49 protein-coding genes (1 of these 49 running past the window's edge) are annotated in these 57671 nt (G+C 39.8%); 26 read left to right on the top strand and 23 right to left on the bottom strand.

The window, feature by feature from the left end; genetic code table 11:
- Positions 1-44: the end of an NCS2 family permease gene (locus tag H5163_RS08830; RefSeq protein WP_145241051.1), read on the top strand. It extends 1249 nt beyond the left edge of the window; only the last 44 of its 1293 coding nucleotides appear in the window; its start codon lies beyond the left edge, outside the window; it ends in the stop codon at positions 42-44.
- A 346-nt stretch (positions 45-390) separates the two neighbouring features.
- Here the strand turns inward: H5163_RS08830 and H5163_RS08825 are convergent, their stop codons facing one another.
- Positions 391-1149 (bottom strand): hypothetical protein, encoded by a 759-nt coding sequence (locus H5163_RS08825; RefSeq protein WP_145241049.1) that lies wholly within the window; start codon positions 1147-1149, stop codon positions 391-393.
- Positions 1150-1466: 317 nt separating this feature from the next.
- On the opposite strand from H5163_RS08825, the gene cysB reads away from it, so the two are divergent.
- Entirely contained in the window at positions 1467-2444 is a 978-nt protein-coding gene (gene cysB / locus H5163_RS08820; protein ID WP_145241047.1) for an HTH-type transcriptional regulator CysB, read from the top strand.
- 59 nt (positions 2445-2503) lie between these two features.
- Here the strand turns inward: cysB and H5163_RS08815 are convergent, their stop codons facing one another.
- The 3 genes from H5163_RS08815 to pabB form a co-directional block, all read right to left on the bottom strand.
- A complete protein-coding gene (locus H5163_RS08815; protein WP_145241045.1) occupies positions 2504-3880 on the bottom strand; it encodes an L-serine ammonia-lyase in 1377 nt (458 codons plus the stop codon).
- 99 nt (positions 3881-3979) lie between these two features.
- A complete protein-coding gene (locus tag H5163_RS08810; protein WP_310736589.1) occupies positions 3980-4573 on the bottom strand; it encodes a CoA pyrophosphatase in 594 nt (197 codons plus the stop codon).
- A gap of 5 nt (positions 4574-4578) precedes the next feature.
- Entirely contained in the window at positions 4579-5925 is a 1347-nt protein-coding gene (gene pabB, locus H5163_RS08805; protein ID WP_182732308.1) for an aminodeoxychorismate synthase component I, read from the bottom strand.
- Between the two features lie 165 nt (positions 5926-6090).
- On the opposite strand from pabB, the gene H5163_RS08800 reads away from it, so the two are divergent.
- The 7 genes from H5163_RS08800 (at position 6091) to H5163_RS08770 (ending at position 18516) form a co-directional block, all read left to right on the top strand.
- Positions 6091-7617 carry a fumarate hydratase gene (locus H5163_RS08800; RefSeq protein WP_145241038.1) on the top strand — a complete coding sequence of 509 codons (1527 nt, stop codon included), beginning with the start codon at positions 6091-6093 and terminating at the stop codon, positions 7615-7617.
- 401 nt (positions 7618-8018) lie between these two features.
- The gene (locus H5163_RS08795; RefSeq protein WP_182734943.1) at positions 8019-9059 is read left to right on the top strand and encodes a Glu/Leu/Phe/Val dehydrogenase; all 1041 of its coding nucleotides are present in this window, start codon (positions 8019-8021) and stop codon (positions 9057-9059) included.
- 93 nt (positions 9060-9152) lie between these two features.
- The gene (locus H5163_RS08790) at positions 9153-9788 is read left to right on the top strand and encodes a CatA-like O-acetyltransferase (protein ID WP_182734942.1); all 636 of its coding nucleotides are present in this window, start codon (positions 9153-9155) and stop codon (positions 9786-9788) included.
- A gap of 175 nt (positions 9789-9963) precedes the next feature.
- Positions 9964-12858 carry a ligand-binding sensor domain-containing diguanylate cyclase gene (locus H5163_RS08785; RefSeq protein WP_182734941.1) on the top strand — a complete coding sequence of 965 codons (2895 nt, stop codon included), beginning with the start codon at positions 9964-9966 and terminating at the stop codon, positions 12856-12858.
- Positions 12859-13026: 168 nt separating this feature from the next.
- A complete protein-coding gene (locus H5163_RS08780; protein ID WP_182734940.1) occupies positions 13027-14259 on the top strand; it encodes a M23 family metallopeptidase in 1233 nt (410 codons plus the stop codon).
- A gap of 142 nt (positions 14260-14401) precedes the next feature.
- Positions 14402-15226, top strand: coding sequence for a M90 family metallopeptidase (locus tag H5163_RS08775; protein WP_182734939.1), 825 nt, complete (start codon positions 14402-14404; stop codon positions 15224-15226).
- A gap of 107 nt (positions 15227-15333) precedes the next feature.
- Positions 15334-18516 (top strand): amidohydrolase family protein, encoded by a 3183-nt coding sequence (locus tag H5163_RS08770; RefSeq protein WP_182734938.1) that lies wholly within the window; start codon positions 15334-15336, stop codon positions 18514-18516.
- A gap of 46 nt (positions 18517-18562) precedes the next feature.
- On the opposite strand, the gene H5163_RS08765 is transcribed toward H5163_RS08770, so the two are convergent.
- Positions 18563-19144 carry a TetR/AcrR family transcriptional regulator gene (locus H5163_RS08765; RefSeq protein ID WP_182734937.1) on the bottom strand — a complete coding sequence of 194 codons (582 nt, stop codon included), beginning with the start codon at positions 19142-19144 and terminating at the stop codon, positions 18563-18565.
- A 99-nt stretch (positions 19145-19243) separates the two neighbouring features.
- Between H5163_RS08765 and H5163_RS08760 the strand changes: the two genes are divergently transcribed.
- Positions 19244-19717 (top strand): HPP family protein, encoded by a 474-nt coding sequence (locus H5163_RS08760; RefSeq protein WP_182718429.1) that lies wholly within the window; start codon positions 19244-19246, stop codon positions 19715-19717.
- A 33-nt stretch (positions 19718-19750) separates the two neighbouring features.
- Here H5163_RS08760 and H5163_RS08755 read toward each other — a convergent pair whose 3' ends face one another.
- A complete protein-coding gene (locus tag H5163_RS08755) occupies positions 19751-20122 on the bottom strand; it encodes a hypothetical protein (protein WP_145241020.1) in 372 nt (123 codons plus the stop codon).
- A 150-nt stretch (positions 20123-20272) separates the two neighbouring features.
- Between H5163_RS08755 and H5163_RS08750 the strand changes: the two genes are divergently transcribed.
- The gene (locus tag H5163_RS08750) at positions 20273-21025 is read left to right on the top strand and encodes a Nif3-like dinuclear metal center hexameric protein (RefSeq protein WP_149982830.1); all 753 of its coding nucleotides are present in this window, start codon (positions 20273-20275) and stop codon (positions 21023-21025) included.
- Between the two features lie 34 nt (positions 21026-21059).
- On the opposite strand, the gene H5163_RS08745 is transcribed toward H5163_RS08750, so the two are convergent.
- Positions 21060-21824 (bottom strand): ElyC/SanA/YdcF family protein, encoded by a 765-nt coding sequence (locus H5163_RS08745; protein WP_149982829.1) that lies wholly within the window; start codon positions 21822-21824, stop codon positions 21060-21062.
- Positions 21825-21876: 52 nt separating this feature from the next.
- Positions 21877-22764 carry a LysR family transcriptional regulator gene (locus tag H5163_RS08740; protein ID WP_145241014.1) on the bottom strand — a complete coding sequence of 296 codons (888 nt, stop codon included), beginning with the start codon at positions 22762-22764 and terminating at the stop codon, positions 21877-21879.
- Positions 22765-23053: 289 nt separating this feature from the next.
- Between H5163_RS08740 and metE the strand changes: the two genes are divergently transcribed.
- Positions 23054-25327 (top strand): 5-methyltetrahydropteroyltriglutamate--homocysteine S-methyltransferase, encoded by a 2274-nt coding sequence (gene metE, locus H5163_RS08735; RefSeq protein WP_182734936.1) that lies wholly within the window; start codon positions 23054-23056, stop codon positions 25325-25327.
- A 39-nt stretch (positions 25328-25366) separates the two neighbouring features.
- On the opposite strand, the gene H5163_RS08730 is transcribed toward metE, so the two are convergent.
- Entirely contained in the window at positions 25367-25513 is a 147-nt protein-coding gene (locus tag H5163_RS08730) for a DUF2897 family protein (RefSeq protein ID WP_145241011.1), read from the bottom strand.
- A gap of 54 nt (positions 25514-25567) precedes the next feature.
- Positions 25568-26110: an acyloxyacyl hydrolase gene (locus H5163_RS08725; protein WP_182734935.1), complete on the bottom strand. Its 543-nt coding sequence runs from the start codon at positions 26108-26110 to the stop codon at positions 25568-25570.
- 238 nt (positions 26111-26348) lie between these two features.
- Here H5163_RS08725 and H5163_RS08720 point away from each other — a divergent pair, with 238 nt between their 5' ends.
- Positions 26349-26945 (top strand): phospholipid-binding protein MlaC, encoded by a 597-nt coding sequence (locus H5163_RS08720; RefSeq protein ID WP_145241007.1) that lies wholly within the window; start codon positions 26349-26351, stop codon positions 26943-26945.
- A 260-nt stretch (positions 26946-27205) separates the two neighbouring features.
- Positions 27206-28543 (top strand): ankyrin repeat domain-containing protein, encoded by a 1338-nt coding sequence (locus H5163_RS08715; protein WP_145241005.1) that lies wholly within the window; start codon positions 27206-27208, stop codon positions 28541-28543.
- A gap of 131 nt (positions 28544-28674) precedes the next feature.
- Here H5163_RS08715 and H5163_RS08710 read toward each other — a convergent pair whose 3' ends face one another.
- The 5 genes from H5163_RS08710 to H5163_RS08690 are packed head-to-tail and all read right to left on the bottom strand — an operon-like array spanning position 28675 to position 32219.
- Positions 28675-29139 (bottom strand): DUF2069 domain-containing protein, encoded by a 465-nt coding sequence (locus H5163_RS08710; RefSeq protein WP_145241003.1) that lies wholly within the window; start codon positions 29137-29139, stop codon positions 28675-28677.
- Positions 29136-29690, bottom strand: a complete 555-nt coding sequence (gene wrbA / locus H5163_RS08705) for an NAD(P)H:quinone oxidoreductase (RefSeq protein ID WP_182734934.1) — start codon at positions 29688-29690, stop codon at positions 29136-29138. The genes H5163_RS08710 and wrbA overlap by 4 nt, the downstream gene beginning before the upstream one ends.
- The gene (gene arsC, locus H5163_RS08700; protein ID WP_145240999.1) at positions 29690-30037 is read right to left on the bottom strand and encodes an arsenate reductase (glutaredoxin); all 348 of its coding nucleotides are present in this window, start codon (positions 30035-30037) and stop codon (positions 29690-29692) included. Before arsC ends, wrbA begins: the two co-directional genes overlap by 1 nt.
- Before the next feature lie 54 nt (positions 30038-30091).
- Positions 30092-31552 (bottom strand): M48 family metalloprotease, encoded by a 1461-nt coding sequence (locus H5163_RS08695; RefSeq protein WP_145240997.1) that lies wholly within the window; start codon positions 31550-31552, stop codon positions 30092-30094.
- A gap of 1 nt (position 31553) precedes the next feature.
- Entirely contained in the window at positions 31554-32219 is a 666-nt protein-coding gene (locus H5163_RS08690; RefSeq protein ID WP_145240995.1) for a hypothetical protein, read from the bottom strand.
- A gap of 136 nt (positions 32220-32355) precedes the next feature.
- Here H5163_RS08690 and H5163_RS21290 point away from each other — a divergent pair, with 136 nt between their 5' ends.
- From H5163_RS21290 to H5163_RS08680, 3 genes are all read left to right on the top strand, one after another.
- A complete protein-coding gene (locus H5163_RS21290) occupies positions 32356-32574 on the top strand; it encodes a hypothetical protein (protein ID WP_145240993.1) in 219 nt (72 codons plus the stop codon).
- The gene (locus H5163_RS08685) at positions 32567-33640 is read left to right on the top strand and encodes an AI-2E family transporter (protein WP_145240991.1); all 1074 of its coding nucleotides are present in this window, start codon (positions 32567-32569) and stop codon (positions 33638-33640) included. Before H5163_RS21290 ends, H5163_RS08685 begins: the two co-directional genes overlap by 8 nt.
- A gap of 178 nt (positions 33641-33818) precedes the next feature.
- Positions 33819-36068, top strand: a complete 2250-nt coding sequence (locus H5163_RS08680; protein ID WP_182734933.1) for an aminotransferase class V-fold PLP-dependent enzyme — start codon at positions 33819-33821, stop codon at positions 36066-36068.
- 81 nt (positions 36069-36149) lie between these two features.
- Here the strand turns inward: H5163_RS08680 and H5163_RS08675 are convergent, their stop codons facing one another.
- Positions 36150-37178, bottom strand: coding sequence for a LacI family DNA-binding transcriptional regulator (locus H5163_RS08675; protein ID WP_145240987.1), 1029 nt, complete (start codon positions 37176-37178; stop codon positions 36150-36152).
- Between the two features lie 349 nt (positions 37179-37527).
- On the opposite strand from H5163_RS08675, the gene pgi reads away from it, so the two are divergent.
- The 4 genes from pgi (at position 37528) to H5163_RS08655 (ending at position 45327) form a co-directional block, all read left to right on the top strand.
- Positions 37528-39174, top strand: a complete 1647-nt coding sequence (pgi, locus tag H5163_RS08670; protein WP_182734932.1) for a glucose-6-phosphate isomerase — start codon at positions 37528-37530, stop codon at positions 39172-39174.
- Between the two features lie 301 nt (positions 39175-39475).
- Complete coding sequence (zwf, locus tag H5163_RS08665; RefSeq protein WP_145240983.1) at positions 39476-40948, top strand: glucose-6-phosphate dehydrogenase; 1473 nt, start codon at positions 39476-39478, stop codon at positions 40946-40948.
- Between the two features lie 2 nt (positions 40949-40950).
- Positions 40951-41661 (top strand): 6-phosphogluconolactonase, encoded by a 711-nt coding sequence (gene pgl, locus H5163_RS08660; RefSeq protein WP_145240981.1) that lies wholly within the window; start codon positions 40951-40953, stop codon positions 41659-41661.
- 1014 nt (positions 41662-42675) lie between these two features.
- Complete coding sequence (locus H5163_RS08655; RefSeq protein ID WP_182732318.1) at positions 42676-45327, top strand: TonB-dependent receptor; 2652 nt, start codon at positions 42676-42678, stop codon at positions 45325-45327.
- 50 nt (positions 45328-45377) lie between these two features.
- Here the strand turns inward: H5163_RS08655 and H5163_RS08650 are convergent, their stop codons facing one another.
- Positions 45378-46379, bottom strand: a complete 1002-nt coding sequence (locus H5163_RS08650) for a cupin-like domain-containing protein (protein WP_145240977.1) — start codon at positions 46377-46379, stop codon at positions 45378-45380.
- A gap of 63 nt (positions 46380-46442) precedes the next feature.
- On the opposite strand from H5163_RS08650, the gene H5163_RS08645 reads away from it, so the two are divergent.
- The 3 genes from H5163_RS08645 to H5163_RS08635 all read left to right on the top strand — a co-directional run bounded on the left by H5163_RS08645 (position 46443) and on the right by H5163_RS08635 (position 49364).
- Positions 46443-47141 (top strand): SapC family protein, encoded by a 699-nt coding sequence (locus tag H5163_RS08645; RefSeq protein ID WP_182732320.1) that lies wholly within the window; start codon positions 46443-46445, stop codon positions 47139-47141.
- 360 nt (positions 47142-47501) lie between these two features.
- Positions 47502-48206, top strand: coding sequence for a SapC family protein (locus H5163_RS08640; protein WP_145240973.1), 705 nt, complete (start codon positions 47502-47504; stop codon positions 48204-48206).
- A 123-nt stretch (positions 48207-48329) separates the two neighbouring features.
- On the top strand, positions 48330-49364 hold the full coding sequence (locus tag H5163_RS08635) for an isoaspartyl peptidase/L-asparaginase family protein (protein WP_145240971.1): 1035 nt from the start codon (positions 48330-48332) through the stop codon (positions 49362-49364).
- A 32-nt stretch (positions 49365-49396) separates the two neighbouring features.
- Here H5163_RS08635 and H5163_RS08630 read toward each other — a convergent pair whose 3' ends face one another.
- The 6 genes from H5163_RS08630 to dinG are packed head-to-tail and all read right to left on the bottom strand — an operon-like array spanning position 49397 to position 54246.
- On the bottom strand, positions 49397-49564 hold the full coding sequence (locus H5163_RS08630; protein WP_145240969.1) for a DUF2496 domain-containing protein: 168 nt from the start codon (positions 49562-49564) through the stop codon (positions 49397-49399).
- A complete protein-coding gene (locus H5163_RS08625; RefSeq protein ID WP_145240967.1) occupies positions 49557-49829 on the bottom strand; it encodes a late competence development ComFB family protein in 273 nt (90 codons plus the stop codon). Before H5163_RS08625 ends, H5163_RS08630 begins: the two co-directional genes overlap by 8 nt.
- A 38-nt stretch (positions 49830-49867) precedes the next feature.
- Positions 49868-50770 (bottom strand): histone deacetylase, encoded by a 903-nt coding sequence (locus tag H5163_RS08620; RefSeq protein WP_182734931.1) that lies wholly within the window; start codon positions 50768-50770, stop codon positions 49868-49870.
- A gap of 2 nt (positions 50771-50772) precedes the next feature.
- Entirely contained in the window at positions 50773-51393 is a 621-nt protein-coding gene (locus H5163_RS08615) for a primosomal replication protein (protein WP_182718407.1), read from the bottom strand.
- A 1-nt stretch (position 51394) separates the two neighbouring features.
- Positions 51395-52171 carry a TSUP family transporter gene (locus H5163_RS08610; protein ID WP_145240961.1) on the bottom strand — a complete coding sequence of 259 codons (777 nt, stop codon included), beginning with the start codon at positions 52169-52171 and terminating at the stop codon, positions 51395-51397.
- A complete protein-coding gene (gene dinG, locus H5163_RS08605; protein WP_149982808.1) occupies positions 52171-54246 on the bottom strand; it encodes an ATP-dependent DNA helicase DinG in 2076 nt (691 codons plus the stop codon). Before dinG ends, H5163_RS08610 begins: the two co-directional genes overlap by 1 nt.
- Positions 54247-54306: 60 nt before the next feature.
- Between dinG and H5163_RS08600 the strand changes: the two genes are divergently transcribed.
- On the top strand, positions 54307-56697 hold the full coding sequence (locus tag H5163_RS08600; RefSeq protein WP_182734930.1) for a DNA polymerase II: 2391 nt from the start codon (positions 54307-54309) through the stop codon (positions 56695-56697).
- Positions 56698-56976: 279 nt separating this feature from the next.
- On the top strand, positions 56977-57671 hold a 695-nt coding region (locus H5163_RS08595), incomplete at its 3' end, for a TonB-dependent siderophore receptor (RefSeq protein WP_182734929.1).

Genomic DNA, 57671 nt, shown 5'->3' with positions numbered 1-57671 from the left:
TATTGACTGCGATGTTTGTGATCAAATTTGCGTTTTTATCTTAGTGAGTTACTAGGGTCTGTTGACTTTTCAAGGTTAAATTTGCAGCAGTCTGTTTGGTATTTAGGCAAGGCAGAACCTATGTGGTGTGGTCATTCCCCATAAATAGGTGATAACGCAGCATCAATGCCAAACAGGCGCTGCCCGAAGGGTTCTGCCTAGGTGCAATTAACTCTTTGTTACTTACATGGATGTAAGTAAGGGGCGTGAGCAGGACGCGGAAGCTTTGCTCGGTTTTTACTTAGCCCACTAGGTTACAAACCTCGCGCCGCGATTAAATTGCCCCTAGTTTGAACAAATATTAATCCGCAAAGGTCAACAGACCCTAAGTTAATACAAAGAAAAAGTGGTTTACCACTTTTTCTTTGGTGCAAAAAGTACGTCTAAATCGTCTTGTTCTTGCTCTGCTTTTTTCTTCAGTGCTGTTGCATTAGATGCTTTAAGCTCTGTGCTTATTGCTTCTAAATAACCTTCGAGCTCTTGGCGTTTAGTGGTTATATAGTCATCGCTATAAGCGACTGCAGATACAGTAGCGTAGGCTTTTTCAAAGTATTGGCGTGCAGAACCGACCATATTCGCAGAGCGTGCGGAGATACCTCGTTTAATCTGGCTTTCAATATTAATTCGTAATTGGAGTTTTTCTAAGCGCTTGTCTTCAGCAATAAAAATTTGGCTGTCTACTTTCCCTTTGCCATGCTCTGAACGAAGTACTGCGCGTACTTTCTTAATACCTTGGATTAGTGCTATTAATTGCTTGTCGTTATCGGGTAACACTAAATTTTCTAAGTTAGTGGTGTCGATTGAGTCTCCTAAACGTTCTTTTGCTTCCTTTAAGCGATTCTTTAACTCTTTCGAATTGGGTGATAGCTGCACCATAGCGACTAAAGCATCATGAATACGCCGTTGTAGAATACGTAAAATATGTTCTGACATAGGGATGTTTGCGCTATTTAATAGAACGTCTTCTGATTCTTCAATGATTTTTTTTTGTTTGGTTAAGTCTTTGCGGCGTTCTGTTTCTTGTTTCTCTTTATGCTGTTGTACCGCACTGACCCAGAGGGCAATGACAATCAGTGCAACAATCAACATAATAATAATAGAAACGATCATGGTTTAGGTCTCAAATTTCACAAACTAATAATTTTAATCTTACATTAAATATATGCTAACAGGATAGTTTTGCGCGGCTTATGTAAAAAAGAATTCACTTTCTCATCATTTATTACTATCTGCGTATGATATTTTTTCATTTTGAGCATCAGCTTAAAAGATGGCTACCTCAAGGCGAGGGATTATGCTAGCCTAAGCAGATAACCTTATAAATACGATTCCAGACAGCCTTTTTCTATTGTTAATCAGAAAAAACTTGGCTTGACGCGATGTAGCATTTATAAATAAGCAGTATAACTACACTAAAAAATGCAGCCATGAAATTACAACAACTCAGATACATCGTCGAAGTCCAAAATCATAAACTTAATGTTTCAGCAACCGCTGAAAGTTTGTTTACCTCACAGCCAGGTATTTCTAAGCAAGTACGTATGTTGGAAGATGAGTTGGGCGTGCAGATTTTTGGGCGAAGTGGAAAACACTTAACCCATGTTACCAGCGCGGGCACTGAAATAATTAATATTTCCCGTGAGATCCTTTCTAAAGTAGAGGGTATTAAAGCGGTTGCAAATGAGCATACACTACCTGATCAAGGTAAGTTGAATATTGCCACCACACATACCCAAGCACGGTATGCACTGCCAAGTGTGATCCAAGGATTTATGAAAAAGTACCCTGCGGTGTCATTGCACATGCACCAAGGTACGCCGCAGCAAATTTCTGATGCTGCTGCTCGTGGCGATGCTGATTTTGCAATTGCCACTGAAGCACTACATTTATATTCTGATTTAGTGATGTTACCTTGCTATCACTGGAATCGCAGTATTGTGGTGGCAAAAGACCATCCACTAGCTAAAAAAGCAGAGTCGCTAACCGTTGCCGATATTGCCCAGTATCCACTTATTACTTATGTATTTGGTTTTACTGGCCGTTCAGAACTTGATAAAGCATTTAATGCGCAGGGACTTGAACCACACATTGTATTTACTGCAACTGACGCTGATGTGATTAAAACCTATGTACGCTTAGGTTTAGGTGTGGGTGTTGTAGCATCAATGGCGATTGATCAAATTGCAGATACCGATTTAGTGTGTATTGATGCCAGCCATTTATTTGAAGCCAGCACCACTAAAATTGGCTTTAGAAAAGGCAGCTTTTTACGTACATATATGTATGATTTTATAGAGCGTTTTGCACCACATTTGACCAAAGAGCGGGTTGAGCGAGCGAGTTTACTACGTAATCAAGATGACGTAGATAAGCTGTTTGAAGATATAGAATTACCGGTTAAGTGACTTTAATCTGTTGAAAACAAAAAAGCCGCATATTGCGGCTTTTTTAATGACTATAAAACTTAACACTCAATTATATTTACCGCTAAGCCACCGCGAGCGGTTTCTTTATATTTAGTTTTCATATCGTTACCAGTATCAAGCATGGTTTTAATAACTTTATCCAATGATACTTTTTGCTCGCCACTACCACGAATAGCCAAACGCGATGCATTAATTGCTTTGATAGCTCCCATAGCATTACGTTCAATGCACGGCACTTGTACTAATCCACCGACAGGGTCACAGGTTAACCCTAAGTTATGCTCCATGCCAATTTCCGCGGCATTTTCTACTTGTAATACACTGCCACCGACAATTTCAGTCAGTGCACCAGCAGCCATTGAACATGCGACGCCAACTTCGCCTTGGCAACCAACTTCAGCACCTGAAATTGAGGCATTCTTTTTATATAAGATGCCAATTGCGGCGGCAGTTAATAAATAACGAGTTGCAATATCGCGGTCTATTTCTTTAATGAATGTGTGGTAGTACATTAATACCGCAGGTAAAATACCTGCTGCGCCATTAGTTGGTGCTGTAACTACACGGCCACCTGCAGCGTTTTCTTCATTAACAGCAAGGGCAAATAAATCCACCCAGTCCATTGCGCGAAGGGGGTCATTGCTGACTTCAATATTGAGCTTTAAGTACAGGCTAGGGGCGCGACGTTTTACTTTCAAACCACCAGGTAAAATTCCTTCGGTGCGCATACCGCGTTCAATACAGGCTTTCATTACTTGCCAAATATTGAATAGTTCATCTTTTATTTCATCTTCTGTGCGTAAGGTTTTTTCATTTTTCATCATCAAGCTTGATACGCTATAACCTGACTCCTTACACATTTCTAATAATTCTTTGGCACTGCCAAATGGAAAGGGGGCTGGGTTTTCTTCACGGACAGTGAGCGCAGCTTGTTTTTCGTTTTCAAATTCTTCATCGGTAACAATAAAACCGCCGCCAATTGAATAGTAAACTTTACTATGGAGTTTTTCGTCGCCTTTAAAAGCAATGATCTCCATTGCATTTGAGTGTTTTGGCAAAGTTTTACGACGGTGGAATACAATCGCTCCTTGTTTTGGAAACTTTGCTTGATGCACTTGATTTAAGTGGATCACTTGTTCATTTTCAATTTTAGCGAGAATATCGTCTACTAAATCGGCATCAATGGTTTCCGGATCATAACCCGCAAGTCCGAGGATAACTGCTTTGCCTGAGCCATGGCCGATACCTGTTTGTCCCAATGAGCCATATAGCTCAACTTTAATGCTGGTGACATCGGTTAACAAGTTTTGTTGTTGTAGTTCGTTAACAAATAAACGCGATGCGCGCATTGGGCCGACGGTGTGTGATGATGACGGGCCAATGCCAATACTAAACATATCGAATGCACTGATCATAATAACTTTACTCTACTTTTACTCAGCACGATTGCTGCCTTTGAACGGTCGCACATAATAACGCGTAATTGTACCCTTGTAACCCTTTGCAATAGAGATTTAAACTGGTATGGCAAGCTGTTTTGTAAAGTTTTTTATAATGCTAGCAGTGGCTCCCCAAAGTAGTCCGTAAGGAGTTGAAAAACCTTGTAAAGTAATAGTTTTGCCAAAGCGATGAAAAGGTAAGGGTTGCCAATTGTTTACATCAGCGAGTGCGCTGATGGGCAGCAAAAAACTGGCGGCCACTTCATTTTGGTCTGCATGCCAATGTGTATCTGGGGCTAATACACCAACAAACGGTGTAATCGTAAAGCCGGTAAGAGTAGAGTAATCGCCTAATTGACCGATGACAGTGACATTTGATGGGGCGATATTTAGCTCTTCACTTAGTTCACGCAGTGCAGTATGGCGTAAGTTTGCATCGCTCAACTCATGCTTACCGCCTGGTAAGCAAATTTCCCCAGGATGGTGATTTAAGAACATTGGGCGTTTGCATAGTAATATGTGCGCGCTGTTATCTACATCAATCAGCGGTAACATAACGGCACTGGCTCGTTGAGGACGTTGTTTAAAATGTCTCTTATCAGCTGGCTGTATATACTCATTGGCAGGCGCAGTTAGCTGAAAACGAGCCATAAGCTGTTTGCTATTCACACAGGTTACTTCAATAAAGGTAAGATTTTATTTACTTTATCGTAAGTTTCTTGGTATTCCAAATCCACTTGTGAATCAGCAACAATGCCGCCGCCAGCCCAACAATAAATATGCTGTTTGTGACACACTAAAGTTCGGATGGTAATACTGGTATCCATATTGCCACAAGCGCTTAAATAACCGATTGAACCACAGTAAATACTGCGCCGATGCGGTTCTAATTCTTCAATGATTTCCATCGCACGAATTTTGGGTGCACCGGTGATTGACCCTCCCGGAAAAGCAGCATACAACTGATCAACCGCAGTTTTATCGTCAGCTAACTGCGCTGTCACGGTACTGACTAAGTGGTGTACTGCAGGAAAACTCTCAATCGCAAAGAGTGACGGGACTTGCACGGTACCAGGTTTGGCAACTTTACCTAAGTCGTTGCGCAGTAAATCAACAATCATCACATTCTCAGCGCGATCTTTCGCTGAATTTTGTAATCGAGTTGCTTGTAACGCATCTTCTTTTTTATCAAGACACCGTGGCAGCGTTCCTTTGATTGGCTTGGTTTCAACCTGATTATCATTAATCGCAATAAAGCGCTCAGGGGAAATAGATAAAATAGCGCCATCAGGATGATTAATAAAACTTGAAAAAGGTGCTTTGTTAGCTTCGCGCAAAGTACAATAAGCATGCCACGGTGAGCCTTGATACTGCGCTGTAAAACGCTGTGCTAAGTTAATTTGATAACAATCGCCACTTTTTAAATATCCCTGAATTCTTGCAAACTTAGCGCTGTATTGTGCGCGGCTCATATTTGATGACCAGCCTCGGGTGATTTCAAATGGCGAGGTAATTGGAGAGGCGTGAGCTAACTCCTGTAGATACATTGCTGATCTATCAACATCAGGCTGTGCGACATAAAACCAACTGTGCAGCTTTTTATCATAGATAAGTGCATCCATATAGAGACCAATAGCTAGTTGTGGCATATCGATATCATCGATAGCTTGGCTGGGAAGTTTTTCAATGACTCGGCCAAGGTCGTAACCAAAATACCCGAGCCAGCCGCCACTAAAAGGTAGGTTAGGCTGAGTTTTACTGCTATCTAGAGTATTTAGCTGTGCTTTAATGATGCTAAAACAATCTTGTTCAGTTGCCTTGTCATCAATAAACGTGTGGTTATTTTTAACTTCTAGGCGCATTTTTGGCGCAATAGCAATCAGATCGTAACGACTATTTATATGGTCGCTGTTGGCTGAATCCAGCAGAACGGCATAAGGTAAATGGGCAAAATAGGCGAAAACCTCTAGGCAGTTGAGCGAAATGTCTAATTGAATACAGGTTTTTTGTTGCTTTATCATCTATTTTTTTACCCTGAAGAACTGGCTCGAAACGGGCTAGGAGGGTATCATAAGTTATAATTTTTTGGCAGCGTTTAGTGACGTTGCCTAAGCGCTGTACAAACCACCGTCACTGGTTTGGCCTAGTTTACGTGTTCTCACGTAAAGGTAATTTAAGGAACCCCTATGAGTACAATTCGTCAGCAAGACTTTATTGATAGCATTGAAGATGCATTGCAGTATATTTCGTTTTATCATCCACTTGATTTTGTTCAAGCGCTCGAAAAAGCCTATAACAAAGAACAAAGTAAAGCGGCAAAAGATGCCATTGCGCAGATTTTAATTAACTCGCGGATGTCGGCAGAAGGCAAACGTCCTTTGTGCCAAGACACAGGTATTATTACTTGTTTTGTGAAAGTAGGTATGGATGTTAAGTGGGACAAAACAGATTTAACCGTACAGCAAATGGTTGACGAAGGGACGCGTCGTGCTTATTTGAATCCAGATAATCCATTACGTGCATCTATTGTTGCAGATCCTGCAGGTAGCCGTAAAAACACCAAAGATAATACGCCTTCGGTCGTGCACATTGATTTAGTGGCAGGCGGCAATGTTGAAGTAATGGTGGCAGCAAAAGGCGGCGGCTCTGAAAATAAAAGTAAAATGGTGATGCTTAATCCATCTGATGATGTGGCTGAATGGGTCGAAAAGACCTTGCCGACCATGGGCGCTGGTTGGTGTCCACCAGGCATGCTAGGTATAGGTATTGGCGGAACGGCAGAAAAAGCCGCAGTAATGGCAAAAGAATCACTTATGGATCCAGTTGATATCCATGAGCTTATGGAACGTGGCGCAGAAACCACCGAAGAGAAACTTCGTTTAGAAATATTTGAGCGCGCAAATAAGCTCGGTATTGGCGCACAAGGCCTTGGCGGTTTAACAACAGTAGTTGATGTGAAAATAAAAACCGCACCGACTCATGCGGCCTCAAAACCTGTGGTTATGATCCCTAATTGTGCTGCGACTCGCCATGTACATTTCACATTAGATGGTTCAGGTCCTGCAAACTTAAAAGCGCCAAAACTTGAAGATTGGCCAGAAGTCACATTTGAAGTGGGTGAGGGCACGCGTCGTGTTGACTTAAATACGCTAACTAAAGAAGACACGCATGAATGGAAAATGGGCGAAACAGTATTACTGTCAGGGACTATATTAACTGGTCGTGATGCAGCGCATAAACGTCTGCAAGATATGATCAATTCTGGTGAAGGGTTACCTGCAGGTGTTGATTTTGATAATAAGTTTATTTACTACGTTGGCCCAGTTGACGCGGTACGTGATGAAGCAGTGGGCCCAGCGGGTCCTACAACAGCAACTCGGATGGATAAATTCACTGACATGATGCTAGAAAAAACCGGCATTATTGGCATGATTGGTAAAGCGGAACGTGGCCCTGCAACGGTTGAGTCTATCAAAAACAATAAATCTGTGTATTTGATGGCCGTAGGTGGAGCAGCTTATTTAGTATCTAAAGCTATCAAAAAAGCCCGTGTAGTGGCATTTGAAGATTTAGGTATGGAAGCTATCTATGAATTTGAAGTAGAAGATATGCCAGTCACTGTCGCAGTGGATAGTGAAGGCGCAAATGCGCATACCCAAGGCCCAGCAATTTGGAAAGCTAAAATTGCAGAGTTAGACGCTAAATTAAAATAAGTATTCGCTTTATTATGCGGTATTTGAGTTTTCTCAGATACCGCTTATCAGCTCAGACCAGTTGGATGTAAACCACCTAACCTCCCGCAAAGACCCATCATTACTCTCTTGTTGCTGTTTATTGCCTTGTAATTTAAACTTTACAATAATATTTAAATTGACGTTCACGTAAACGTTATCATGCTATATTTTTAGTTAAGTTAATTAACTATTCTAAAAAGTGACTATTTTTGAATTTAAAATGTTTAAAATTGCGATAATTTAGCTTGTTCATTACGGCGCCTGATATTGATAGGTTTTATCATCTCATATAGTGGCAAGCTGTAATATGAAGTGGTAGAGTCTCGGCAATTTCAGCGTGCATACCCTCTCACGGGTTACAAATTTCGGAGTAAGATAAAGTGGCTGTGTTCAATCGAGTTGATTTTGATAACCACGAACAAGTGGTTTTTTGTTCAGATAAAGAATCAGGCCTTCGTGCAATTATTGCCGTTCATAATACTAATTTAGGTCCTGCTGTTGGTGGTTGCAGAATGTGGGATTACGCAAGTGATGACGACGCTGTTGTCGATGCGCTTCGTTTATCAAAGGGTATGACCTACAAAAATGCGGTAGCACGTTTACCATTTGGTGGTGGTAAATCTGTGATCATTGGAAATGCCAAAGAAATTAAGTCTGAACAATTATTCCGTGCATTTGGTCGCCAATTAGAGCGCTTAAATGGTAGTTACTATTCCGCTGAAGATGTAAACATCACCTGTGATGATGTGGCTATCATGAATAAAGAAACTAACTATGTATTAGGCCTTGAAGGTAAAAGTGGTAACCCATCACCATTTACAGCGTATGGCACATTTTTAGGAATTAAAGCGGCGTTACAACATCAACGTGGTCACCAAGACTTGAGTGGCATTAAAGTGGCAGTACAAGGCTTAGGCGCTGTTGCTTATGGCTTGTGTAAACATTTGCATGACGCGGGTGCGACCTTGTTTGTAACTGATATCAACCAAGTGGCAATTGACCGAGTCGTGAATGATTTTGCAGCGACTGCTGTAGGCATTGATGAAATATACGACCTTGATGTCGATGTATATGCACCGTGTGCACTTGGTGCAACAGTAAATGATGCGACTATTCCACGCATTAAAGCGACAATTATTGCTGGTTGTGCAAATAACCAATTAGCCGAGTCTCGTCACGGTGAGATCATTCGTGAAAAAGGTATTTTATACGCACCAGATTATGTGATTAACGCAGGTGGTATTATTAATGTTTATTATGAAACAGCGCCAGAAGGTTACAGTGCTGAGGCATCAAATAAACATGTTGAGGGGATCTTCAAGACCTTAACTGAAATTTTTTCGCGAAGTGAGAAAGAGCAAAAATCAACGCATTTGATCGCAGACGAACTCGCACAAGAGATCATCAAAAACGGTTTATAATAAACGCGTTATAGGCGTGCAATTGCACGCCTTTACATTATTCAGTAAATCCCTCACGATACGGTCAACCTGACCTGTATAGTTTTTAAAGATATGACGCCCATCGATTTAGCCACATGGCCACGCGAACAACATTTCTCACTGTTTAAAGAGTTTACGCAACCCTACTTTAATGTATGTGTACAATTAGATATGGGGGCGTTGTATCAGCATTGTAAATCACAGCAATGCTCTTTTTTTCATGCCTATATCTATGCGACATTGCAGGCAAGTAATACTTATCAACCAATGTTACTGAGGATCATTGACGGTGTACCTTGGCAACTAGCTGCTCAACGTGCCAGTGTTGTAGAGCTTGCTGATGATGATACCTTTAGGTTTAGCTACTTTTCACAACAAGCTACGTTGAACGACTTTCAAATACATGCAAACAGAGTTAGCTTAGCGGCAAAGCAACAGCCATTATTCTCAACTGCTTTTGCGCAAACCGAAGGTCAGACTGATTTGATCCATATTTCGGTTTTACCGTGGTTGAACTTTACAAGCTTCTCTCATGCACATACACAAGGTAATCATTTCGGCATTCCTAAATTAGTGTTTGGACAGTTTGATGCACAAAAGGGGACAATGCCTATCTCAATAGATGTACACCATGCATTGATGGATGGTTTACATGTAGCGAAGTTTATTGAACAGCTGCAGCAGAGTATAGACGCTCTGTGTGCTTAGCGTGGCCGTAAACGAATTGTGTTATTTAGTTAATGAAAATAAAACTCAGACTATGTTAGTATAATTCATATACAAGAAAACATAATGATAGTTAACTACTGGAAAATCATTATCTATTTAATTTGCGTTCATGCTAAGTTGTTAGCTCGCCATAATTACGAAGGCGTTTAGTATAATGATTCGTTTAGGTCTTTGCTTTTTCTTTTTTGTTGTTTTTAGTTGCTTTGCTGCTGAGCAAACCCGCTTACCTCTTAATGACTACTTTGCTGAAACCTGGAATACCCGTTCTGGTTTGCCTCATAATAGTATCAATAGCGTGGTACAAACAAATGATGGTTACGTGTGGATTGCCACTTGGGAAGGATTAGCCCGATTTAATGGCCGAGAGTTTAAACTGTTTACACGTACGGAAATAACTGGTTTACCAGATTCTGGTTTACGTAGTTTAGCCCCACAAGCTGATGGCGGTCTATACATAGTGGGCGCTCGAGGGGGGATCAGTCATTTATATCAAGGGCAATGGCATGCCAAGCCAAATGCGACTGCGATGGTAAATCACGTATTAAAAACGCCTTCAGATGAAACTTGGTTAGCCCTTGAGGGCCAAGGTGTTGTATATCGAGAGTTTGATAGTGCGCCGGACACGGCGATTTTAGAAAACCTCAGTGCTTATCGTCTAATAGAAGACAATGCAGGTATTATCTGGGTTGCAACCAGCAATGGCTTGTATCAAATTAATAATAAAACAGCGCGTTTAATCACTCCCGATTCCGGTTTACCACAAAGCCCAATATACACCTTGTATTTGACCCGCCAAGGTGAGCTCATAGTCGGCAGTGAACAAGGTGCATGGAAACAGGTAAACAACCGTTTTATCAGTATTCATGCTCAACTTAAAAATGAGGCTATCTCAAGTATTTTACAAGATGACCATGATGATCTTTGGTTTGGTACGATCAATAAAGGGGTGTTTCGATTAAGCCCGTTAGGACTTGAACAACTTGATGCTGACGCTGGTTTACCTGCAAATCGGATTTTATCGTTATTACAAGATCGTGAAAATAGTATTTGGGTTGGCACAAATGGCGGTTTATACCGATTGCGTGAAGCCGCTTTTTCGACTTGGACCACAAAACGAGGGTTGACAGGCGATTATGTCCGTACCGTGTTGTCGCATTCTGATGGTAGCTTATGGGTAGGCAGCAGCCTTGGTTTAAATCGCATTGAAGATAATAAAGTAAACACATTCCCTCCTGCTTATGGGAATGATCCGTTATCGGTTTTAAGTTTAGCCGAAGATGCGCAAGGTCAAATTTGGCTCGGGACCTATACTTCAGGTTTGATGCGGATTATCAATGGTAAAGTTTATCCTGTTCTGGATCGTCAAAATGGCTTAGCCAGTAATGAAGTTAGGGCGTTGTTATTTGATAGTGCAGGGCGCTTATGGGTGGGAACTGCAGCAGGTTTGACACGAATAGACGTGGATGGCTCTCTGAAGCAGTTTTCAAGTACAGATGGTTTACCTGGTGATTTTATTATAGCCCTTAGTGAAGACAATTATGGCAATGTATGGATTGGAACCGGCGTTGGAGTAGCATCTTTTAGCCCAAATTTAGAAAAATTTACGGCTAAAGTGTTTCCTGCCCATTTTGATGCTGAATATGCTTTTGGTTTTTATGCTGAATCTGAATATATTTGGATGGCGACAGACCGTGGTCTTGTCCGGTGTCATATCCCAACTGGAGAAATGAGTATTCTTGGGCGTGAACAAGGCTTGCCAGTTGATAAGTTGTTTCAAGTTGTGGCACAGGGAGATTCGTTTTGGTTATCTAGTAATCGCGGTGTGATCCAAGTAAATCAAAAACAGGTCAAACAGCGGCTAGCGCAGTTAGCACAAAATAATGCGTTGCCAATCCAGTATCAGCTATATGATGAAGGAGATGGCATGCTAAGCGCTCAGGCTAATGGCGGGTCTAATCCTTCTGCAGTGCTGCACAAAGATGGCAGTATTTGGATTGCTACAGCGCAAGGGGCAAGTACTATCGTCCCTGAACGATTAAAGCAAGCTACAAAGAAAACATTACCGACAATTATTGAGGCAATGTATGTAGATGGCAAAATGACCCCCTTGGTGCAGCAAGATGAAGAAATTATTTTACCGCTTGGCGTTTCGCGGCTCTCTTTTCATTATGCTGGCCTAAGTTTTATTATGCCTCATCGGTTGAATTACCAGACCCAATTGACTGGTTATAATAATGTGTGGGTTAATCGTAATCAATTAACCATTACGGAATACACTAATTTACCACCGGGAAAGTATACTTTTAAGGTACGTTCGGGCTACCCTAATGGGCAATGGCAAAATAATGATAAAACCTTAACGTTTGTGATTCAGTCATATTTTTGGCAAAAAATTACTTTTAAAATAATGGTTTTTATCGGTTTATTAGCATTAGTCTACGGGCTTTATAGATACCGGCTTTATCATTATAAAAAAATAGAGATAGAGTTGATTAAGCGGGTTGAGCAACAAACTAATGATCTGCAACAACAAACAGATGCCTTTGCTCATCAAGCAACCCATGATCAACTAACTGATTTACCAAACCGTCGTGCCTTTGACTGTTGGCTTGCGGACAATTTTGCTGATTTTAAACAGCATGGTTCACCTCTCGCTATTGCGATTATGGATATTGATCATTTTAAGCGAATTAATGATGGGTGGTCACATATTGTTGGCGACCGTGTAATTTGTGTGGTTGCTCATATGCTAGGAGAGCTCAATGAGAGTGATGATAGTCAAGTTGCTCGCTGGGGAGGTGAAGAATTTACATTACTATTCCCTCATAAAACCGCGCAACAAGCCGCTCAATTATGTGAAGAATTACGTGTGCAAATTGCAAACTACGATTTTTCAAACATCGCTAGCGGGTTATCGGTAACGGTTAGTTTTGGAGTCGCTGATTCATTGGCAGTTAATGACTATGACAGGTTACTGGCGCAAGCTGACCAAGCGCTTTATCAAGCAAAAAGTAATGGGCGAAATCGAGTCGAAGTTATAACACTCTAAAAGTTATAGTAGAGTATTTGGGAAAACACGCTACAGGCCATTGCTTTTCGGGTACATAATATATACTAATACATATATTAAGACATTTTATTAACATTTAATTGGGTTTGATGCTATACCTTTCGTTCCCTCTTTGGGGTCTTTTGATGTGAACAGAAGGAACAAAAGATGAAAAGTAAGATGATATATGTAGCATTAGCAGGTGTTTTAGGTGTGTCGCCAGCGGTGTTTGCACAAGGCCATAAGCAGAATGATTTTAACTTTACTGCACAGTCCATTGAGTCACTTAAGTTAACCTCCTTGGTGGCTGTGGACGATACTCAGTTTGTGTTCAATAATGACTTGTTGCATGAAGATTGGGATAATTTCTTTGCTCTGCATGCGCCAGTACTGGAAGATAAAAAAGAGCGTGTTTTGCACTGGGCAGGTTATACAAGTATCAACCCTAAAGTTATCTTAGCCTTGATTGAGCTGCAAAGTGGCTTACTTTCTGATCCTGACGCAGATCTTAATAATGCTTTTGCAGGTTTATCGGACGAACACGGTTTTGATGCCCAGCTTGAAGATGTCGTAATGATGTTAAGTCAACGTTTTTATGCATATAAACAGTGGCAAGATAGCCAAGCCTCCTCGAATACATCGAAGTATGCGGGCGAGGAAATCACGAATAGAGTCAATACCAACAGCAGTACTGCAGCGACAGTAGCATTGGTCAGTGTTCTTAAAAAACAAGCATTAAGCAAAGATAATGTTAATTACGCTAAGAGCGATCTGACCGGCTTTTTAGCGACGTTTGAGCGTCTATTCCCTGATAGTCGCGCTCAGTTACAAAGATCCTCTAAAAGTGCACTACAAAGTAGCAATCAGCAGTTTGCTGCGGCTAGTTTTTCAATGAACTTACCATGGTCATCAGGTTATTATTGGTACAGCGGTGGGGCTCACTCTAATACTGGCTCTGGTTATCCATATTCATCGCTTGATTTTAATAATGGCTCTGGTGGTTGGGGCGCAAATACACCATATGTTCAAGCGGCGCATGGTGGTACTATCACACGTTTTTCGTCATGTAATATCCGCGTAACGCATTCGAGTGGTTATTCAACCAACTATTATCATATGTCTAATCTGCAGTATAGTAGCGGTGATTTTGTGCAGTCAGGTGCATGGCTCGGTCGTTATGCGAACAATTATTACCAAGCACTATGTGAAGGGGGACAATCATCAGGTCCTCACGTGCATTTTACTTTGTTGTATAACGGCCAGCAGGTGTCATTACATAATCAATATATTAGTGGTCATCGTATTGATGTCGGCAATAGCAACTACGATGACAATTGTAATAACTTTTACTTTGAACGTAATGGTTACCGTACTTGTGCTTGGGACCGTTTATATCGTTAATATAATTGATTTTACGAAATAATATAGCTGACCGTCTATAACATAGTTATGGGCGGTTTTTTTAGCTGTTGCTAGGCTAGATGATTGAATTTTATCCTCACAGGACATATTAATAAGCTACACCTGTTGATAGGACCTTTTAATGGTAAATGGATTATTAATATTTGCGCTGATTGCGTTTGTAGTTGTTTATTGGCGTTGGCCGGTTATTCAAAACCGCTTGTGGCAAAAAAAGTATCAAGATTATCGTTTAGATGAAAAGCAAAAAACATTATTGTTACGGTATATGCCTATTTATCAAAAAATGACGGATGCTGATCGGGAAAAATTAGAGCGTCATATTGTCTGGTTTCTAAATGAAAAACGCTTTATTGGTTGTGATGGTTTAATTCTTAACGAGAGTATGAAGTTAATAATTGCTGCGGATGCGTGTGTGTTGGTGCTTAATAAACCATGGCCACTTTATCAAAATGTGAAAGAAATTTTGCTGTACCCAAGTGCTTATTACGCGCCGCAGACATCTCGTGATAGTGCCGGATTAGTAAGCTATCATAATACTGTTCGTCAAGGCGAGTCATGGCCTGGAGGGACTTTAGTACTGAGCTGGCACGATGTGCTTGAAGGGAACCGCTTACCCAGTGACGGACATAATTTAGTGTTTCATGAATTTGCTCACCAACTCGATCAAGAAACAGGTAAAACCACAGGCACGCCTATATTAGCTAAAGAAGTAGATTATAAACAGTGGGGGCGTGTTTTTAGCCGCGCTTATAATCAGTTAAAAACGCATGTTGCGTATAATATGCCGCATGTTATTCATAGTTATGGTGCAACAAATGAAGCCGAATTTTTTGCCGTGATCACCGAAACTTTTCTCGAAAAGCCCAGTGAGCTGCGCCATTATGATCCTGAAATATACAATTTATTGGTCGGCTATTATCAGTTTGATCCAATAAAATGGCATTAACCGCCAAATAACGACGCTTTATCAGATATCGCTGGTAAGTTGCTGCCGTTTTTGTTGCAATCATGTTTATAAGATGAAAAACCGCAATAAAAATAAGCGAGAAGGCGATGAAAAAAATGCTTCATACAGCAATGGCTGTAGCTGTGTCACTGGCGCTATATGGTCAGGCTCAGGCACAAGATAATGATGACAAAAAATGGCAAGTGGATGCGCCACAAGGGCAATTTGTTGATGCTAATATAAGTGTCTCTCAAGGCACTTGGATGAATATCGATGTCAGTCCTGATGGCAAAACCATTGTGTTTGATTTGCTGGGCGATATTTACACTATGCCGATGGCTGGTGGCACTGCCACTCAACTGACCTCTGATATCGCATGGCAAATGCAACCGCGTTTTAGTCCTGATGGTAAACATATTGCGTTTACCTCTGATCAAGGTGGCGGCGATAATATCTGGTTGATGGATTTAAACGGTGAGAATCAAACCGCGGTAACCGATGAAACGTTTCGCTTATTGAACAGCCCCGCATGGAGTCCCGACGGCGACTATATTGTTGCTCGTAAGCATTTTACAGCGAGCCGTTCATTAGGCGCAGGTGAAGTATGGCTTTATCATAAAGCGGGTGGCAAAGGTGTACAACTCACTAAACGTGAGAATGATCAAAAAGATTTAGGTGAGCCGATGTTTTCACCTGATGGCCGATATGTTTATTTTTCACATGATGCGACGCCGGGTAAAACCTTTCATTATTCAAAAGATTCGGTTGCTGGCATTTATAAAATCAAGCGTTACGATCGCGAAACGGGTGAGATAGAAACGATTATTGATGGTATGGGCGGCGCGATTAGACCAACCCCGTCGCCAGACGGTAAGAAGCTTGCGTATATTAAACGAGATGATTTTCAAACTAGCCTCTACCTATATGACTTAACCAGCGGTAAGCATACTAAGCTATATGACAAGCTTGAACGTGATATGCAAGAGACTTGGGCTATTCATGGCGTGTATCCAACCATTGCATGGACACCAGATAATAACCAACTGGTATTTTGGGCTGGCGGTACTATTCATAAACTTGATGTGCAAGATGGCGATGTAGAAACCGTACCATTTGAAGTAAAAACCAGTAAAAAAATTCAACAAGCAGTGCGTTTTACACAAAACATTGATAGCGATGAATTTGCTGTAAAAATGTTGCGTAATGTACAGATTTCGCCGGATGGTGAAACAGCAATTTTTGAAGCGCTAGGACATATTTATAAACGCGATTTAGAGTCAGGAAAAATAAAGCGTTTAACTAAACAAGATGACCACTTTGAGTTGTTCCCGCAGTTTTCCCGTGATGGTAAAAAAATAGTTTATGTAACCTGGGATGATAACGAACAGGGTGCTGTTCGAGTTGTCTCTGCGCGCAGTGGTCGCGGTGATGATATTACCACAGAGCCAGGTAAATATGTTGAGCCAACATTCAGCCCTGATGGCAAAACAGTGGTGTACCGTAAAGCCTCAGGAGGCAGCATCTTAAACCCTGATTGGTCACTGCATCCGGGTATTTATGCAGTGAGTAGCAAAGGCGGGAAAGCTGAGTTGATTTCTAAAAGTGGTTATCAGCCGCAGTTTGCATCAGCTAATGATCGAGTTTTTGTGATGAGCCCATGGCCTAAGCCAACGCTAAGTGTGGTTGAACTTGATTCGAAAAAAATCACTAAGCTTTATGAGTCAGAGCATGCTACTGAGTTTAGAGTATCGCCTGATGGCAAGTACCTCGCTTTTGCTGAACGTTTTAAAGTGTTTGTTACGCCATTAGTGCAAAGTGGTAAAACCATTAATATTGGTCCTAAAGACAGCCAATTTCCGATTGAGCAGTTATCTGTTCGTGCCGGTGAGAATATCAGCTGGAGCGCCAGCAGCGATAAACTGTATTGGACGCTAGGCCCAGAGCTTTATCATGCAAGTTTGGCAGGTTTATTTGATATCAATAAAGCGGATGACGCTGACTTCAAAGTAAAAAGTGGCGATAACATTGGCTTTAGTAGCAAAATGGCTGAACCAAAAGGCATGATAGCTTTAACGGGCGCACGTATTATTACCATGAAAGGTGAGCAAGTCATTGAAAATGGAATACTATTAACCGATGGTAAACATATTAAAGCCGTTGGCACAGCTGCTGATATTAACATTCCAAAAGGCGCACAGGTAATTGATGTATCTGGCAAAACAATTATGCCAGGAATTGTTGACGCGCATGCGCATGGTTCACAAGGCAGCGATGAGATCATTCCTGAGCAAAATTGGAAAAACTTAGCGGGCCTATCGTTAGGCGTCACGACAATTCACGATCCATCAAACGATACAACAGAGATTTTTACAGCCAGCGAAATGCAAAAAGCGGGGACTATTGTAGGCCCACGTATTTTCTCAACCGGTACTATTTTATATGGTGCCAATATGCCAGGTTATACATCACACATTGATTCGTTAGATGATGCTAAATTTCACTTAGAGCGATTAAAGAAAGTTGGCGCGTTTAGTGTTAAATCATACAACCAACCACGACGTGAACAACGCCAACAAGTAATTGAAGCTGGCCGAGAGCTTGAAATGATGGTGGTGCCAGAAGGTGGTTCATTATTACAGCATAATTTAACGATGGTGGTTGATGGTCATACGGGCATTGAGCACTCAATTCCCGTGGCGAATATTTATGATGATATCAAGCAGCTTTGGTCACAAAGTGATGTAGGCTACACGCCAACACTTGGTGTGGCATATGGGGGCATCTGGGGAGAAAACTATTGGTATGATAAGACTGATGTGTGGAATCACCCGCGCTTAAGTAAATTTGTGCCAAAAAACCAATTACTACCACGTTCAATGCGCCGTGTTAAAGCACCCGATCACCACTATAATCACTTTAACAATGCACGGGTAGCAAAAGAGCTACAAGATTTAGGTGTTTTAGTGAATCTAGGTGCACATGGTCAGCGCGAAGGCCTTGCAGCGCACTGGGAGATTTGGATGTTTGCTCAAGGTGGTATGAGTCCACTGGAAGCTATTCGTGCGGCGACGCTTGATCCGGCCAAGTACATCGGCCTTGATCAGAATATCGGCTCATTGGAAGTCGGTAAACTGGCTGACTTAATGGTGATCGATGGTAATCCACTGACTAATATTCGTGATACAGATAAAGTTGATTATACGATGATCAACGGTCGGTTATTTGATGCCGCGACTATGAATGAAGTTGGCAAAAAAGCACGCGACAAATTGTACTTTGAAGATAAGTAATTATTAGTGTTATAAACAATCAAAAGCGGCTGAATAGCCGCTTTTTTTATATGCTACTTGCTATAAGTTGGCGTAATAATACTGGGTCTTGCATTAGTGTATTACTGGAGTGCGTCACTCTAGCCTGACAGATCATACCTTCTTTTAAGGTCATTAATAATTGTGCTAACTGTATGGTTTTTTCTAACTGACCTTTAAGTTGTTCTGTGTGTGAGAGTTTATCGAACAATAACTGTAAAACTGATTCTTTGTGTGCTTTGCAAAGCATCGCGATAGGGTGCTCGCTGTGTGGAAACTCCGCTGCGGTATTAATAAAAAAACAGCCATTAAAAGGTCCAAGCTCAGAGACTTTATTGTCTATCCAAGCGGAGAGTGCGCTAAAAAGTGCATCAGCCACTTCGAAGGGGGTATTGCAGTTTTCTAATTGTTCATACAACCACTGATTAAAGCGCTGATCTCTGAGCTCTAAACACGCACAGATCAACTCATCTTTACTGACAAAATGATTATAAAGCGTTTTTTTTGCAACACCTGCTTCTTTAAGTATTTCATTAATGCCTACCGCATGGATCCCTCTTTGATAGAACGCACTGAGTGCGGTATTAATTATCTGGGTACGTTTATCCATGGTTGCTCCTAGTCAAAAAGTAAGCTTGACATAAGTAGACCGAATTGTCTATCATCTAAATGTAGACAAGTCGGTCTACCGCTGAAGGAAGTAATATTAATGAATGATGTATTTTACAAAGCCGTTATCGCGGGTATCTTTTCAGCACTGACACTTTCGGTATTAGCATATTTAGAAAGTTTAGGGAATTATGGTGTATGGCTTATGGCACCATTTGGCGCAACTGCGGTACTGGTGTTTGGTGTACCAAACAGCCCTTTAGCAAAAGCAAAAAATGTTATTGTAGGGCATTTCATCACTGCCGTGATAGGTTTGGCTTTTATTAGTTTTATAGGCGTGGATCCGATCAGTATTGCTATTGCGACTGGATTAGCTGTGACCGTAATGATGTTGACTAACACCATACATCCTGCAGCAGGGGCCAACCCTATTTTGATTATGGTCAGTGGTCAAAGTTGGGACTTTTTGATTATGCCAGTTCTTGTTGGTACCGTGTTTATTGTTATCTGTGGGTATATATCAGGGTGGTTGAATACAAAACTCAACGTTGTTGGCCATAAAAAAACCGCTTAAAAGCGGTTTTTTTATGCTATGAGTCTAAAGTTATTACACAACACCGCGAGGTAAGCGGCAATCGTGATCTTTTTTAGCTAGGTACACAATCCAAAACTCTTCGGCAGTGTAACCTTCTTCATTAGCTGTTGTTATAGTAAATGGTGGTTTTTTAACAGCTGCTTTAGCTGGCACTGCTGATTTAGTTTTAGTTTTCTTAGCAGGTGCTGTTGCTGCAGGTTGTGCAGACGTATCGCCTGAAGTTAGCTGCTCTGTTAATTCAGCAACTTCTGCAAGGCGCAAGTTTTTGCCGCCGTCGATGCTGTACCAACCAGGTTTGCTGGTGATTTCAGGTTTCTTACCATTGGCTGCTTGGTATGCTGCTTCAAAGGCATTTAATACTTCTGTTTTGTCTAGTTTGCTCATCAGAGGCCCTATACGTTGTAAACACAGATTGAGAATATTTATTTATACCTATTTTTGACTTACTTTTCAATTTTTTACGATTTTCCTTCCATTTTAGCCCTATAAACGCCAAAATTTGCACAAAATTTAACGCTAATCTGGAATAAAAAAATGCAGCGCAGAGAATTTAACCAATTACTAAATACCATTTTAAGACCTGATTCTATTCAAGACTTTTGCCCAAATGGGCTACAAGTCGAAGGACGTGAACAGATTAAAAAAATTGTTACAGGTGTCACTGCTAGTCAAGCATTAATCGATGCTGCAATTGCACATGGCGCAGATACAATATTGGTTCATCATGGTTACTTCTGGAAAGGTGAAGCGCAACCTATTACCGGTATGAAAAAGCGTCGCATAGCTGCGTTACTTAATCATGATATCAATTTATTTGCCTATCATTTACCTCTTGATGTGCATCCAGCAATCGGTAATAACGCGCAATTAGCACAGCTACTTGATTTAGAAATACTCGATGGTTTGGAGCCTGTAGCAAATAGTGTCGCAGTCAAAGGGCGTTTAAAAATCCCAATGAGTGGTGAGCAATTTGCACAAAAAATATCAACAGTGCTCGCTCGTGAACCTTTAGTTAGCCTAGTACGTGATGAGCTAATTGAGACCATCGCTTGGTGTACTGGAGGTGGTCAAGGTTATATTGATTTGGCTGCTAGCCAGGGGATTGATGCCTATTTAACAGGCGAGGCTTCAGAGCAGACCATTCACAGTTCTCGTGAGCAAAAGATCGATTTTTTTGCCGCAGGCCATCACGCCACCGAACGCTATGGCATAAAAGCGCTCGGTGAGTTATTGGCTGAGCAACATGGCTTTGATGTAACCTTTATTGATATAGACAACCCAGTTTGAGTTGCCAGCTACTTCACTTTAAGTGAGTGAGATGTTAAAGCGCTTCTGGATCAATCCAGCGGCGCACACTTATCCACGTACTACCGATTACTTCATGCCAATAACTTGTGACTGCCTTTAATACTTCAACACTCGGAATATATTGTTTGTGATGAGGCCACGCTGAGAAATCGTAAAAATCAGTGGCGGCGGGAATAACATCAACGCCTTGGCTATTAAATAGATCTTTTGCTCGTGCCATGTGACTTGCCGAAGTTACCAGTGCAACTTTAAAATCAACTAGAGCAGGTGCTAAAAGCCGTGCTTCATCGGCGGTATCCATAGCCGTAGGATTTTGTTTAATACGCTGCGCATCAATACCTAAACTTATCGCGGTTTGTTGCATCAAACTACTGTTGGTCACTTTATTGTAACCGCCACCTGAAACAATAAGTTGAGCTTGTGGGTACACATATGCTAAGCGCATACCTTCGATTAGGCGGCTTTTAGCACAATTACCAAGTTGGCTATTGGCGTTAAGTTTTGGGTTAGGATTTATATCACAACCAAGTACCACTATTTTATCGAGTATCGGCTGTTTACTTGTATCAAAAATATACTTTAACTGTGAATTTGGAGCAATTATTTTTTGACCAATAAAAGGGGTACTAATCAGCAATAAACTGGTGATTGCGATTAAACCAATAAATACGCTGACTTTCTTGGTACGCAGTGCGATTAATAAGCAAACAAAGCACAGTAGAGCAAACAGAGGCAATGGCATCAGCATTGCACCGAGGATTTTTTTCAGTTCAAACATCACAGTAGCACACATAAAGGGGTTTTCTGTATGCTACTGGGTTAAACCTATTTTATCGACCGTTATTTAACTTACAGGTATTTAAAAAGTGGCGATACACTGGGTTATCTTTCATATTCTTTTTCATGGCTAAATACATTGGACGGGTTAATCCCAGTGCGCCTAATGGAATCGACTTAATGAGTCCTTGGCTTTCATATGGTGTTACTAACCAATCCGGTAATGCTGCAACCCCCATTCCGGCACTGACAAGCTGAAAAATGAGCAAGCCCTGATCTACGGTTTTCAAGGTGCCATCAAAACGTGCATTTTGAATAAAATGTTTGAAGATATCCTGACGCTCTCGTGGAATAGGGTACGAAATAATCGTCTCGTTTTTCAAATCAAGTGCCGTTACATAGGCTTTTTTCGCTAGTTCATGATCAGGAGCAACAATTAATTTAAGTTTAAAATCAAATAAATGTGCGTATTCAAGTTTATCTGGTTCACGAATGTCTGAAGTGAGTACTAAATCTAATTCATCACTGAGCAGATCAGGAATAGCGTCATAACTAAAGCCGCGCTCATAATCAACTTTGATATCAGGCCAAAAGTTATTGAATTCTTTAATTGTTGGTAATAACCAATGAAAACAAGCATGGCATTCAACACTAAGTCGTAATTGTGAAATTGGTTGATTAAGACTTTCTTTTAAACGGCATTTGGTTGCTTCAACACGCGGGAGTACTTCGCTGGCAAGTTCAAGTAATAGCATACCTTGTGGGGTAAAGCGCACCGGTTGAGTTTTACGTTCAAATAGTTGGCAATCAAGTTTGTTTTCTAAATCTTTGATTTGATGAGACAAAGCGGATTGAGTCAAAAATAATTCGCGCGCAGTATTTACCAAGGAACCGGTTTCTTTCAAGGTTGCGATGGTCTTTAAGTGTTTTACATCAATCATCTTTAATAATTCTCATGGTAAAGGTGAGTTTAACTCAGATTACAGCCATAATACGCCTTAAATTAAGATGCATCAACGTCTAGATGGCTATAAACCCCATTTTTTTACGTGAAATTTACAAATATACTATGGCATCATATTTGACAGCGTTGTCATTATATTTTTTGAGTTTGCAAAAAAATATTTCCATGAATTTACCTCAAGTTGAAACTGAGGAAGCATCAATTGTTTGATGTCAGGTATAGGTTTATGGTTTTAGCTATCTAAACAGCTGGAAGGGAATTTCAACATGGCACAATTACATAACTTAGGTTTTCCTCGCATAGGTAGAAAGCGTGAACTAAAATTTGCAGTAGAATCATACTGGGCTGGTAAAATCAGCCAAGCGCAGTTGCTTGAACAAGGTAAGACGATCCGCGCAGAAAATTGGGCTCTTCAAGCAGATGCTGGGATTGATTTATTACCGGTAGGTGACTTTGCTTGGTATGACCATGTGTTATCTACCTCTTTATTGATTGGCGCAGTGCCCAAGCGTCATCAAAAAGCGGATGGTAGCATTGATCTTGATACATTATTTCGTATTGGGCGTGGTCGCGCACCAAGCGGTTGTTCATGTGCAGCAAGCGAAATGACAAAGTGGTTTAATACTAATTATCATTACATAGTTCCAGAGCTAACTCATGATCAGCAGTTTCAACTAACCTGGACTGAGTTATTCGAGCAAGTTACTCAAGCACAAGCATTGGGGCACAATGCAAAAGTAGTATTGGTCGGCCCAGTCACTTATCTTTACTTAGCAAAATGTGCAGGTGAGGAGTTTGATAAACTTAGCTTACTTGAAAAACTATTAGCTGTTTATCAACACGTGTTCGCTAAATTAGCGCAGCAAGGGATTGAATGGGTACAGGTTGATGAGCCTATATTAGGTTTAGAGCTGACAGAAGATTATCAAGAGGCATTAAAAACAAGCTTTCGTGCACTTGCAGGTCAAGGCGTGAAGTTGTTACTTGCTAGTTATTTTGACTCAGTCACTGCCTACTTTGATGATATTGCAGGTTACCCTGTTGATGGCGTACATTTTGATTGTGTTGCAACAAATGTTGATGTTGCAAAACTAGATATATTATTAAGTACAGATCAAGTTTTATCATTAGGCGTAGTAAATGGCCGTAATATTTGGCGTACTGATTTAGAGGTTGTATTTAATAGCATAAAAGACATTGCGCTAAAGCGCGGTGATAATCTATGGCTTGCTCCATCTTGTTCTTTACTGCATACACCGGTTGATTTAGAGCAAGAAGAAAAGCTCGATGATGAGCTTTGTTCATGGCTTGCATTTGCAAAACAAAAAGGCCAAGAGTTGTCATTATTAAAAGCCGCGCTTGAAAGCAATGATAGCAGTGAGCTCGTTGCTTATTCAGCACCTATTAAAGCACGCTTAACCTCTACTCGTGTAAATAATACAGCTGTACAAAAGCGTGTAACTGCACTCACCGCAAAAGACGGTAAGCGTAATCATGCATTTTCCCAACGTATTGAAAAACAACATGCAGCACTTAATTTACCGCTACTGCCGACCACCACGATAGGATCATTTCCACAAACTCAAGTAATTCGTCAAGCACGCCGTGATTATAAAGCCGGTGAATTATCTGCGGATGATTATCAAAGGCAAATGAAAGCAGAAATTCGTTACGCTGTTGAAGAGCAAGAGGCGCTTGATTTAGATGTGTTAGTGCACGGCGAAGCGGAGCGTAATGACATGGTTGAATACTTTGCTGAACTATTAGAAGGCTTTGCTTTTACCCAGTTTGGTTGGGTGCAAAGCTACGGCTCGCGATGTGTGAAACCACCTGTAATTTGGGGGGATGTATCACGTGAACAAGCGATGACGGTTCAGTGGACAAAATACGCACAGTCGCTGACGAGTAAGAAAATGAAAGGCATGCTAACAGGTCCTGTAACTATTCTGTTTTGGTCATTCATTCGTGATGATTTAGACAAACCCACCATCGCTAATCAAATTGCACTTGCGTTACGTGATGAAGTGGTCGATTTACAAAATGCCGGTATTGATATTATTCAAATTGATGAACCTGCATTTCGTGAAGGTATGCCGCTTAAATGTAGCCAATGGCAAGCATATTTAGAATGGGCAGCGTATGCATTTAGGGTCTCAGCAAGCGGTGTGAAAGATGAAACACAAATTCATACTCACATGTGTTACGCCGAATTTAACGGTATTATTGCCGCGATTGCAGATATGGATGCCGATGTGATCACCATTGAAACCTCACGTTCTAACATGGAACTACTTGAAGCATTTGAGAATTTTGATTATCCAAATGATATTGGTCCAGGTGTATATGATATTCACACTCCGAATGTACCGGATATTGCATGGATGAAAACGTTGATCCATAAAGCCGCACGAAAAATACCGGTTGCGCGTTTATGGGTAAACCCGGACTGTGGTTTGAAAACCCGTGGTTGGGAAGAAACGCGACAAGCTCTTGATAATATGGTTAAAGCAACCAAAGAGCTGCGTGAGGAGCTGCAGTAAAGAACATCTCCTACGATGTAAAGCCCTAACAAAACTTAGTTAGGGCTTTTTTTGTTGCTCTGATTTTAGTTCATCTTCATCGGTTGGTTTTTTAAAATCCATTTTTGCTGAGTGTTTGATCAGCAAAATATTACCGATAATGATTGCCAACACTAAGATGATGATGAGTATATGCCAAATTTGCATGGTGATCTCTAATGAGTCATTTATAAGTACTCAGTGTAGCAAAGATTTCTAGGGTTAAAAACGTCTAGAAAACGACAGCGAAATAAAATCAAGACCTGGGTTTGGTCTTTTAAACCCTGCATTTGAATAGTGTAAATAACGCACCGCAGCTTTGGTTTTTCCAAAATCAGCAATAAAGCCTAGTCGGTCTTCAAACTGGTAGTGGGTACTCACATTTTTGCCGGCGAAGTGAGTGTCATTGACTAATGAAATTCCTATGCCGGCTTCGAAATACAGAGGAATACCGCGCACTGAGCTGATCAGATGTTGAAATACCGGGGACATTGCAAGGACAACATTTGTCTGATGGCTATTATCTGCGCCGTATTCCCAAATATTAATACTTGATTCTAAGTAAATATGGGTATTTTCAATTAATGATTGTAGTGCCGGAGCATGGTATTGGTATGCCAATTTTAAGCCTTTAACATCACCTTCCCCCTGAATGTAATTAATGGCATAGCCATGAGGGGAAAGTGTATAGGGCGCACCATAAGATAGTCTGCTGAACATGGAAATAGATAATAAAATCAATACAGTTAATGTTTTAAATAACATGGTAAAGCTCTTTAGATGAAAACGTTATTTACAAAATAAGGGCGTGGGGGAGGCTAATTCAAGTGGCATAAATTCACAGACTCTGTGTGTTATTGCATGAGCTTAGCTAACAATATGAAATAAAAAGATTAAATCAATTGATGCCGTGCTGGCACTAATAAGGTGCTATTTTGAGGCTTTTTAATCTCTTATGAACAGCGTAAATTACGCTACAAGATTTACTTAGGACTTATCAACAATGATTTCACTTGGTCGTTATTTATTATTAATCGCGCTAGTTTTTAGTGCTTCCTTGTTTGCGCAAACACAACAGTCACCTAATCAGTTATTAACTCAGGTAGGCGATCAGCTGTTTAGTGAAATTGGCAAAATAAACAGCCAAGGCACAGCGAGTAAAAGTGACATGGCACACATTGTTGATCAGTATTTAATGCCTAATATAGATGTTAAATTTGTTTCCTATAAATTATTAGGTAAGCACATTAAAGGTATCGATCGCCAACAAGCGACTGCATTTATAAGTGCAGTGGAGCATTACTTAACCACTACCTATGCTAGTGCATTAATGAAATATACCGGGCAAGAAATAAAATTCGAAGAGAGTAACGATGCTGCAGAGGGTGAGTTTGCCACGGTTAAGACGCAAATTATTGCAGATAATGCGCCAACGATTGACTTACACTTTAAGCTTCGCCAAGGTAAAGATGGTAGCTGGAAAGTATATGATATTGTCGCTGAAGGTATTTCGTTACTCAGTGCAAAGCAAAAAGAAGTTATTCAACGAATTTCAGAAGTTGGCCTTGACCAAGTGACAGCTGAGCTTAACAGTAAGTAATCATTTTCAAGTAAGTCTCCAACCTAAAGCACCATGCAGTGTTAACTGCATGGTGCTTTGTTATTTTCTTTTAAAATCACACGGTTTGGCTATAGCGTGTGGTTTTGGGTATGCTAGAATAAGCGCTTACATACCCACTGGTATCACTAATTTACTGGGGTACTTAAAATTATATTAAGCGCAGTGTCAGTTTGTAGTTGTTAAACTCTTTTACTGACCTTTGTACCGAGCAAGATAGACACTGGAGTTGTGTTTTTTTAATGGAAAATGTACTTATTTGGCCTAAAGAATACCCGTTATTAGTCAAAGGACTTATTGAGCAAAACGGTGCATTTATTTTAGACGCTTTAGAAGCATGGCCGGCTTGTCGCTCGACTGAAGAAGACAATGGCGTGTGTACAACTGTGCTACCGCCTATCTATTATTTAACCTGGTTAACTCCCCTTGAGCCATTTGAAGAGTGTTTTTTCCAACATATCTGTGAATATGATGAAGCCGCTCAACAGTATATTTCGGCAGCTAAAGATTACTATTTTGATAACGAGTATAGCCCAGAGAGTTTAGTGCTATTACTTTGCCAACGCCTTGAAAAATATGCAGCTGTAGCGTCACAAACAACGATAGAAACACCCGTTACGTTATTATCTCAGTTATTCTCAAAACGCTATTTTACAATCATCGAGTATGCGCTCAATGCGGGCAGTAAAATGAGTGCTGAAGATGCTTTGGCACTGTGGAAAGAAGTTGATTTTCGTGAACGTTTTAGCACCTTTATACCTGACTCAATCGATGACGTTAATGCGTTAAGTGAATTAGCGGCGAAAAAAGTTGCTGGTGGAAAGGATTATTTCACCTTATTGACCCAAGTATCACCAGATGTTGACTCAGTGGTGCTATTAGAACAAGCACTGTTGGCGCATTTGCGTTTTGACACAGCTAAACAAACGATGGCGATGCGTTTTATAGAGCAAGGTGCAACAGGCACGTTGGCGGATGAAAATGGTAAAACGGCCTTTATGTGGGCAGTTGAAAAAGGGTTTGTTAATTTAGTACAAACCTTATTAGATAAACAAGATAAAAAACAACGTGATGCCCTTGGTAACAGTGCTTTACATTATGCGGTACTAGCAAAAAATGAACCTTTGATGGTGCTATTATTGAAGTCTGGCTATGACTTTCGTGTTCGTAACTGTGATGGCTTAAGTTGTTATCGTTTAGCAGTGAGTGTTAAAGCCAGTCAGTTAGTGAAATGCTTAGAGCGTGATTTTGGTATTAAAGAATTATCGCCGGATGGACAATTTTCGCGGATCAAAAAAGTTCACGCCTTACATGCCATCGTGACTTTATTGTTGCCGCTACAGTTGTTTTTCTTTTTTGATGATACACTTGCGATTAAAAGTGAGTTGACGCTTTGCTTGACTATATTAGCTATAGTTTGCTTCTTTTTTGCAATGAGTTTGAAGCGCTGCGCTTTATACCCGCATATTAAACACCCATGGGGGTTATTTGTACTGCGTTGTTGCTCATTGATCAGTTTAGTTGGGCAGCTAGGCTTAGCAAGTATTGTGGCATTGGCAACGTTAAGTGAAGTTGTTTAAGCTTCTTGCATGCACCGTAGACAAAAACGCGCTAATTAAGCGCGTTTTTTAGTTGTTATACCAATCGTGTTAAGTTACTGACCATTTAGCTCGCTAGAATGGTTAAATATTTAAGTCGTTTGGTATTAACTTTAGTCTTTTTTATTAAATTCATGAGCCGCTTTTTCTGTTGCTAACTCATCTTTTAGTTTTTGAATTTTTAGTCCCAGCTCTTGACCGCGGTGACGTGCATAATAAGTACAACCAATAAACATCATACTGGCGAACAGCAGCTCTAAAACGACCCATATTAGTTGTTCTTGTGCGACCCACAGTAGGGTAAAACCGTGAATAAAATAAAACATAACGATAAAGTTTGCCCACGCATACGTATAAGGTTTATCTTGAATGATGCCTTTTAGCGGCAGTAAAAGCGGCAGAATATACACAACAAAAATAAATCCATTGCTATGACCTTCTCTAGGCTCTAATAAAAACAACCAAAGTGGCATCAGCAGTAACAAGCCAATATAACCAATTATTGCAATACGTTGAAAACGGATAGTGATAGCCTTTTTCGGCGTCAGTTGTGGGTTTAAATCGCTGTGCGATGTCATTGTAATTTTCTCGTAATTTTAACTAAGCGTTGGCCAACGCTTTGGCAAATTTTAATTTCGTCTTTACTTAATTGCGCGCTATTTTGTGCACCAGCAACATGGCTTGCACCATAGGGAGTGCCACCGGTTTGTGTGGCAAGTAACTCAGGTACTTCATACGGCACACCCATTAACAGCATACCGTGGTGTAATAACGGCAGTGACAAATTAAGCAACGTTGCTTCATTGCCACCATGCATGCTACTTGATGATGAGAATACACAGGCTGGTTTATCTATTAATTGCCCTTTTAACCATAAGTCGCTGGTGGTTTCCCAAAAAGCTTTGGCTTGTGAGGCCATCATACCAAAGCGAGTAGGGGTGCCAAATGCTAACCCATCACACTGGATTAAGTCATCTTTGCTGATCACAATATCGTGAGGTTCTCTTGCTACAAAGGTTCTTAGCATTGCAGTACCGCCTTGGCATTCAATCGACTCTGCAATCTCATGTGCCATGGCTGCAACAGAGCCGTGACTTGAATGATACAACACAACAATAGTGACGCTCATTAAAGTACGCTTAGTACGTTTTCTGGTGGGCGACCCAGAGCGGCTTTATTGTCATTTACCACAATAGGGCGCTCAATTAATTTTGGATTGCTAACCATGGCTGCAATGAGTACGTTTTCATCATGCTCATTTTTAAGGTCTAGGTCTTTGTAAATATCTTCTTTAGTGCGCATTAGTTCACGAACTGAAGAAAACCCTAACTGTTTAACTAAAATGCTGATTTGCTCATGATTCAGTGGAGTTTTTAAGTATTCGATTATCTCTGGCTGAATCGATTTTTGTTCAAGTAGAGCTAATGTTTCACGCGATTTTGAACAACGTGGATTATGAAAAATAGTAACAGACATAGTAACAATCCAATTAGATAAAGTAAGGCTATTTTAGGGCAAGCAGCACCAGACTTAAAGCCTTGCGAGCTCTTTTTGCATTTGTCGGTATTGCGTTAACAATGCTTTGAGACGTTGTTGTTTAATTAGCTCTTGCGGTTCTACAAAGTTGAGTGCTTTTTGTACTTCGTCAGCGGCTTTTAAGTAGGCGCCGTATTGTGCAAGAACGTCGGCATTTGCTTCATGATAAGCGGCTAAGTTATCTTGCTTTTTATAGGCATCTGCAAGAAGTTGCATGCCTAAATTATGTTCAGGTTTTTCGAGTAAAAATGATTTTAATATTTGCACTGCAACATCGTATTGCTCAGCTTCAAGTGCTGCATTGGCAAGGTTTAAGGTAATAACTTGATTGTTAGGACGATTTTCATGCAATGCGGCTAAAAATTTTACTGCCTCGGCGGCTTTTTTTTGTGCTATCAGTAGATCAGTATGCGTATCAATGTAGAATAAATTTTTAGGATCAGACTTTAAAAGTTCGTCTAAAATAGGCGCCGCTTCATCGAGCTTTTTTTGATCCAATAAACTAATACCCAAGCCATAATTAAGCGCTGTTTTATTATAAAAACTGTTTTCACGTATGAGCTTTCTAAAGAAATTTTCAGCTGCTTCTGGTGTTTGGTGGTAGCGAGCAATCACGCGGCTTTTGGCAAGATTAAATTCTAAGCTATCCGGAAGTTGGCGTTTTTCAAATTGCTGTGCACGCAAGCGCACATCAGACACGCGGCTCTCAGGTAATGGGTGAGTAAGTAAAAAGGCCGGTGGCTTGTATTTATAACGAATTTGCGCAGCAAGTTTGGTTAAGAATTCACTGGATGCGTATGGGTCAAATCCTGCATTATTGAGTGTTTGCATACCAATTCGGTCGGCTTCTTGCTCAGCTGAACGGCTGTGAGTGAGTTGACTAAATGCGCTTTGTGTTTGACTAGCTGAGATAATCGCGATACCGGCATCTGGTGACACAACTGATGCTAAAATACCGGCAATCATACCGGCAATAGTGAGGGCGCTGTTATCTTGTTGTTGTTGCATGCGACGTGCAAGATGGCGCTGGGTAACGTGGGCAATTTCGTGACCAAGTACTGAGGCAAACTGACTTTCGTTATCGGACTGTGCAATTAAACCGGTGTGTACCCCAACATGGCCACCATAAAAAGCAAATGCGTTTATTTCCGGATTGTTGATCCAAAAAAATGAAAACGGAAAGCGAACATCATTTGCATTAGCAACCAGCTTGTGGCCGATCGTTGTTAAATACTCATCAAGCACAGGATCATTAACAACCGGTGATGAGCCACGAATTTGCATCATCATTACTTTCCCGATTGCTTGCTCTTTTTCTAGAGGCAAAGCTTGCAATGCTGAAGTACCAAGATCGGGTAATGTAAAATTAGTTTGTGCCTTTAATGGCTCACTTACCAGCACACTAAAAGTTAAAAGTGTAGTGAGTAATGTAATAAAGGCTGATTTAAGCTGCATTTTATTCCTTGTTATGATCTTCACCTAGCATGAGTTTAGCAATGTCAATTTCATCACTGCATGCTCTGCTATCTCGTTCGCACAATTGATACAATTCTTTGATTGTGACCCCATCTAGCTTTACAACGTTCAATTCTCGTTGTAAAAAACTAATGATTTTATGTACTACTTTGTGCGCATGAAGAATAAGTGCTTTATCTGCTTTGTCACCACGCTCAAAGTAAAAGCCAATAAACTTATGTAATTGATTAATCCGAATCAAACTTTTCATTGACACTGGATCCCACTCGTTAAACTCTATAAAGCGGTTATCTTTTACGTATTTATCTATTGTAACGTCTTTTGCATAAGGCAGTGCCCATAATTCAAAGCCTCGGTCGGTAAATACTTGGTGCAGCGCAATTCTTGGCTTGTTTTCACAATATATCTCTCCAAGAGCGTCTTCATGACCTCCGAGTAAATCGAGGTTCCAATTGCGCCTATCAATTATTTTTTTTACGGCATTATCAAAACCATGTTCTAATATCCCCTCTGACTCGCTCACTGATGAGGCGACAAGGTGATAGAAGGGCGGAAGTTCGCCCCAGTTTATTTGTTTTTTATACCAGTTAATTTCTTTAAGAGTTGGATTACTCGGTAGTTGCGCTTTATTATGCGTGCCAGACATTAACTTATCCTTACTACTAACTATGCTATAAGGATAAACTATTGCGATGCGTGTTTTAAGAAAAAGTTACATTTGTTATTAACAACGCTGACAAAGACCGTATTATTATTCATTTTTATAGGGCAGATAATTGGTTATGCTAGAGCAAGACTTGCGCGGATTCAAATGTCCGCAGCAATTTATCCAGTTTAAGTTGACTTTACGCCAAGCTTTAGCAACTGCGCAACCGATAAAGTTTACATTATTAGTGGATCAACCAACTCAAGATATGGAGCGCTTTTTGCTAAAAAATCATTATCCGTACAAATTAGATCAACAACGTGGGTTGTTAATCGTGGAGCTAAATCGTGTTTGAATATGTAAAAATTTGGTACGAAAGGAAGTTTTCAGATCCACATTCAGTAACTCTATTGTTTTTATTACTCGCTTTAATGGCGATGTTTTATTTCTTTGGTGCACTTATTGTACCTGTTTTGATTGCTTTAGTGATTGCTTATCTGCTTGATTGGCCGGTTGCGCATTTAGAGCGTTTTGGCTTACACCGCTTTACTGCCACTATTATTGTGATGTTAATTTTTTCAGGGTTGATGCTGACCTTAGTGATCGGCATGGGTCCAATACTGTGGCAGCAAGCAAGTAATTTAGTGCAAGAAAGCCCGCACATGATAGAACAGGGAAAATCTTTTCTACTGCACTTGCCTGAGCAATACCCCAGTTTAATTAATGCAGAGCAAGTACAATCAGTGGTCAGCAGCGTTGAAGCCAAAGCAATTGAGTTTGGCCAAGTACTATTGTCGGTCTCGTTGACATCATTAAAAGATGTAGTGGCGTGGTTGATCTATCTTATTTTAGTACCATTACTGGTGTTCTTTATGCTCAAAGATAAGCTGGAGTTGATCAGAAGTGCAGAAAAACTCGTTCCAAAACAAAGACGCTTAATCCTGCAGGTATGGCACGAAATGAACCAACAAATCATGAATTATATTCGTGGTAAGGTGTTTGAAATTTTGATTGTAGGCTCAGTATCGTTTATCGCGTTCACTATTTTTGATTTACGTTATGCAGCGCTATTGGGCGTATTAGTGGGTTTATCAGTATTGATCCCTTTTGTGGGTGCGGCACTTGTTACCATACCGGTTGCGGCCGTGGCATTATTTCAATTTGGTTTAGAAACCCAGTTTTGGACCATACTGATCATCTACGGCATTATTCAAGCATTAGATGGTAATGTGCTGGTGCCGTTACTATTTTCTGAAGCGGTTGATCTGAACCCGGTATTTATTATTGTTGCGGTACTGTTTTTTGGTGGCTTATGGGGTTTTTGGGGCGTGTTTTTTGCAATTCCACTAGCGTCATTGGTAAAAGCCTTACTCAATGCTTGGTCAACGAAACAAGAAGAACAACTGATTGAGCATAGCTAACACGAACTTTGGTTAATTAGCTTTATACCTAAATCACCTGAAGATTTAGGTATTTTGGGTATAGTATCAAATGGTATAGAAAACGCACCTGAGAGACTAATTGATTCTTACGCGGCCCATTAATTTTATGTAGAATGGGTTATAAGATATATCTTTTAGTAATATGGTGCGTTTTTTAATGTCTGATTTAATATTACCTACTGACTCATCGTCACAAATTTACCTTGATGCAAACGCAACAACACCGGTGCTACCTTGTATTGCAGAGGTTGTTTCGCATACTATGCAAATCTGCTTTGGTAACCCTTCTTCTTCACACATTACCGGTATTCAAGCTAAACACTTATTAGAGCAAACACGTCAAAAAGCACGTGATGTGATAGGTGCACAGCAGGGGGATATTTTATTCACTTCTGGGGCTACCGAAGGAATTCAAACAGCTGTCGTGTCTACGCTCATAGCAGCTAAAGATCATGCTAAACCAAATCCAGTATTACTGTATGGCGCGACTGAACATAAAGCAGTACCTAATACATTAATACATTGGAATGCCGTATTGGGTATAAACGCAACCGTGCTTGCGATCCCGGTATCGAGTGATGGCCTTTTAGATTTAGATTTTATTGCTCAACACGCTGGTGATGCACTGATGATTTGTACCATGGCGGTTAACAATGAAACCGGTGTTTATCAAGATTTAAAAGCGATTGAAAAGGTAATACGAGCACATAACACGGAAGTTGCGTGGATGGTGGATTGCGTACAAGCGCTAGGGAAAACCGCATTGGCCCTTAGTGATACAACGATTGACTACGCGCCATTTTCAGGCCATAAACTTTACGCGCCGAAAGGTATAGGCGTGTTGTATATTCGTCAAGGCAGTGCTTATACGCCATTTATTGCCGGTGGTGGTCAAGAAAGTGGCATGCGCTCCGGTACTGAAAACCTGCCAGGTATAGCAGGTCTTAACAAACTGTTTTGTTTATTGCTGGATAAAACAAACGATACGTTTAAATCAATCGATGTGTTAAACGGCTATCGTGAACAATTACATCAGGCTTTAGTAGATACCTTTGGTAATATAACCTTTAATCATACTTTTGCATTGTCAGTACCAACAACGTTAAATTTTGCTGTTGATGAACTCAGTAGTAAAGAAGTGATGGATTTGTTCGATGCGGCAGGTATTCGTATCAGTGGTGGCTCAGCCTGTAGCTCAGGCGCAAATCGTAGTTTTGTGTTAGATGCCATGGGCGTGAGTGATTGGCGTAGTGAAAATGCAATACGTTTATCATTTGGACCGGCGACAACACAGGCTGAAATAACCACTGCCTGTGCGCGTATTCGTTCACTTAAACCAATATTACAAGCTAATTGTTTGGTGGTTTCAGATTCGTCATCACCACAGCAAGAAGCGTGTGCATTAGGGTTAACACAATTTAGACATCAAGGTGCGTGTTGTTGGTTGTATGTCAGTCAAGATAAACAAGCAGTGATCATTGACCCAATTATTGAGCTTATCCCGCGGCTTGAAAAAATAGTACACACACAAAATTTAACGGTAGCAGCCATTTTAGACACACATGCCCATCAAGAGCGATGCTGTGCGACTACATTGTTGGCTCAGGCCTTAAAATTCAGTTTGCAAGACGAGCATGAATTGGGGTGGCCAGTGCAGCAAACGAGTATTGCATTACCTGAATGCACCATTGAGCGCTTAGCAACACCCGGGCACAGCCAAGATAGTGTTAGTTATTTATTGCGGTGTAACAACTCTCAACAAGTGCTATTTTGCTTTTGCGGTGATTTGCTGCTGCCTGCTGGGCTTGGTAATACTGCAATTGACGGTGGGGATGCGTTAGCTATGGCACACTCATTACGTCAACTATCAACATGCTTAGCAGAGTCGACAGTTATTTGTTCTGGTCATGACTACCAGCAATGTTTTGCTATTAATTGGCAAGTTCAACAGCAGCAAACGCCGTTATTGCATGCATTATTGAACAATGAACTAAGTGATATTGAATTTGCTAACAACAAGCAGCGCAGCGATGAAGATAATTTATGTAAATTTGCAACTTTGTGTGGTTATGCTGACAGTTTAAAATACAGTAGAGCTTACGAACTGAACGCCGTGCAAGCAAAAGATATGTTAACTGAAAGCGATGTATATTTAATTGATACCCGTGAACCATATGAACATGGGGCAAACAATATTCCTCAGTTATTTGCAGTTAGCCCCGCGCGAGTGATGAATATTCCGCTAAGTAGAATGGCAAATGCATTAGTGGACAGGCAATTGAGCCCACAGGGTAAGTATATTTTACTTTGTCGCAGTGGTAATCGTTCAAAACAAGCGGCAACTAACTTATCTCAGCTTGGCTTTACTGACGTGTATAATCTCAGCGGTGGAATGGCACTGTTATAATAACAGGGCAGAAGACTGGCAATTGACAGATAATAAATAAGGCGCTTATAGCGCCTTATTTATTATCAGTGAAGGCTGTAGCTACTGTTTAGGCCCTGAACTTTCACGGATCACAATTGATGGTGTAAATGATGTGATGATGTCTTTATCTTGGTTACGAGCACCGCGAGTTTTGGTAAATAATAACCGTGCTGCATGTTGAGAGATAACATCGTTTGCTTGATGAGCGGTAGTTAACTTTGGCCATGTCTGACGGGAGAAAGGAGAATCCTCAAAGCCAGTAATAGATAACTGTTCAGGAATGGCAATACCCATTAAGCGTGACGCAAATAGAGCGCCAGCGGCCATTTCATCATTGCCACCTAATATAGCGGTTATAGCCAAGGTGTTATTCTCTGCTAACAAATGCTTTGCACCTTCAACACCCGACTCAAACGAATATTTACCATCGTAAATAAAGCGTTTATCAAATTCTTTATGATGATCTGCCAGCGCTGCTTTATAACCTTCAAGGCGTTCAGACGTCGATTTATGTTCTTTATCGCCACAGATAAAGCCAATATTTTCATGTCCATGAGTTAAAAGGTGAGTGGTGATCTCATACGCGGCTTTATAATCGTTAACATAAATACAGGTGTCTTGATCATCATCTGATGGTCGCCCAGATAACACCCTAACGTAATGAATATTTAACTCATCGAGTAAATTGGTGATGCTACTTTGCTCTGATAATGGCGGTGTAAGCACAAGCCCAGCTAAGCGAGAGCGCTTTATCATGGTGATAAATTCATCTTTCATGTTTGCATCTGTATAAGTGCATGGATGGATCACCAATTCATAGCCTTCGTCTTTACAGCGAGAAAGCACACCATTTTGCATATCAATCACATAATACGCATTAGGATTGTCATAAACTAAGCCTACCGTAAATGATGACGTACCAGCTAGGTTTCGTGCTGCAAGATTTGGCTGATAGTTCAGCTCTTTTACAGCATCCATGACTGTATCGTAAGTTTTTTTACGAACAGATGGTTCTTTATTTATTACCCGTGAAACCGTTTTCATCGAAACCCCGGCGAGCCTCGCTACATCATTTATAGTTACTTTCATAGAGTTACTTTTAGGTTATTGTTTTAGTGTTGTCATGGTCCTGATAAGAATACACCTAAGTAGACTTAACAAACGTGTTATTCATTATTTCTTCATCAAGACCAGTTAGTGTATCTAATGTTCAGTAAAATTAGCAGTAAAATAATTGAGATAATTTTTATGATACCGGTGTCAAATGAGTAAAAGTGCGTTATTATCTCGATTGTAAAATATAAAAGTAGCTTGTTGACAGCGTTGTCATTCTAACTTATCGTTAATTTTCTTTGTAAGTTAATACGCTATCAGTTCACTTTATTAATATAAAGATAGTTATAAATCAGTTTGTTGCAAGTTTAAGGGGATGTTAAAAATGAGTTGTCGTTCACAGTTAGCTAGTTGGCAAGCATTAAAAATAAGTGCAAATAAGATGAAGGAAGTTCATCTTAAAGATTTATTTGCCAATGACAGCACGCGATTCGAGCAATTTTCGACTCAGATCCCAGGTGTTTTATTTGATTATTCAAAACAATTGATTGATAACAGTGTGATGACACAGTTACTGTCTTTAGCACAAGAGTGCGATATCGCTAACTGGCGAGATAAAATGTTCAGCGGTGAAAAAATTAATATCACCGAAGATAGAGCCGTGCTTCATACTGCACTTCGTAACCGTAGTGCATCATCATTAGTTGTAGATGGCGAGAATGTAAGTTCGGTGGTTAACGCTGAATTACAAAAAATTAAGTTGTTCGTTGAAAAAGTACGTAGCGGGAAATGGTTAGGTTATACCGGTAAAGCCGTGAAAGATGTTGTGAGCATTGGTGTTGGTGGTTCAAACTTAGGCCCACAAATGGCCACGGAAGCACTAAAAAGCTATGCAGATGACTCATTAAAAGTACATTACGTTTCAAATGTTGATGGCGTACAAATTGCGTCAGTATTGAAAGACATCGATCCTGAAACAACTTTGTTTGTGATTTCGTCAAAAACCTTTACTACATCTGAAACCATGACCAATGCAAAAACCGCCGTTGCATGGTTTTTAGAGTCAGCCGATGACAAGCAAGCTATTGCTAAGCACTTTGTAGCAGTGAGCACTAATTTAGAAAAAACGGCAGCGTTTGGTATTGCTGATGAAAACGTATTCACAATGTGGGATTGGGTAGGTGGTCGCTTTTCATTATGGAGTGCGATAGGCTTACCAATTGCATTGTATTTAGGCTTTGATGCATTTGAAGCGATTCTTGAAGGCGCTTTTGAAGTTGATGAACACTTTAAAACGGCCGAATTTGCAGAAAATGTACCATTGTTAATGGCTTTGTTGAGCGTATGGAATACCAGCTTTTTAGGTTTCGACTCACAGGTTATTTTACCTTACGATCAAGCATTACACATGTTGCCAGCTTATTTGCAGCAAGGTGAAATGGAAAGTAATGGTAAGCACGTTAATTTTGCGGGTAATACCGTACCGTATACTACAGTGCCAATTATTTGGGGTATGACCGGCATTAATGGTCAACATGCTTTTTATCAGTGTTTGCACCAAGGCAATGTGATTGTACCGGCTGATTTTATTGCCTCTATTAAACCTCAGGTTAATATTGGTCAGCATCACGATATTTTATTATCGAACTTTTTTGCACAAACAGAAGCGATGATGATGGGGGTTGATGCAGAGCAAGTTCGCGCTGATTTAACCGCAAAAGGTAAATCAGAGGCTGAAATAGCCGCGCTAATTGATCATAAAATCCACCGTGGTAACCGTCCTACAACATCAATGCTGTTAGATACGGTTGATGCAAAAACGGTGGGTCGCTTAATTGCCTTATATGAGCATAAAATTTTCTGCCAAGGCATCATTTTAGAGATCTGTTCTTTCGATCAATGGGGTGTTGAACTTGGTAAAGGCTTAGCCTCAAAAATTGAAGCTGAGTTACTGGATGATAATATAAACCATCCACATGATAGTTCGACAAATGGCTTAATGAGCTATTATAAACAACGTCGAGAGCAGTAAAAAATTCGCACAGCACAATCAATTGTGCTGTGCAACCAAATACCTTTGAACGGGTAGCGCTGGAGTTCTTAGGGCCTGTATATTTGTGAGAGGATATACAGAGCCCCTAAGACTCATTTAATTACCAGTTTGAAATGAATACAGCTGAACCAATATTCAGCGATAAAACAAGCGAATTCAACAGGCTTTTTCTCGAGTACGATGCCAAAAAGCTGACATCAACTAAACAACAAGAATGTATGCCCGCACTATCAATAGTGGATAGTCGACAACGGGGCATAGCAAACGTAGAGAGTAAATTATGCTAAATCCTTTTGATATTGTAATTTTTGGGGGCGGTGGTGATCTTGCATTACGCAAATTATTACCTGCAATGTATCGCGCATATCAAGAAGGCAACCTTCCACAAGGTTCGCGTATTTTACCGACGGTTCGTGAAGAAAGTAAACGTGCGGAATACATAGAAACAGCTCATCAAGCACTAAAAGAATTTTTAGGTAAAGGTGAGTTTAATGCCAAAGATTGGAAAGCTTTTTCAGCGTGCTTGGTGCCAGTAGTCACGAATGTAACCGAAGCAGACGATGATTGGGATAAATTAAAAACAATACTAGATGAGCACGATGCAGACAAATCTCGGGTGTTCTATTTATCACTTCCACCTGCGGTATATGGTAGCTGCTGTGAAATACTGTCTAGCAAAGGTCTGATCACTGCTACATCACGTGTCGTTGTTGAAAAACCAATTGGTTATTGCGGTAATTCAGCAGAAGAGATCAATGCAAAAATTGCTGAATACTTTAGCGAAGAGCAAATCTTCCGTATTGATCATTACTTAGGTAAAGAAACGGTACAAAACTTAATGGCACTGCGTTTTTCAAATTCATTATTTGAAAATATGTGGGATGCTAAATCAATCGATAATATTCAAATCAGTTTATCTGAAACTGTTGGCCTTGAAAGCCGTGCTGGTTTTTATGATAAAGCCGGCGCTTTACGTGACATGGTGCAAAACCATTTATTACAATTGTTATGTTTAGTCGCGATGGAATCACCAAATAAACTTAATGCAAACAGCATCCGCACCGAAAAGCTGAAAGTATTAGAATCATTACGCCCACTTGTTGCAACGGATGTAGATGACAACATCATTCGTGGTCAATATGTACCCGGTGATTTGGATGGCAAAATTGTCCCAGGTTACTTAGAAGAGTTAAATGAAGGTTCAAGTAAAACAGAAACATTTGTTGCTATTCGTGCTCATATTGATAACTGGCGTTGGGCGGGCGTGCCATTTTACCTTCGTACAGGTAAACGTATGGCAAAACGTTGTGCCGAAATTGTCGTTGAATACAAAAAAGTATCACACAATGTTTACGGTGATAATGTTGGCAATATTGAACCAAACCGTTTGGTTATCCGCCTTCAGCCTGAAGAGACAATTCAATTAACCTTGATGTCAAAGCGTCTTGATAATTTAGAGATGCAATTAGAGCCGGTAACCATGAACATTGAACTATCGCAAGCTTATAGCAATGGTTTCCATTCAGATGCTTACAAGCGCTTGATGTTAGATGCGGCTGCAAATAATCCATCCCTGTTTATTCACCGTGATGAAGTACGTCAAGCTTGGAAATGGATTGACCCAATTATCGAGCGCTGGCAAGAAAAAGGTAAGCCTGCTTTATACCGTGCTGGTAGCTGGGGGCCTGATGATGCTGATGAACTATTAGCTGAAAATAACCATGTTTGGTTTAACACTGGCGATAAGGCATAACAATGGCAACCATCGTAGAGAAATTTTTTGATTCAAAAGATGCATTAACCGCTGAGTTATCTACAACACTTGAACAAAGTTTAGTCAGCGGTATTGAAGCTGATGGCCGTGCCGTACTGATGGTATCAGGTGGTTCATCACCTGCACCCGCTTATAAGCACTTATCTAATCTAGCATTAGATTGGGCAAAGATAGATGTTGCTATGGTTGATGAACGTTGGGTTGATGTAGCACATGAAAAAAGTAATGAAGCGTTTATTAAGAGCACGTTATTACAAAATCATGGCGCGGCAGCTAACTTCATTACTATGAAAAATAATGCCGAGACTGCGCAACAGGGTAGTGCAGAATGTGAAGCTGCGTACCAACAACTGAAACGTCCATTTGATGTTACTATATTAGGCATGGGACCGGATGGTCATACCGCTTCATTATTTCCACATGCGGGCGGTTTACAGCAAGGGCTTGAAACATCACAATTGGTATGTGCAATTAATGCTATTGAAAGTGAAGTAACAGGGAATATTACCGAACGTATGACGTTAACTTTAGCAGCGATTGCGCAGTCTAAAGTGGTTAAGTTACTGATCAGTGGAGAAGAAAAGCTTGCTGTATATAAAGCAGCAAAAGCCGGTGGAGATGAAAACGACATGCCACTACGTGCAGTTTTAAATCACCCAACAATAAATATTGAAGTTTATTGGGCTCCGTAACGACCCCAATCGACCCAAACTTTAAAATGCAGGCTATAAAGCCTGCATTTTTGTTTCTCTTCTAAATTTATCTGTATCGCACTTGCAAGATCTTTATTATTTTCGCTTATTTATTTTTATCGAAAACAACAGTTATACAATCGTGTTAAGTTACTGACCATTTATAGCTTCGCTAGAATGGTTAAATATTTAAGTCGATTGTTATTATATAACGCCCGGCAATTATTAAGTTTGGAGCGTAATGTGATCTATCTGTAAGTGACTTATCTTCACTAAATAACAAGCCTCACAAATAGTGTGAGTTAACTAGTTGTTTGTTGAAATGTGGCTACTTATGCCTACTTTATTAAAAACATGAGCATCTTAGTGGTTTAAAAAACTTCACTAACTACATTAAAAATTATCCATATAGAACAATTATATGAGTAATTTTCACGGTTCCTATAGCTCTCTAAAATTTTCAATGAAAAGGGTAGGCTATGGGGGAAAATAAAGGTAGACATTAATAGCGTAACTCTTTAAAATACAAAATGACAACGCTGTCATTGATATTGATAACTATTAATAAATTCCCCTTGATAAATTATTTGCCCTAATTTTTCTGCAATATTAATGTGAAAAGATGTGTTTTTGTTCATCCAGCTAAAGTTATATCTTTATCAGCAAATAAGCGAAATGTCATTTCTGTATAGTTGAAGTGGAACGTTTTTTTTACACTAAGACTTATCTAAAATCATAAAATTACCTAAAACAGTGCATTTGGTTTTCTCTTTTTGAACTTAACCATGCTATATTCCCGCCGTAAAACTGTAACAATTTATAAACTCTATTTTTTTAATCTATTAATATTCAATTGGTTAGTATTTTTATAGCTATTTTTTTGCACAAAACGGCTAAAAAGATGTAGCACAAATGTAATTTAGAGTGTATGGTTTGTTACTAGATGACAACGCTGTCATCATCACTGGGCAGAAGTGATAAATAAAACCAACAAAATGATTCAAGGGGAATCCTGTGTTAGCTAAAAATTTTAAAAAAAGCTTATTAGCAGTAAATATCGGTCTTGTAATGAGTGCCGGATTCACTGGTGCTGCATTCGCAGCTGATGAAGTAAAAGTTCAAGAAGACGTAGAAGTCATTGAGGTACGTGGTATTCGCGCTTCAGCTAAAGCTGATATTAACAATAAGCGTTTTGCAAATGCTGTTGTCGACTCCATTACTGCAGAAGATATTGGTAAATTCCCAGATAAAAACGTTGCTGAATCACTTTCACGTATTACAGGTGTTGGTGTTAGCCGTGAGTTTGGTGAAGGTGAAAAAATTACTGTTCGTGGTTCAGATCCGACTAAAAACCGTACTTTATTAAATGGTCAAAACGTAGGTACAGCAGATTGGTTTATACTTGACAACCCATCTCGTAGTTTCAACTTCACTATGCTACCTTCTTCACTTGTAAGTAGCCTTGAAGTATACAAATCACCAGAAGCCCGCTTAGATGAAGGTTCAATTGGTGGTACTGTTATTTTAAGAACTCGTAAACCACTCGATTTAGATTCTGGCACTACTCATATCACGTTACAGAGCCAGTACTCAGAATCATCAGAAGAACATGATCCATTAGTTGAAGGCTTTTATTCTTGGAAAAACGAAGACGAAAAGTTTGGTATTTTGATCTCAGGTTCAAAATCTGACCGTACAGTTCGTCGTGAAGGTTTTGAAGTACTAGGTTGGGATGCAAATTCAGCAGACGGTACTTATACTCCACGTACTATGGGCGTTCCTGTTTTCCGTCAAGATCGTGAAAGAACAACTTTCTTCAGTTCAATTCAGTTTGCACCTTCTGATGATTTTAGCGCAACATTAAACATCTTAGATTCGAAAATGGATGTTAATAACACTAACTCTAATTTCTTACTTATGAATCCTGGCGCAGGGGCTGACTTAACATACGTAGGCAGTAATGCAGTAAAAGGCACTGGTGGTACCGATGTTCGCTGGAACCACATCAACCGTATTTCAAAAACAGATACAAACTCAATTCACCTAGATGTTGACTTTGCAACTGATTCTTTCTCTATGAATGTTGAGTTAGGTACTACTGCAGCTGAAGGTGGTACTTTAAATGAAACATCATGGGAATATGGTGGACAAGGTGACTATAACTTCGATCTAACAGGCTCTACACCTACAGTAAATGCTGGGGTTGATGGTACTGATCCTTCTAAATTTAATGGTGGTTGGATTTGGGGTGGAAATAAACCAACAACTGATGATGAGTCATATGGACAAGTAGACTTTGATGTTCCTGTAGAGTTAGGTGCATTCACAGCTGTTAAATTTGGTGTGAAATATCGCGATCAAAAACGTACACAAGACAGAAATGCATATAGCTGGCATTGGGGTGTTGCAACTGATGGTACAAGCCCTAATTACATGGCCCAGATTTTGTCTTCGCAATGTGATACCTTAGCTAAATGTGATCTTGCGGTAGGTACTGATAGCGTTGGTGCCGATGTTGTTAACGGTGATATCACTCAACAATTAACCCATAACAGCGCTCAAATGATAGAACTTGGCTTAGGTCCAAATGCATCTTATGCTGTACATAAAAATTTAGGCGAGATCTTTGAGGTAGTTGAAAAGAAAACATCTTATTATGTACAAGGTGATTTTTCTGGCGATGATTACCGCGGTAATATCGGTATTCGTGTAGCGAGAACAGATCAAGACTCTTCAGGTTACTTATACTCTTCAGACTCCTTTAGTCTATTAACAGTTAAAAATCCAGGTGAAAATGCAGATTTAGCACCTGCGACACTAGAATGGGTTACTGAATCTCGCAGCTATACAGAGATTTTACCTAACTTTAACTTGTCATATGACTTAGCCGAAGACCAAATTGTCCGCCTTTCTGCTGCTAGAACAATGGCTCGTCCTAACTTCTTTGATATATCACCAATTACAGCGCCTGGTGATTTAGGTGAAACCAACCCTACAGCACAAGCCGGTAATCCTAATCTAGCTCCACAAATAGCAAATCAGTTTGATGCCGCTTGGGAGTTCTATTTTGATGATGCGTCATTATTCGCTGTAACTTTATTCTATAAAGATATTGAAAGTTATCAAACTACAGCTACATCTTCACAAGATTTTTATGATCAGCAAACTTCTAGCTGGGTTACAGCAACAGTTTCTCGTCCTGCAAATGGTGAAGGTGGTACTACAACAGGTTTAGAAGCATCACTTCAGTATGATTTAGGTAATGGTTTTGGTGTGTCTGCTAACTATACATACACAGATGCAAATAATGATGGCGAACGTGATGTAGCAAATCCTGGTTCAGGTTTAGTTATGGGCGCATCAGAAAATATGTTAAACGCTTCTGCATTTTATGAAAATGATATGTTTTCTGTTCGTGCAATGTATAACTATCGTACTAAATGGTACAAAGGACTTCATTCATCAGGTACAGAATTGTGGAATGATGACTACGGTCAGTTAGATTTTAGTACTACTTATAATGTAACTGAAAATATTTCGGTTGTATTAGAAGCTATAAACTTAACTGATGAAAAAGTTGTTGAGTTCAACACTAGTGAAGATCGTGTACTATCTATCTACCAAAATGGTCGTAGATTCGTACTAGGTGCAAACTTCCGATTCTAATTGAACAGAGTGTAAAAAAATGCCGCTGTATAGCGGCATTTTTATTTTTACTATTTCATTCTTTCTTTTAATGCACTTGCAACTGACTTTAGACTTTCATGAGAGTTTGAAAGAATACCGTGATATTCATTACTTTTATTTTTAAATTCATCTGTTTTCTCAAATACATAATGAGAAAAAATAGCTTGCCAAGCAAGTCTCTGTGATTCAGGCAAATTACGAAGTGTTAATATACTATGTAATAAACTATCTGTTGCCTCTAATCCTAAATCCGATTTTGTAGATGTCGGATCCCACCAATAATTTACTAGTATATTAACAGGATCAATGGCTTTTACATTATGCCACCAAAGTGGAGGTATATAGAGAGCTTCACCGATCTCTAAACTTGCAGTTAACACTTTCTCCTTTGTGGCTTTAAACTTTGGATACTTTTCAAAATCAGGGTTTTCAAAATCCACTAAGCTGATTGCAGGGCCAGCCACAGTTCTATCAATGGGTGCTACGTAAAGATTTTTTATTTCATTTGCGGGTAACAAATAAAAAGTTCTTTTACCACAGAGGTTTAGGGCTATATTATGTTCAGTGTCATAATGTCCAGGAACCGTAGCAGCATTGCCTAGCCAGATACGAGGAGGAACGTTAGCTAAAAATTTAGGTGCAGAGTTCTTAATACAAAAATCAGGTAAACATTCATTTATTAGTGCACTTTGCACTGCAATAGTATCTGAACCTTGATTATTAAAATTAATTATTAATTTTTTAAGTACAGAAATAAGTGGTGCATTGTGTTTTTCGAAAGTGTAATTTTTAAATTTATTATCAGTATAACCAATTAGGCCTTTATACTTCTTGTCAATAATTAAAGTATCCACTAATTCAGTAGATGCTTGAGTAACAAGGCTTCTAAGAAGTGCTAAAGGTGATTGTTTTGCAAGTGTAACACTTGGCCAATTAGAAAATAAATCTGTTATTATAATTGGCTCATTTAAATTGCACAAAAATTCTTGTATATTTTTTATGTTATTAATACTTAATCTATCTATTTGCATACTTTAAATTACCTCTTATACGTGCTATTTTTAAGTAAATAATAATATATTAATAGGTGTTTAATGTCAGATAAATTTGAAGTTTTTAACGTGGAAAAACACAAAGGGCAGTATGTAAAAGTTGATGCTAATTTTTCACATATAAAGGATCAGCATGTTGTTCCTATCACCCCTATTGAAATTGCAAAAGTAGCACTCAATTTTCCTGTATGCTTTATGAAATCAAGCGATGAGAACCCATTTAAAATGGTTGCTATTTTAGGGCTTGAATCGGGTCGAAATGTTTTTTACAACGATGGTCATTTCAATGCAATGTACGTGCCTCAACATGTTAAAAAACACCCATTCACGCTAGCTAAAACCCCAGAAGGTCAAGTTTTTCTTGCTGTTGAAACCGCTGCATTAAATACAGAAAAAAATGGTGAAGCACTATTTGACAATGTAGGAGAACCTTCTGACTATTTGATTTATAAGCAAGTTGAACTAAAAGAACTTGCTCGACAAGAGGAGTTATCAACACAGTTCACTAGTCGACTGGTAGAACTTGGGCTACTCACTGAATGTTCTTTTAAATTTGATTTAGGTGATGGTCAAAAAAAGCAAATTTCAGGCCTTTATTCTGTTGATAGGGATTTATTAAAATCTCTAGATGATGAGTCTTTATTATCTTTGCAAAAACAAGGGATGCTAGAGGCGATATATTCACACCTTGTTTCACTTGGTCAATTTCAACGTGTTATAGATTTATCTGCAAATACTTAATATAACGAAAAATTAAAATTAAAATTAAAATTAACAGTAATTTTATTTTTTATGAATAAAATATAATAGATTTAAGAAAAAGCTATACAGAGAGCAGTATTAAGGAATTTAGCTAATAGTACTCAACGTCAACTAATTAATTCATAGCTTTTTTAAAAATGGTTATTACCAGCCATATACTTTTTAGGAAGCTATAAAACAACGATAAACTTTTTATCTGTATGCAACTGTTTGAGAGGCTTATTTTACTTGGTAACATGCAAATTGACACAAAATTTTCACTTCCATTTTTGTAGCAAAACCTTTAGCCTTAGGGTACTAACAGCAAAAATATAAACTTATTAATAACGGAGCAGTAACATGGCGGAGCAACAAGTACAGCCTTTACACAATGAAAAGCATGCCAACACTAAAATTCAAAACGGCATCAATGTAGAATTTTTAAAAACTCAACACTTAGTGCCTGTCGTTGCACATGAGTTCGCGCGTGTAGCAAATGAGTTTCCAATGTCTTTCGTAAAAAATAACGAGACTGGTCAATTTCAAGCTGTAGCTATGTTTGGTTTAGAGCCTGGCGAAAACCTTTTTGTAAAAGACGGTAAGTGGACTGCAGCGTTTGCTCCTATGGCAACAACACGCTACCCACTGGGTCTAGTTAAACACCCACAAGAAGATCAATACGGTATTGTGATTGACGAAGCAAGCCCATTAGTGGGTGAAACTGAAGGAAATGCATTATTTGAAAACGGTGAAGAGACAGATTACTTAAAACGTCGTAAAGAAGCACTTGTATCATTTATTGAGTTTTCTCATGTAACTGAAGCATTCACAAAATATCTTGCTGATAAAGAGCTTTTAGTAGCGCAAACACTAACAGTTGATATTAAAGGCGAGAAAAAAGACATCAATGGTATTTATCTTATTGATGAGAAAAAGCTTAACGAGTTAAGCGACGAAGACTTTTTAGAGCTTCGTAAGCGTGGTTATTTAGCGCCTATTTTCTCTTTCTTAACGTCTACGCATCAAGTAGCACGTTTAGCTCGTTTGAAAGCGCAACAAGCGTAATTTAAACGAAATATTAAAAAGCGCCTTTGGGCGCTTTTTTTATGTCTTTTATCTGGTTAGGGTTGTAATTTAGCGCCAATTTATTCACATTGGTTATACTTATTTCCAACACAAGCTACCTGTATGAACAAGTCACTTTTTAGCGCTTTAGTTAGTGCGTGCTGTATAACGTTTAGCCCATTAGCCATAAGCGCTAGTACACCTTTGGCTATAGCTATTCACGGTGGGGCGGGCACGATTGAAAAAAGCCGTTTTACTCCAGAGCAAGAAAAAGCTTATCGCTCTAAACTCAAAGAGGCGGTAGAAACTGGCTATAAAGTACTTGAGCAAGGTGGCGAAAGCCTAGATGCAGTAACCGCTGCAATCAATGTATTAGAAAACTCGCCATACTTTAATGCCGGTCGAGGTGCGGTATATACCTATGACGGCGGCCATGAATTAGATGCGTCAATTATGGATGGTCGTGATCGTCAAGCGGGCGCTGTTGCGGGTGTTAAACATATTGAAAACCCGATTAATTTAGCGCGCTTGGTGATGGAAGAATCGGTTCATGTGATGCTCAGTGGTCAAGGTGCTGAAGAGTTTGCCAAAGAGCAGGGCGTTCCATTGGTCGAAAATAACTTATTTGATACGGATAACCGTTATAAAGCGTTATTAAAAGCAAAAGAAAAACTAGATAAAGCCAAAGCTACCAGTAAAGATTATCAAGCTGCGCATCAGGCGTTACCCGTCAATTATAAAATGGGCACTGTGGGTGCTGTTGCACTTGATAAAAATGGTAACTTGGCGGCAGGTACTTCAACGGGTGGGATGACTGCAAAGCGTTTTGGTCGCATTGGTGATGCCCCTGTAATTGGTGCAGGTACATTTGCTGAAAATGCGTCATGTGCGGTATCTGCCACTGGCCACGGCGAGTATTTCATTCGTTATAACGTCGCGGCTGATATTTGCGCACGAGTTAAATATCAAAGTAAGACTATTACACAAGCGGGTGATGAAGTGATTAATAGTGTGCTAAAGCCCATTGGTGGTACTGGAGGAGTGATCATCGTTGATGGTAAAGGTAATATCAGTTTACCGTTTAATACTAGTGGTATGTATCGGGCCAGTAAATCGAATACGCAAGCGACCTACGTGGCAATTTTTAAAGACGAATAATACGATTATGCAAATGTACTACAGCCAGAAAATTATGCTGGCTGTATGTTAGTATTGAGGCGCTTTTTTTCATAATCGCTTTTGATTATTTCAAGTGCTTTGAGCACATCATCAGCGGCAACTTCATGTTGTTCAAGCAGCATTATTAAGTCTACGGCTAATTTTACGTGTGTAGGTGCTTGGGTTAACTCTTTACTCATGTCCGCCCTTTTTTTTCGCTATTTGGCTGATTGCTACATCAATGGCAATATTTACTCGTTCCTCCATATGGATCCGTTCGACCTGTGGTAAGTAAAACTCCATATCCACATCATAACGAATGTATCGGGCAGGTAGTTGGTTTAATACAGTACAGCAAAAATCAGCCATTACGTCTTCATTATAATGCTTTTCAAGTTGTCGTTTAATGATTTCTTCAATCATAATTTTTTCATAGTAATTGTGTATGTCGTCATGTAATCGCACTGTGTTATCTACCTTGGTAGTATTAAGCTGTTTTTAGTTTATACCAAGTGCGGGTATAAATCGACAATCGCTTGAAAAAGCAGCTTATGAACCTCAACTAACTTTTGTGTATCTCGCTGATAACCGCCACCGAGCGCGCACATTAAAGGAATTGAGTGCTGTTTGCAGGTTGCTAAAACCAGCGAATCGCGTTGATATACACCCTCTAAACTAACATCAAAATAGCCTAATTCGTCTTGGCTACAAATATCAGCTCCGGCGTTATATAAAATAATATCAGGCTGATGAAGACGGATACAAAAATCCAAGGCATTAGCGACTGTTTTTAAATATTCATTATCGCTGCAGCCAGTGTTGAGTGAGAAATCATAATCAGAATGCTGCTTTAAACGTGGAAAGTTTTGCTGACAATGAATCGAACAGCTAATCACTCCATCAAGAGAGCCACAAATTTCTGCTGTGCCATCACCTTGGTGTACATCACAATCAAAAATCAGCACCTTTGATGCTTGCTCAGTGTTAATGAGATGAGCGGCGGCAACCGCGAGGTCGTTGAAAATACAAAAACCACTGCCGTAAGCATTATAAGCATGATGATATCCGCCGCTGAGATTTACCGCCAGCTGCGTTTTTAAAGCGTATTCAGAGGCTTGAATACTTGCACCAACAGAAAATAAAGTGCGCTCTACCAGTTGATTTGACCATGGGAAACCCATTTTCTTTATTTCTTTGTCAGTTAACTGCCCGCTAATAAAGCGTTCAACATACTCATGGCTGTGGCAAAGCTGGAGCTGTTCATTAGTCGCTTTATTTGGGTTAATAAAGTCAGTAAAACCAAGCTCTGCAATTTCTTGTTTTAGCAGTTTATATTTAGCGATTGGAAAACGATGGCGTAAAGGCAGTTCAAGCGCAGAGTATAGTGGATGATAAAAAACAGTCATAGCTAGCGTAATTGTTGTTTTTCAACTATTTGAATTTTTTCTTCGGTGGCAGATATTGCCTTACGGCAGCGACCAAGGCGGCCATGAAGAGCAAGGATCTCTAAATTAATGGCTTTTGCTTTTACAGGACCCACATTTTGCATTCTTAGCTTACATTCTTCAACCATTAGCACTAAGCGACGCTCGAACTCATGATTTTGTTTGAGTTCGTCATATAGCTCATGGGCGGGTTGCATAATTTGTTTTACAGCTTGTTGGTAAGGTGCCGATTTATTATAGGTTTTACTACGGGGTTTGTAAGTGCTTTTGTTTTCTTTTTCCCAAATAGGGGTTGATTTAATGACGTTAAATACGGCTTGCACCTGATTACCGATACGCTCTAAAGCATAATTATGAGCATGGCGACGCTCCAGTGGTGGAAGGCTATTAACTTCATCTTCAATTTCTAACACATAATCAACTAACTTCATGCTTTTAGTAGTAAACACACCTCGGTCAAATAAACTGGGTTGTGCCTGCATATAGCGGTTTTTAGCAAATAACTTGGCTTTATCAAATTGCTCAGCATGCTGCTTTAAGGTTGCAACTTGTTGGCAAAGCTTATCAAAAGAAGCTGTTCGCATTTTATAAATAAGCCTCGTAAATTAGTTTTAACGCTAAAATTATCACCACAGTATTAAAAACAGGACGAATAAACTTACTGCCAAACCGAATTGCTGAATGAGCTCCAAGCCAGGCTCCAAACATCAAAAAGAAGCCCATTGTGATGCCGAGTAAAAAGTTAACATGACCAAGCGCTACAAAAGTGATCAGTGATACAAAATTTGACACAAAATTCATTGAACGGGCTAAACCACAGTTTAGCAGTAAACTCATTTTGTAGAGTAAACTATTTGATGCAGTCCAAAAAGTCCCGGTCCCAGGGCCTGCCAAGCCATCAAAAAAGCCTAAGCTTAAGCCTTGTAGCCATTGTTTTATTTTAGTTGTTTTGTTCAATGGTGGTAATTGATCATGTTCTACCGTACTTAAACTGCCAAATAAGCTATAGCAGGCTACCATAATGATAACAATAGGCAGTAGTTTGTTTAAAAATTCAATACTCAGGTAGTCAACAATAAGGGTACCAAGTAAAGCGCCAATGGCGGTTGCTATAATTGACGCTGCCCAGAATCGAGGATTAAATAATTGCTTACGGAAGTAAGTAACACTTGCTGTGAGTGAGCCAAAGCTAGCGGCTAATTTGTTAGTGCCAAGTGTTAAATGGGGCGGCAATCCTGCTGTTAAAAGTGCTGGCACGGTTAACATGCCACCACCACCGGCTATTGCGTCTATAAAGCCTGCGGCAAGTGCCACTGCGCAAAGAAGTGCCCAGGTTGTTGGGTCTAGTGCAAGTTCAAACATTAATAATCTATTTGTCTTTTAAAGGGTGGTAATGTGTCAAGCATGGCTTTGCCATATCGCTTGGTCACTAATCGGCGATCTAGGATTGTAATGCGCCCTTGATCGTTCTCTTTACGCAGCAGTCTACCACAGCTTTGCACTAATTTCTTAGCCGCATCAGGCACCGTGATAGATAAAAACGGATTACCCCCTTTACTTTGTACAAACTCTGCTTGTGCCTCTTCAATGGGGGAGGTGGGTACCGCGAATGGAATTTTAGTGATCACTAAGTTCTCAAGGTATTTACCCGGTAAGTCGAGTCCTTCGGATAAGCTTTGTGTGCCAAATAAAATACTGCCTTTACCCGCATCTATATTCTTTGTATGTTGCTTTAACAGTGCTTCACGCGACATTTCACCTTGTACTAAAATGTCGAGGTTTTTAGCGCGCAAGGCTTTTACTACATGATCCATTTGCCAGTAAGACGCAAACAACACTAAATTAGCATGTTGTGTATTTAAGTGATCCGGCAATACTTTGGCCAGATGATCACTAAATTCTTTATCGGTCGGCTCGATGTGTGATGTTGGTATGTGCAAAGTGGCTTGATTAGGATAATCAAACGGAGAAGGTACTTTTAAGTATTTTACACCTTCTTCTTTAGTAAGACCGCTTTCGTAAGCAAAATGATCGAATGAACCAAGTGCAGTCAGGGTCGCTGAGCATAAAACCGCACCGGCACATTGTCGCCACAGTTTATCTTTTAAATAGTAGCCAACTTCAATAGGGCAATCGCTGAGTAGATGGTCGTGATGGTTTTTGTATTCTAAACGCTTTATCCAACGTGCATGTGGTGTGCCTTCACCCTTGGTGGCGTAGCTATACCAAAGTTTGTTTAGTTGCTCTAAACGATTAATGTAATGACCGCTTTCGCCTAAAATAGGATCGGCAACATAGGGTTTGATATCACCATCACTGACATCTTGTACTAAGGTATCGTGCATTTTATTTAAGCAGCGCAGAGCATCGAGGGTCGCCTCGCTGATATCTTTGGCTTTAGCGTGTAACGATTCAGGTATTTCACCATGTTCAAATCGGTATGTATCGTCTTTCGAATAGTTAAAATCGGCATTATCCAAAATATCGCGAACAACTTTTAAGTCTTTATTGGCATCATTAATACTGTCACAGAGCTTAAAATTTTGCCCAATGGCTTTTTGACCTACTAATACTTTGGCCATTTTGCCACTAAATTTAGTGAGTTTATCAAGCCAATCAATGGTGCCTTTAATCGTCGCTGCGGCAGATGAAAAGTCACGCGTAATATGAGCAAGATGATGAGCTTCATCAATAACGTAAATACTATTATCTGGCTCGGGCAAAATTTTCCCGCCACCTAAATCAAGATCAGCTAATAATAATGAATGGTTAATCACTAATACATCCATTTGCATCAAGCGTTGACGAGCAAGTTGAAAAGGGCAGGTTTGATGTGCTTTCATTTGTCTTTGACAAGCATGTTTATCGCAAGCAATTAATCCCCAAACGCGATCAGGGATAGTATCTGCCCAGCTGTCTCGATCGCCTTGCCACTTTTTATTGGTGTAAGCATCATAGAGTTGCTGCAAACATTTAGTTTCCATCGCACTTAATGGCGAAGTAAGGGTGGGCATAAAGTCCATTTGTGTTTGATTGTCACCATTAACCGCATTATGTAGCTTGTGTGCACATAGGTAGCGCTGGCGGCCTTTGACTAAATCAAACTTGAAATCAAGGCCTGAATGTTTTTTAAAAAAGGGGAGTTCTTTACTTATTAATTGCTCTTGCAGAGCTACTGTTGCAGTAGAAATAATTAACTTCTTTTTTTGTGCAAGCGCCAGCGGTAATGCACCTAAACAATAAGCCAGCGATTTACCCGTACCTGTACCAGCTTCAATAACGCAGATCCGCTGTTTTTTGTGGTATTCGCCAGCCAGTGTTTTTGCAATTTCTGCTACTAAGTAATTTTGGCTACTACGAGGGCGATAATCACTGAGGTTATCGGCCACATGCTTGTGAATTTTTCTTATCGTTGTTTTTAATGCATCAGAAAGCATGGGTTAATAACCTAAAGTATGTATATAATCACAGTGCTGTATATTAATTGGGATCGAACATTGACACAAGCAATCTATCAAGGCTTTATACTTTCTAGGCAACAATATTCTGCTGATAAGTATAGCCGCCATAGCGGGATCACACTGTGCTATTGGCTAAGCTCTGATCACGGTCCAATAAAAGTGTTAGTGCCAAATCAACAAGCGGTATTTTTTATTTTAATAAAACAACGTGCTTTAGCTGCTCAGTTGTTATCAAAGCACAATATCAATGTCGAATTTAAAGACGTTGCGATTAAACACTTTAGTGGCGAACAATGCATCGCTTGCTATTTTTCAAGCTCACAAGCGTTATATCAAGCAAGGCAGCTTTTAGAAAACCAACCCCTAGAAAACCAGATCACAGTATATGAAGGTGATGTACGCCACAGCGATCGCTTTTTAATGGAGCGTTTTATTCGAGGTGGGGTGTGGGTGACAGGCGACGTTACTCAACAAGCTGGCTTTATCCAAATCGACAATGCCCAGTTAAAAGCAGCTGATTCGTATAAACCACGTTTTAAAACGCTGTCATTGGATATTGAGTGCAGTGGTGAAGGCGTGTTGTTTTCAGTTGGTTTAGTAGGTGAGGGGATTGATTGCGTTATTATGGTTGGCGAGCCACAACAGAGTGAACAGACTATTCATTGGTGCCATGATGAAATTGATTTGCTGACTCAATTACAACAGCTGGTACAACAAGCAGATCCTGACATTATTATTGGTTGGAACGTCATTGAATTTGATTTTAATGTACTTAATCGACGCGCGGATGCCCTTGGCGTTAAATTATTATTGGGTCGAGGTAATGGTCAATTACAGATCAGAGAAGGACATTTTACCCGTTTAACTCTGCCTGGGCGCTGTGTTATCGATGGCATAGATACGCTAAAAAATGCTACTTATCATTTTGATAGTTTCTCACTGGCTAATGTGAGCCATAAAATACTAGGCGAGAAAAAGTTAATCCAAAGCGATAACCGCTTGAGTGAAATTATTCGTCAATATAATGAAGATAAGCTCTCGCTAGCGGCGTATAATCGTCAAGATTGTGTGTTAGTTAATCGTATCTTTGCAAAGTTAAAACTCATTGAATTTGCTATTGTTCGCACGCAGTTAACAGGATTAGAGTTAGAACGAATGGGTGGCTCAGTGGCTGCTTTTACTAACTTATATTTACCGTTATTGCATCGAAGCGGTTATGTTGCACCGAATCTAGGCGATCATGGCTTATCGTTTGAAAGCCCTGGCGGTTTTGTGATGGAGTCAATTCCTGGGCTTTATAAAAATGTTATCGTGTTGGATTTTAAAAGCTTGTATCCATCGATTATGCAAACGTTTTGTATTGATCCGCTTGGGTTAATTCGCGGCTTAGAGGAGCCTGATAACGCGATTGCAGGTTTTAAAGACGCTTTTTTTTCTCGCACTGAGCATCACCTTCCTAATTTAATAAAAAAGTTAGCCTCATCAAGGCAACATGCAAAAAACACTGCTCAGCCCATGCTATCGCAAGCTATAAAAATCATCATGAACAGTTTATATGGGGTGTTAGGTTCAAAGGGGTGTCGTTTTTACGATCCACGCTTATCAAGCTCTATTACTTTGCGTGGTCATGAAATAATGCAAACTAGCAGACTGTGGATCGAAGAGCTTGGTTATACTGTTATTTATGGTGACACCGATTCAACATTTGTGAGCCTACCAGATGAACTTGATTCAGATAACTGCAAAGAAATTGGCAAGCAATTAGCGAATACTATTAATGAAAAATGGCAGCAAACAATAAAACAGCGCTTTGCGACACAAAGTTATTTAGAAATAGAATTCGAAACACTTTATAGCCCATTCTTTATGCCGACTATCCGTGGCAAAACCACCGGCTCAAAAAAACGTTATGTTGGCCAGGTACAATGCGAAGATAAAAAAGAGCTAATTTTCAAAGGCATGGAAACCGTGCGAAGTGACTGGACAGAATTAGCGCATGAATTTCAAACCAAACTGTTTGAAACTTTATTCAGCGACAGTTTTACTGTTGAAATGTTAACACCGATTATTGAAAGTTACATTACGCGTTTGTATGCTGGGGAATTTGACGACAAACTCGTATACAGAAAAAAACTCGGCCAACACTTGGCTGATTATCAAAAAAACATCCCTCCTCAAGTCCAAGCTGTCAAAAAATACCAAGCAACTCACCCTGAGTTTGTCATTAATAAAGGCCAAATTGTTGAATATGTGTACACCCATATTGGTGCAGAGCTCTATGCAAACATGCAGCAAACCCAGACAAGTCAAAAATATGACTATGCAATTTATTTAGAAAAACAACTCAAACCAATCGCACAAATGATCCTGCTTCCCTTGAATAAAGATTTTAACTCGTCTAATAAAATACAATTACAACTCCTTTAGATAGTTCCAAATATGGGTATTATTGAGCTGTTTTTGTTGCTAAAAAGTATACATAGGAAAGTGTTTTAAATATCACTGTTGCTATTTTAGTCGTTTTAGTACCTTTTTTCAGTATGTTATCGATTTTACCCCACATTTAAATTAAATTAATGTGAACAAATGTTGGCATCTTGGTTTTTTTTGTTTACTATCATTGTGCAGTTGCAACATTAAGTGTTGCGATAGTTTACAAAAACTAAATAAAAATAACCCACAATATAGTGGTCCAGGGAGAATCAAATGTTAAATAATAAAGTTTCAAAGGCAGTTCGCTTAGCGATCGCTTTTGGTGCAGCATCAACAGCTGCATTTTCAGCAACTTCATTCGCAGCAGAAGAAGAAGGTGTTGATAAAGTAGAACGTATCCAAGTTACTGGTTCTCGTATTAAACGAACCGATTTAGAAAGTGCTAGTCCTGTACTTGTACTAGACCGTTCAGATATTGCTGCAAGTGGCCAGATCAGTATCGGTAATATCTTACAGCAAATCCCTGCCGCAGGTGCTGCATTGAATACTGCATTTAATAATGGCGGTAACGGTGCCACTAACATGGATTTGCGTAACCTAGGTGCACAGCGTCTATTGGTTTTAGTGAATGGCAAACGTTGGATATCATCTTTAGGTTCAACAGTTGATTTAAATACCATTCCAGCAGCATCAATTGAACGTGTTGAAGTTGTTAAAGATGGCGCATCAGCAATTTACGGTTCAGATGCGATAGCCGGTGTTGTGAACATCATCACACGTAAAGATTTTGAAGGTGCAGAGCTTTCAGTTTATGGTGGTGAAAACTTAAAATATAATGATGGCCGTCAATATTCAGCTGATTTAACAATTGGTACCACCTCTGATAAAGGTGGCTTAATGATGAACCTTAGCCACGTTACTCAAGCTGAAATTTGGGCTGGTGATCGTGATATCTCATCAATGGGTAA

The organism is Pseudoalteromonas sp. SG44-8, from assembly GCF_014164125.1.
In the GTDB taxonomy this organism is placed as follows: domain Bacteria; phylum Pseudomonadota; class Gammaproteobacteria; order Enterobacterales; family Alteromonadaceae; genus Pseudoalteromonas; species Pseudoalteromonas rhizosphaerae.
Note: the sequence above shows the minus strand (reverse complement) of the source record. Positions and strands in the feature narration are given on the sequence as shown.

What these genes read in the sequence shown, in the direction of transcription:
- H5163_RS08825 (WP_145241049.1), bottom strand. Translation starts at nt 1,149, where the DNA reads ATGATCGTTTCTATTATTATTATGTTGATTGTTGCACTGATTGTCATT.
- cysB (WP_145241047.1), top strand. Translation starts at nt 1,467, where the DNA reads ATGAAATTACAACAACTCAGATACATCGTCGAAGTCCAAAATCATAAA.
- H5163_RS08815 (WP_145241045.1), bottom strand. Translation starts at nt 3,880, where the DNA reads ATGATCAGTGCATTCGATATGTTTAGTATTGGCATTGGCCCGTCATCA.
- pabB (WP_182732308.1), bottom strand. Translation starts at nt 5,925, where the DNA reads ATGATAAAGCAACAAAAAACCTGTATTCAATTAGACATTTCGCTCAAC.
- H5163_RS08800 (WP_145241038.1), top strand. Translation starts at nt 6,091, where the DNA reads ATGAGTACAATTCGTCAGCAAGACTTTATTGATAGCATTGAAGATGCA.
- H5163_RS08790 (WP_182734942.1), top strand. Translation starts at nt 9,153, where the DNA reads ATGACGCCCATCGATTTAGCCACATGGCCACGCGAACAACATTTCTCA.
- H5163_RS08785 (WP_182734941.1), top strand. Translation starts at nt 9,964, where the DNA reads ATGATTCGTTTAGGTCTTTGCTTTTTCTTTTTTGTTGTTTTTAGTTGC.
- H5163_RS08780 (WP_182734940.1), top strand. Translation starts at nt 13,027, where the DNA reads ATGAAAAGTAAGATGATATATGTAGCATTAGCAGGTGTTTTAGGTGTG.
- H5163_RS08775 (WP_182734939.1), top strand. Translation starts at nt 14,402, where the DNA reads ATGGTAAATGGATTATTAATATTTGCGCTGATTGCGTTTGTAGTTGTT.
- H5163_RS08770 (WP_182734938.1), top strand. Translation starts at nt 15,334, where the DNA reads ATGAAAAAAATGCTTCATACAGCAATGGCTGTAGCTGTGTCACTGGCG.
- H5163_RS08765 (WP_182734937.1), bottom strand. Translation starts at nt 19,144, where the DNA reads ATGGATAAACGTACCCAGATAATTAATACCGCACTCAGTGCGTTCTAT.
- H5163_RS08760 (WP_182718429.1), top strand. Translation starts at nt 19,244, where the DNA reads ATGAATGATGTATTTTACAAAGCCGTTATCGCGGGTATCTTTTCAGCA.
- H5163_RS08755 (WP_145241020.1), bottom strand. Translation starts at nt 20,122, where the DNA reads ATGAGCAAACTAGACAAAACAGAAGTATTAAATGCCTTTGAAGCAGCA.
- H5163_RS08750 (WP_149982830.1), top strand. Translation starts at nt 20,273, where the DNA reads ATGCAGCGCAGAGAATTTAACCAATTACTAAATACCATTTTAAGACCT.
- H5163_RS08745 (WP_149982829.1), bottom strand. Translation starts at nt 21,824, where the DNA reads ATGTTTGAACTGAAAAAAATCCTCGGTGCAATGCTGATGCCATTGCCT.
- H5163_RS08740 (WP_145241014.1), bottom strand. Translation starts at nt 22,764, where the DNA reads ATGATTGATGTAAAACACTTAAAGACCATCGCAACCTTGAAAGAAACC.
- metE (WP_182734936.1), top strand. Translation starts at nt 23,054, where the DNA reads ATGGCACAATTACATAACTTAGGTTTTCCTCGCATAGGTAGAAAGCGT.
- H5163_RS08730 (WP_145241011.1), bottom strand. Translation starts at nt 25,513, where the DNA reads ATGCAAATTTGGCATATACTCATCATCATCTTAGTGTTGGCAATCATT.
- H5163_RS08725 (WP_182734935.1), bottom strand. Translation starts at nt 26,110, where the DNA reads ATGTTATTTAAAACATTAACTGTATTGATTTTATTATCTATTTCCATG.
- H5163_RS08720 (WP_145241007.1), top strand. Translation starts at nt 26,349, where the DNA reads ATGATTTCACTTGGTCGTTATTTATTATTAATCGCGCTAGTTTTTAGT.
- H5163_RS08715 (WP_145241005.1), top strand. Translation starts at nt 27,206, where the DNA reads ATGGAAAATGTACTTATTTGGCCTAAAGAATACCCGTTATTAGTCAAA.
- H5163_RS08710 (WP_145241003.1), bottom strand. Translation starts at nt 29,139, where the DNA reads ATGACATCGCACAGCGATTTAAACCCACAACTGACGCCGAAAAAGGCT.
- wrbA (WP_182734934.1), bottom strand. Translation starts at nt 29,690, where the DNA reads ATGAGCGTCACTATTGTTGTGTTGTATCATTCAAGTCACGGCTCTGTT.
- arsC (WP_145240999.1), bottom strand. Translation starts at nt 30,037, where the DNA reads ATGTCTGTTACTATTTTTCATAATCCACGTTGTTCAAAATCGCGTGAA.
- H5163_RS08695 (WP_145240997.1), bottom strand. Translation starts at nt 31,552, where the DNA reads ATGCAGCTTAAATCAGCCTTTATTACATTACTCACTACACTTTTAACT.
- H5163_RS08690 (WP_145240995.1), bottom strand. Translation starts at nt 32,219, where the DNA reads ATGTCTGGCACGCATAATAAAGCGCAACTACCGAGTAATCCAACTCTT.
- H5163_RS21290 (WP_145240993.1), top strand. Translation starts at nt 32,356, where the DNA reads ATGCTAGAGCAAGACTTGCGCGGATTCAAATGTCCGCAGCAATTTATC.
- H5163_RS08680 (WP_182734933.1), top strand. Translation starts at nt 33,819, where the DNA reads ATGTCTGATTTAATATTACCTACTGACTCATCGTCACAAATTTACCTT.
- H5163_RS08675 (WP_145240987.1), bottom strand. Translation starts at nt 37,178, where the DNA reads ATGAAAGTAACTATAAATGATGTAGCGAGGCTCGCCGGGGTTTCGATG.
- pgi (WP_182734932.1), top strand. Translation starts at nt 37,528, where the DNA reads ATGAGTTGTCGTTCACAGTTAGCTAGTTGGCAAGCATTAAAAATAAGT.
- zwf (WP_145240983.1), top strand. Translation starts at nt 39,476, where the DNA reads ATGCTAAATCCTTTTGATATTGTAATTTTTGGGGGCGGTGGTGATCTT.
- pgl (WP_145240981.1), top strand. Translation starts at nt 40,951, where the DNA reads ATGGCAACCATCGTAGAGAAATTTTTTGATTCAAAAGATGCATTAACC.
- H5163_RS08650 (WP_145240977.1), bottom strand. Translation starts at nt 46,379, where the DNA reads ATGCAAATAGATAGATTAAGTATTAATAACATAAAAAATATACAAGAA.
- H5163_RS08645 (WP_182732320.1), top strand. Translation starts at nt 46,443, where the DNA reads ATGTCAGATAAATTTGAAGTTTTTAACGTGGAAAAACACAAAGGGCAG.
- H5163_RS08640 (WP_145240973.1), top strand. Translation starts at nt 47,502, where the DNA reads ATGGCGGAGCAACAAGTACAGCCTTTACACAATGAAAAGCATGCCAAC.
- H5163_RS08635 (WP_145240971.1), top strand. Translation starts at nt 48,330, where the DNA reads ATGAACAAGTCACTTTTTAGCGCTTTAGTTAGTGCGTGCTGTATAACG.
- H5163_RS08630 (WP_145240969.1), bottom strand. Translation starts at nt 49,564, where the DNA reads ATGAGTAAAGAGTTAACCCAAGCACCTACACACGTAAAATTAGCCGTA.
- H5163_RS08620 (WP_182734931.1), bottom strand. Translation starts at nt 50,770, where the DNA reads ATGACTGTTTTTTATCATCCACTATACTCTGCGCTTGAACTGCCTTTA.
- H5163_RS08615 (WP_182718407.1), bottom strand. Translation starts at nt 51,393, where the DNA reads ATGCGAACAGCTTCTTTTGATAAGCTTTGCCAACAAGTTGCAACCTTA.
- H5163_RS08610 (WP_145240961.1), bottom strand. Translation starts at nt 52,171, where the DNA reads ATGTTTGAACTTGCACTAGACCCAACAACCTGGGCACTTCTTTGCGCA.
- dinG (WP_149982808.1), bottom strand. Translation starts at nt 54,246, where the DNA reads ATGCTTTCTGATGCATTAAAAACAACGATAAGAAAAATTCACAAGCAT.